Genomic DNA, 57671 nt, shown 5'->3' on the forward strand with positions numbered 1-57671 from the left:
AGATATTGCAGAGAAGATACAAAAACAGGGAGGTGATTATTTATTCGCTGTAAAAGGAAACCAGGGGCGGCTAAATAAAGCCTTCGAGGAAAAATTTCCGCTGAAAGAATTAAATAATCCCAAGCATGACAGTTACGCAATTAGTGAAAAGAGTCACGGCAGAGAAGAAACCCGTCTTCATATTGTTTGCGATGTCCCTGATGAGCTTATTGATTTCACGTTTGAATAGAAAGGGCAGCTATGGTTAGAAACTACCTGACGTCAGTCCTTGCGGGGAGCAGGCTTTCGTAAATTTGTCCTGCTACAACAGGATTAACTTCACAAATATCATTTCTCAACGTCTACACTTACTCCTGTAAACCGTTCAGGAGCAGTAATGAATCAGCAACGATTTGATGACAGCACCCTAATCCGTATCTTCGCCCTTCATGAGTTACATCGACTGAAAGAACATGGCTTAACGCGCGGGGCGCTTCTCGATTATCACAGCCGCTATAAACTCGTCTTTCTGGCGCATTCTCAGCCGGAGTACCGCAAACTTGGCCCGTTCGTGGCTGATATTCACCAGTGGCAAAATCTGGATGATTTTTACAACCAGTACTACCAACGCGTAATTGTTTTGCTTTCTCATCCCGCCAACCCGCGCGATCACACCAACGTTTTGATGCACGTTCAGGGTTATTTTCGCCCGCATATTGATTCCACAGAACGCCAGCAGTTGGCGGCGCTTATCGACAGTTATCGCCGTGGCGAGCAACCACTTCTTGCGCCGCTGATGCGTATCAAACACTATATGGCGCTTTATCCTGACGCCTGGCTTTCAGGGCAGCGTTATTTCGAACTTTGGCCGCGTGTGATTAACTTGCGCCATTCAGGAGTTTTATGACTACCCATCTGGTCTGGTTTCGCCAGGATTTACGTCTGCACGATAATCTCGCACTGGCTGCCGCCTGCCGCAATTCGTCTGCACGCGTGCTGGCGTTGTATATCGCTACACCACGCCAGTGGGCGACGCATAACATGTCGCCGCGTCAGGCTGAACTTATCAATGCTCAACTGAATGGGCTACAAATAGCGCTTGCGGAAAAAGGTATTCCTTTATTGTTCCGTGAAGTGGATGACTTTGTCGCCAGTGTCGAAATAGTTAAACAGGTGTGCGCGGAAAACAGCGTTACCCACCTGTTTTATAACTATCAGTATGAAGTGAATGAGCGGGCGCGGGATGTGGAAGTTGAAAGAGCGCTGCGTAACGTGGTGTGTGAAGGATTTGATGACAGCGTGATCCTGCCGCCTGGCGCGGTGATGACCGGTAATCACGAGATGTACAAAGTCTTTACGCCTTTTAAGAATGCCTGGCTGAAACGGCTGCGGGAAGGGATGCCGGAGTGCGTCGCTGCGCCAAAAGTTCGTAGTAGCGGATCGATAGAGCCCGCGCCATCCATTACGCTGAATTATCCTCGTCAGTCTTTCGATACTGCGCATTTCCCGGTGGAAGAAAAAGCGGCGATTGCGCAATTACGCCAGTTTTGCCAGAACGGTGCCGGAGAATATGAGCAACAACGAGATTTTCCGGCAGTGGAAGGCACCAGTCGTTTGTCCGCCAGCCTGGCAACGGGCGGGTTATCGCCTCGCCAGTGTTTGCATCGCTTGTTGGCGGAACAGCCGCAGGCGCTGGACGGTGGGGCCGGTAGTGTCTGGCTTAGTGAGCTGATCTGGCGCGAGTTCTACCGTCATCTGATGACGTATTACCCCTCGTTGTGTAAACATTGTCCGTTTATTGCCTGGACGGATCGTGTGCAGTGGCAGAGCAATCCCGCACATTTACAGGCCTGGCAGGAAGGCAAAACGGGATACCCGATTGTCGATGCCGCCATGCGTCAGCTTAACAGCACTGGCTGGATGCATAACCGGCTACGGATGATTTCAGCCAGTTTTCTGGTGAAAGATTTGTTGATCGACTGGCGCGAAGGCGAGCGATATTTCATGTCGCAGCTGATTGATGGTGATTTGGCAGCCAATAACGGTGGCTGGCAGTGGGCGGCGTCTACGGGTACTGATGCAGCGCCGTATTTTCGTATTTTCAACCCGACAACCCAGGGCGAGAAATTTGATCGCGAAGGTGAGTTTATCCGCCGATGGTTACCGGAGCTGCGCGATGTACCAGGGAAAGCGGTGCATGAGCCGTGGAAGTGGGCGCAGAAAGCAGGTGTGATGCTGGATTATCCGCAACCGATAGTTGATCACAAAGAGGCAAGGCTGCGAACGCTGGCAGCGTACGAAGAAGCGAGGAAAGGAGCCTGATAAAACGCAGCGAGCGTTTTATCAGGTATGGTGCTGGCCTATTAAGATTCCAGCGCCAGCGCGCGGTTTCTGAATTTCAGCGCCTGATACAGCCAAATCATCTGTACCAGTCCTACACACGCCAGTGCGCCCCAGGTAATTTGATCAAATACTTCAATATATGCATTGATGGAGTAGTTGATCGCCCCGGAAGCATCAAACGAAGCCTGCGATGTCTGATCGGCAATCACGCCCGCCAGATAGTTCGCGATCGCGCCAGAAAGCAGCATGTAGATGCCGGTTAATACGCCGGTCACACCGGGGATTTCAATGCGCGTAATTTGCGACATGGCAACCGGGTCGATAAACAGTTCCGCAAAGCCCATCACCGCCAGGCCTAATACCATCAGTGGCAGAGAAGAGTGACCATACATTGCGGACCAGCGGGCGCTTAAGGTCAGAATGCAGAATCCGGCGCTCATCAGGCCAAGGCCAAGAGCAAATTTCCCCCAGATGCGCACGGTACGATTACCCGCGACACTCTCTTTTACCACCCACGCCAGGAACACACCGCACAGCATAACTGCGAAGGCATTAATCGACTGGAACATCGCGGTCGGAACGGTATAACCAAACATATCGCGGTTAACGAAGCGGTCGATATAAAGGCTAATCGAGCTACCGCCCTGTTGTGCGAAGGCCCAGAACAACATACTGAAGAAGGTGAGCGTCACAATCAGCCCCAGCTCCTTACGCTGTTTCTGGTTTTCTGCTTTGCGATAAATTTTTGCCAGTACACCCAGGCCAATAATAGTCGCGACAATTAAGGCGTATACCGACCACTCTTTCCAGAACAGTACGGTAATCAGCGCAGGCGTTGCCACCAGCAGAACCAGCAGCCATCCCCAGTTAGGCAGGAGAAAGTTTGTTGCACGCAGTACTTTTTTATTAACGCCGCGGGTATGTGTGAAATGACGATTGCCACATAAGAAAATGACCAGACCCGCGATCATACCCACCGCCGCCAGGCCAAAGCCCATCGCCCAGCTGTACTCTTCCTGGGCGTAACCACAGGCGATAGGTGCGATAATAGACCCCACGTTACCCGCTGCATACATCAGCGAGAAACCGCCATCACGACGCGGATCGGTTGGCTCATACAGCTCGCCGAGCAGGCAACTGACATTGGATTTAAACAGACCATAGCCACAAACGATAATCGCCAGGGACAGATAGAGGAATGACGGATGGATCTCACTGGCACCCAGCACCACATGACCGATCGCCATCAACAACGCCCCCAGCATCACCGCCATGCGATTGCCGAGAACTTTATCCGCCAAAAAGCCACCGAGGATTGGCGTGACATACACCAGCGAACAGTAGGCGCTAAATAACTCGTAGGCGTGAGTATCGTTGTATTTTAGTTGATTGGTGAGATAGAGAATCAGCAGGGCACGCATGCCGTAAAAGCTAAAATATTCCCAGATTTGCAGCGCAACGACATAGTAAATAGCGCGCGGTTGTGATGCGTGTTTATTCATAATAATTCCACAATTGACGGCAACGTCACGTAATAGTTGCGCGGCGTGCTTGTGTTTCCTTAAAGTTAAAACTTTGATACAGATCTGATTATTTATGCAATATGCTGTCTGATTGCATAAATATACATTAGCTGAAGCGTGATGATATAAACAATTTGCGTCTTTTGGCGTCGGGTTTGTTTCTTAATATGTCAAAAGATTGGCTATCGACGAACAGGCGAGGTAACGCTATGTTAACGGTGTAGCTATCAGAATACGGAAGGCGCGAAGATGAAAAACACCGAACTGGAACAACTGATTAACGAAAAACTGAACAGCGCGGCGATTAGTGATTACGCGCCGAATGGTTTGCAGGTGGAAGGCAAAGAGACGGTGCAAAAAATTGTTACCGGTGTCACCGCCAGCCAGGCTTTGCTCGATGAGGCAGTGCGTCTGGGCGCGGATGCGGTCATTGTGCATCATGGCTACTTCTGGAAAGGAGAGTCTCCGGTCATTCGCGGAATGAAGCGTAACCGTTTAAAAACGTTGCTGGCGAATGATATCAACCTGTATGGCTGGCATTTGCCGCTTGACGCACATCCTGAGCTGGGCAATAACGCACAGCTGGCGGCGTTACTGGGGATCACGGTCATGGGCGAAATTGAGCCGTTGGTGCCGTGGGGAGAGCTGACCATGCCTGTGCCGGGACTGGAACTAGCCTCCTGGATTGAAGCGCGTCTGGGACGTAAGCCGTTATGGTGTGGCGATACCGGACCTGAGGTGGTCCAGCGCGTCGCCTGGTGCACGGGCGGCGGGCAAAGTTTTATCGATAGCGCCGCGCGTTTTGGCGTGGATGCTTTTATTACTGGCGAAGTTTCTGAACAGACCATTCATTCAGCCCGCGAGCAGGGATTGCATTTTTATGCTGCAGGTCACCATGCCACTGAACGTGGTGGTATTCGCGCATTGAGCGAGTGGCTGAATGAAAATACCGATCTTGATGTGACCTTTATTGATATTCCTAATCCTGCATAACGAATAATCAGAGGGATCGAAAGTGCAACGAGCGCGTTGTTATCTGATAGGTGAAACGGCGGTAGTGCTGGAACTGGAACCGCCGGTGACGCTGGCTAGCCAGAAACGGATCTGGCGACTGGCGCAGCGTCTGGTGGATATGCCGAATGTGGTTGAAGCCATTCCCGGCATGAACAATATTACGGTGATTTTGCGTAATCCTGAGTCGCTGGCGCTGGATGCCATAGAGCGTTTGCAACGCTGGTGGGAGGAGAGCGAGGCCCTGGAACCTGAGTCTCGCTTTATTGAAATTCCGGTGGTTTACGGTGGTGCAGGCGGACCGGATTTGGCGGTGGTCGCGGCGCATTGCGGGTTGAGCGAAAAACAGGTTGTTGAATTGCACTCCTCCGTGGAATACGTGGTCTGGTTTTTAGGTTTTCAACCGGGCTTCCCGTATCTCGGGAGTTTGCCGGAACAACTACACACGCCACGGCGCGCTGAACCGCGCTTACTCGTTCCGGCAGGTTCTGTCGGGATCGGCGGGCCGCAGACTGGTGTTTATCCGCTGGCAACGCCGGGTGGCTGGCAGTTGATTGGTCATACCTCACTCAGCCTGTTTGATCCGGCGCGTGACGAACCCATCTTATTACGTCCGGGAGACAGCGTGCGCTTTGTACCGCAGAAGGAGGGAGTATGCTGAAGATTATTCGTGCGGGCATGTATACCACTGTGCAGGATGGCGGTCGTCACGGTTTTCGCCAGTCGGGTATCAGCCACTGCGGCGCACTGGATATGCCCGCGTTACGCATTGCTAACCTACTGGTGGGTAATGACGCCAATGCCCCCGCGCTGGAGATCACGCTCGGTCAGTTAACTGTTGAGTTCGAAACTGATGGGGGGTTTGCTCTGACGGGTGCCGGTTGCGAAGCGCGGCTGGATGATAATGCCGTCTGGACCGGCTGGCGATTGCCGATGAAAGCAGGCCAGCGTTTAACGCTTAAACGCCCGCAGCACGGGATGCGCAGTTATCTGGCGGTCGCGGGTGGTATTGATGTTCCGCCGGTAATGGGGTCATGCAGCACCGATCTCAAAGTGGGGATTGGCGGGCTGGAAGGCCGTTTACTGAAGGATGGTGACCGACTCCCGATTGGCAAAGCGAAGCGTGATTTTATGGAAGCGCAGGGCGTTAAACAGCTGCTGTGGGGCAACCGCATTCGCGCCTTGCCGGGGCCGGAATATCATGAGTTCGATCGCGCCTCGCAGGATGCATTCTGGCGTTCGCCCTGGCAGCTTAGCTCGCAAAGTAACCGCATGGGCTATCGCTTACAGGGGCAAATTTTAAAACGCACCACCGATCGCGAACTGTTATCTCACGGTTTGTTACCGGGCGTGGTGCAGGTGCCACATAACGGGCAGCCGATTGTGTTGATGAACGACGCACAGACCACCGGTGGTTACCCGCGTATTGCCTGCATCATTGAGGCTGATATGTACCATCTTGCGCAAATTCCGCTCGGTCAGCCGATTCATTTTGTCCAGTGTTCACTGGAAGAGGCACTGAAAGCGCGGCAAGATCAGCAACGTTATTTTGAACAATTAGCGTGGCGGCTGCACAATGAAAATTGACCTGAACGCCGATCTGGGCGAAGGCTGCGCCAGCGACGCAGAGCTATTAACGCTGGTTTCCTCTGCCAATATTGCCTGTGGATTTCATGCAGGCGATGCGCAAACCATGCAGGCTTGCGTGCGTGAAGCAATAAAAAATGGTGTTGCAATTGGCGCTCACCCGAGTTTTCCCGACAGGGAAAATTTTGGTCGCAGCGCCATGCAGTTGCCGCCAGAAACCGTTTACGCCCAGACGCTGTATCAAATTGGCGCGCTGGCAACGATTGCCCGTGCGCAAGGCGGCGTAATGCGTCATGTCAAACCGCACGGCATGTTGTACAACCAGGCGGCGAAAGAAGCACAACTGGCAGACGCCATCGCCAGAGCGGTATACGCTTGCGATCCGGCATTGATTCTCGTTGGGCTGGCAGGAAGCGAGCTGATTCGTGCAGGCAAGCAATATGGCCTGACAACGCGCGAGGAAGTGTTTGCCGATCGCGGTTATCAGGCTGACGGCTCGCTGGTGCCGCGAAGTCAGCCAGGCGCGTTGATTGAAAACGAACAACAGGCGCTGGCGCAAACGCTGGAGATGGTGCAACACGGCAGAGTCAAAAGTATCACCGGCGAATGGGCAACGGTCGCGGCGCAAACGGTCTGCCTGCATGGCGACGGCGAGCACGCTCTGGCGTTCGCCCGCCGATTACGAGCTACATTTGCCAAAAAGGGGATTGTTGTCGCAGCATAACCCCGCTTAATAAAGAATGAAAAAAGGATATCACCATGCCTGAAGGCCCGGAGATCCGCCGTGCAGCGGATAACCTGGAGGCGGCGATCAAAGGCAAACCACTAACTGATGTCTGGTTTGCCTTCCCGCAGTTAAAAACTTATCAATCACAACTTATCGGTCAACACGTTACCCATGTGGAAACGCGTGGTAAGGCGTTGTTAACTCATTTTTCCAACGAATTAACGCTCTACAGCCATAATCAGCTTTACGGCGTCTGGCGCGTGGTTGATACCGGCGAAGAGCCGCAGACCACGCGAGTATTGCGGGTAAAACTGCAAACGGCTGACAAAACCATTCTGCTTTATAGCGCCTCGGATATTGAGATGTTGACCCCGGAACAACTGACCACGCATCCGTTTTTACAACGCGTTGGTCCCGATGTGCTGGATCCGAATCTGACGCCGGAGGTGGTGAAAGAACGGGTATTGTCGCCGCGCTTTCGTAACCGTCAGTTTGCAGGATTACTGCTCGAGCAGGCGTTTCTGGCAGGACTTGGCAATTATTTGCGGGTGGAGATCCTCTGGCAGGTTGGGTTGACTGGAAATCATAAAGCGAAAGATCTCAATGCGGCGCAACTGGATGCACTCGCACACGCGTTACTGGAGATTCCTCGATTTTCTTACGCTACGCGGGGGCAGGTGGATGAGAATAAGCATCATGGGGCGCTGTTTCGCTTTAAGGTTTTTCATCGAGATGGCGAACCGTGCGAACGTTGTGGCAGCATCATTGAGAAAACCACGCTGTCATCTCGCCCGTTTTACTGGTGCCCTGGCTGCCAGCACTAAGCCGACCGCTTCGGCGCATAGGTTGAAATAAACCGTGCAATGGCAGGTCCCGTCAGCAAAATACTGAACAGGCGCAGGGTTTGCATCGCCATAATAAGCGCCATATCGGCATTGCTCCCTGCGGCGATGACCGCCACGGTATCAAGCCCGCCGGGGCTGGTGGCGAGGTAGGCAGTCATAAAATCAATATGCATAAACCGGGTCAGCCCCCACGCCATACCCGCACAAATAGCCAACAGAGCAAAAATCGACAGCAAGATTTGCGGTAGCGGGCGTAGTGCCCGCAGTAAGATTTGTTTATCGAAACCAAGACCAATCCGCCAGCCAATTGCCATATACGCCATCGCAAGCAGCCATTCCGGGAGTTCGATGGTGATGAGCTGACCAGACTGGAGCACTGCGCCCGCCAGCATCGGGATGAGCATCGTGCCGGAAGGAAGACGCAGCATGCATCCCGCCGTACCGGCAACGACTGCGAGCAAAATCGTAAGCAGGAGATTAATGCTCACTGGCGGGAACCAGACGATTTGCTGGTTAACCGCTTCAGCGTTATCACCCAGCATCATGCGGGTGACCAGAACAGCGGCCCCCGCGACGAACAGCACTCGCAGATATTGCATAAACGCCACCAGGCGAATATCTGCGCCGTAATCTTGCGCCATAGCGACCATTGCCGCTGCGCCGCCTGGAGAAGAACCCCAGGCACCGGTATTTCCAGGCAGTGAGCTATAGCGCACCAATAACCAACCCACGATGGCGCTGGAAAGCAGCGTCACCAGTAAAATAGCAAGCACGATCGGCCAGTTGGCGGCCAGCGTGGTGAGAATCGAACCAGTGAGGTTTTGCGCAATCATGCAGCCAAGAATGGCCTGCGCGGCGAGAAAAGCGGAGCGGGGAAGTTGCAGAGTAATTCCGCGCATACTGAAGATGATCCCGGCGATCATCGGCCCAAGTAATAGCGCCGCCGGGAGATGTACCGCGAGGAAACCAATAGAAAGGAGAAGTGATAGCACACATAACATTCCCCACTGCAAAACTGGCATCCTTCGCTCCCTCATTATTTTCTCTTTGGTGTATCGATACAGCATAAAGAAAGCCGGGCCAGGAAAAAATAACAGCAATCAAGGAAAAGGGGAAAATCAGCAATTTTCTGAAAGAGATGCCCTTTCCGGCTGCAAAGGGCATCATGGCAAATCAGTTATAGTTAATTTTAAAAAGCACCACTGTATCGAAGGGCCCAGCCTCGATGGGGGTACCTGCAATGGACGAAAGTTCAGCCGTATAGGTTTTTTCGTAGACCAACATGTCGCTGGTGAAATCGGCGTATTCAGCATATTTATTGAAGGTATAAGGCGAGGCGTTTTCATCCAGCAAACGTAGCTTCAGACCATTACCAATCAACAATGCTTTATCTTCTTCAACCAACGTTTCTTCGGTATAAAAGGAGGAACTGACTTTAAATCCGTCGGTGCATTGGTCATTTTGTGATTTTGTCGTCTTAATACTGAATGTTTTCGACATTGTGTGGCGACGAATATCCAGCAAATTAAATTTACCAAAATCAATCACCTGTGTTTCCGGTGAAATGGAAAAATTGACGCTGCAATCCAGCACGCGAATGTTTTCCAGACCGGTAATATGATATTTCAGGTTTTGGGCAGTAGGATCTTCGTTAACGCTACCGGCACCGTCAAATTGCACGACGATATAGTCGCTAAGCGTACTTTGATAATCATGCGGCGGCATTTCTCGTATTTTGACGTATAACCGCATGCGAGCGAGAAAGGTACGCGACATGTGAATATTAGCGGGATCACCCGAGCAAATTTTGTTCTGCCATCCCATCGCGATAATCTGCTCAGGGGTATAAATGTCAATGTTCTTACTGTCAATACACTGGTTAGTGTCGATGCGGCTTTTTCCCTGGTTGGCGTCATAATCAACGCCATTGTAAGTTACGCCGAGTTGATAATAGCGATCCTGCACCCCCGGGTAGGGGTTTACCCAGGCATAAACATGCTCACTTTCAAAATTGCCGTTGGTATTGTTGTCACAATAGACGGGAATTTTAATATCGTCAGATTCCCAAATCTTATCGCCGAGTTTGGCATTGCCTGGTACAGCAAAAGGTTGAATCGCTTCTGATTTTTCTACCGAGCCACCGGATGAACCAAAGTAGCAGTTCAGGGCAAGCGCAGACTTCAACGGCAGAAATAACAGACAGATGACGAGCAACACTCCCTTGCCAGCACTCATTTCTTCGCCTCCACGGCTTGTAAATGGCATTGTCCGCTGCAGTTGAGCGTCGTCATGCGTAACGCGCCGTAATCATCCATATAACCGAGATAAAACTGGCTGCCGCTATAATTTCCGGTGTTTGTGTTGACCGTACTAAAAGGCGCAACCATCACGGTTTTGAAGCCGGGGAGAACGCCTTTTTCATTTCGTCCCAGGTAGGCAATGGTCAGATAATACGCGGTAGGATTTTTCAGTGTCAGTTGGTTGCCCTGCTGGCTGACCTGTAACTGCAGTTCGACCTTTTCTCCTGCTTTCTTGCGTAATGCAGCCGGTCGCCAGAACACCTTGATACGACTCTGAATGGCGACTTGCAGAACGGCATGGTCGCTGTTTTTTTCCGGGGCGGGAGGAATTTCACGCATATTGTAGAAAAATAGCGTTTCGCGATCGCCCGGTAATTTTGTGGTCGAGGCTTGCTTTACTATCCGTACCTGCGTTGTTGCTTTCGGTTCCAGACGTTGTATCGGCGGCAGGGCGACCAGAAGATCATCGCTTTTCTCCCCTTTTTCATTTTCGAGCCAGGAATAAGCGAGGTAGGGGAGTTTATCGCTACGATTATCCACCCGCAGACTGGTAGCTTTATCATTAGCGTTAAACACAATACGAGTGCGATCGGGTTGTAGTGCAGCGTGGCTGCACAGACTGGCAACCAACAACAAAAGGGGTAGTCCTTTCATAAATGTCATTTTCATTTCCTTAATTAATGACAAGGTAAAATCAGGCGATTTGCGGTGTCTTCCATATGTTCAGGAAGATGGAGCGAGCAATGCTGGCTATCACCCCAGACCACGGTAAAATTTTGATTTTCAGCGACTCCGCTTAACCAGGCATGTCCTTCCTCGCCAACCATCCCCACGCTAATGCCGCTGTCATCCTGGCGGATATCCGCTCCGAGGGGAGGAAACTGACCGCTGGCGTTGCGAATGATGACGTTAACGTCTTTACCGGAACGGGAAGCCAGTGATTTGTAACCTATCGCGCCTTCAATCCACGTTTCTTTGATAACGTTTTCTGCAACTGTTACGCCGTCGGGTAAGTCATTCATGTTCACCGCCACGGTGGAAGGCTGGTAACTGGAAATCAACGGCACCACCGCAATGCCAAAATGGTTGGTGTAGTCGAGATTGCCCTGAACCGGAATATCTGCCACGCCATCGGTGCTGACCATCAGGCGTGGTTCATTGGTGGAGCTGCGGCGATGAAACGCTGCACCATATTGGGTTGCGGTGAAAGAACCGCTCCAGCTGCTGCTGACGGAACTGTAATCATTGGCGGCATAGGTACCAGAAATATCCCACTCACCCGCTGAACTCAGATGCTGATAGTTACCGCTCACCTGGGCTCCATTGTCCGGACGGTCGGATTGCAGTCCGGCAGACATGCCCCAGCTATTACGTTCATCCAGCGTATCGTTCCACGACATGCGGTGTGTGGTGCTGTGGCTACTGTTTTGCATGTCATAGCCAACCCGACCACCGTTACCGAAGGGGAGCGAAATCGACAGGTAAATCTGGTTGTCGCGATCTTTATCTTCGTAATGGGTTGTATTGAATGACGTCGAAATAGAGATATCTCTCCAGTCACCAATATCAACATTAAAACCTGCCGTGATGTTGGCGGTCGTGGAGGCGTCTGCATTCCACCAGGTTTGATGTAGCAGGTTGGCGTAAAGATTGAGGTTTAGTGGGGTAATCGGTTGGCCCACAGATAAGCTGATCGTCTGTTTTTCGTCCTGCGCATCGCTGTCGTTGTATTTGTGATCAAGATAGTTGGCGTAGCTGTGAAAATGACGATCGGAGAAACGATAAGCGGCGAGGGAAATCGTGCTGTTGGTGGCATCCACTTGTTTGCTGTAATTAAAACGGTAGCTTAAGCCCCGCTCGTCCTGCTGAGTATCAAAGTGACTACTGGCCCACGTGACATCAAACGACAGCGCGCCAAGCCACAGCATATTTTGCCCGATACCTATTGCGGCAGAATGGTAGTCATCACCAGAAAGCAGCAGGCCGCCGTACAGCGAGGTGTTTGACAGCATCCCCCAGGAAACTTCATTGCTAAAAAAGGTTTCATTTTCAGTTTGATGTGACATGGAGGGCCGTGGCTGACCCGCGGCCAGTTTATAGCGAACCTGTCCCTGACGAGTCAGGAAGGGCGTCGATGCTGCCGAAACCTGGAAATTGTTCACCCGACCATCTTCTTCCGTCACTTTGACATCCAGTGTGCCCTGAACAGACTGATTAAGGTCGTCAATGATAAATGGGCCTGGTGGGACTTTTTTCTGGTAAATGACGCGGCCTGATTGACTGATCGTCACCGTGGCATTGGTCTGTGCAATACCGCTAATTTGTGGGGCGTAGCCGCGTAGTTCCCATGGCAACATTCGATCGTCACTTGCCAGTGCCGCGCCGGTATAAGAAAAACCGTCGAAAATATTGGAACTAAAATCCGTTTCGCCGAGGGTTAATTTTGAACCTAATTGCGGTAACGGGCGAAAAAGATAGGTACGTGATATTTCGCCTGACTGTTCATGGTTATCATCGCTATCAGTCTGATTCAACTGATAATCACTGCGTAAGCGCCATGCCCCCGTGTTGATTCCGGCTGTTCCATAGGCGTTAAGATTAGTGCTGCTGCTGCCATCCTGTGGGCGGTAGCTGCTGGCAAACAAGTTGTAATCCATCAGGACACCGGCGACACCTTCTTTCCATGTGGAGGGTGGGGTCCAGTTTTCTGAGTGCCACGCCAGCCAGGCTTGCGGAATGGTGATATTTAGTTGCTGATTGGCTTGATCGAAATTGAAGAGCATTTCAGGTCGGGAGCTAAAATCGACGCACTGATTTATCAATGGTAACGACTGACGGACTTCAGGTTTTAAGCCAAATTTATCGACCAGTAAATCATTGATGCACGGAATGGTTTTATCGTCATTTTTGTGCCAGTTAATCTTTTGCCCGTTACTGATTTGGTTATTATTTACCGCAACGCTAACAAAATACTCACCGGGAGCAATGACTCCTTTTTCCTTTAATAATGAAATATCAATGCGGTCGCGCATTGATTTATCGAGAACATTAAGGTTGAATTCGACCGCCAATGCGCAAGGCATCGCCACGACCAGGCAGGATACAAGAGAGAGTCGATAAATATTCACGGTGTCCATACCTGATAAATATTTTATGAAAGGCGGCGATAGCGCCGCCAAAGTAATACTTATTTATAATCCAGCACGTAGGTTGCATTCGCCGTAACTGCGCCTGGCGTTACAGGTGTAGCCTGATCAATTTGTTCCATCCAGGCAAAGAAATTCAGCGTTTGTTCGCTGGAGGTCGGAGCCAGGTCGATATCTGGAGTAGCGGTGCCTAAAACGATATTGCTTTGATCTTTATTCATTAAACGTACGCCGACGCCGGTGGCTTCACCCGTGCTGGTGTTGTTGAGAATCGGATCTGCGCCGGTGGTTTTCGCTGAGCTATCAAAGGTGACTGCAACTTTAGAAATCTTGCCACCGGAACCGTTGCTGGAGTTTTCCAGATCACAGTTGACTAAGCGCAGGTCGACAGCAACGGCATCGCTGTGATGTGACTGATTAATGTGGCTGGTGGTCACCTGACCGAGTTCAACCTCTTTATCAATATCATCCTGATGTATTTCACACGGTGCTTCAATAACTTCACCTTTAAAGTGAATTTCACCGGATCCTTCATCAGCCGCATAAACAGGTGCTGTGAACAGCAGAGATACGGCCAGTGCGGCCAATGTTTTTTGTCCTTTAAACATAACGGAGTCCTTTAACAGAAAAGAAAAAAGTATATCGGTGCAAGAATATCTTATTTGATTGTCGAATGTTTTTAGTTTTTCTTAAAAATATTATTAATTTTATTAAATGTAAAAGTAATTAATTGATGGTATGAATTAAATGTTTGATGAATAAAGTATTGGAAATTATAGGGGTGCACTATATTTGGTGGTTTATTCATGTAACTGAGAGGAAGATAGATGATTAAAAATCATCGATTTGTTTATAATTTATACCGATATATTTTTTTTTAGAATATATGAATGTCCGATAGTGGATTTTATTTTTACAATTTTTTGTGTTTAGGCATATAAAAATTAACCCGCCATTTGAACGGCGGGTTAAAATATTTACAACTTAGCAATCAACCATTAACGCTTGATATCGCTTTTAAAGTCGCGTTTTTCATATCCTGTATACAGCTGACGCGGACGGGCAATCTTCATACCGTCACTGTGCATTTCGCTCCAGTGGGCGATCCAGCCAACGGTACGTGCCATTGCGAAAATGACGGTGAACATGGAAGACGGAATACCCATCGCTTTCAGGATGATACCAGAGTAGAAATCGACGTTCGGGTACAGTTTCTTCTCGATAAAGTACGGGTCGTTCAGCGCGATGTTTTCCAGCTCCATAGCCACTTCCAGCAGGTCATCTTTGGTGCCCAGCTCTTTCAGAACTTCATGGCAGGTTTCACGCATTACGGTGGCGCGCGGGTCGTAATTTTTGTACACGCGGTGACCGAAGCCCATCAGGCGGAAAGAATCATTTTTATCTTTCGCACGACGAACAAATTCCGGAATGTGTTTAACGGAGCTAATTTCTTCCAGCATTTTCAGCGCCGCTTCGTTAGCACCACCGTGCGCAGGTCCCCACAGTGAAGCAATACCTGCTGCGATACAGGCAAACGGGTTCGCACCCGAAGAGCCAGCGGTACGCACGGTGGAGGTAGAGGCGTTCTGTTCATGGTCAGCGTGCAGGATCAGAATACGGTCCATAGCACGTTCCAGAATCGGATTAACTTCATACGGTTCGCACGGCGTGGAGAACATCATATTCAGGAAGTTACCGGCATAGGAGAGATCGTTGCGCGGATAAACAAATGGCTGACCAATGGAATACTTGTAACACATCGCGGCCATGGTCGGCATTTTCGACAGCAGGCGGAACGCGGCAATTTCACGATGACGAGGATTGTTAACATCCAGCGAGTCGTGATAGAACGCCGCCAGCGCGCCGGTAATACCACACATGACTGCCATTGGATGTGAGTCGCGACGGAAAGCGTGGAACAGACGGGTAATCTGCTCGTGGATCATGGTATGACGGGTCACCGTAGTTTTAAATTCGTCATACTGTTCCTGAGTCGGTTTTTCACCATTCAGCAGGATGTAACAAACTTCCAGGTAGTTAGAATCGGTCGCCAGCTGATCGATCGGGAAACCGCGGTGCAGCAAAATACCTTCATCACCATCAATAAAAGTAATTTTAGATTCGCAGGATGCGGTTGAAGTGAAGCCTGGGTCAAAGGTGAACACACCTTTTGAACCGAGAGTACGGATATCAATAACATCTTGACCCAGCGTGCCTTTCAGCACATCCAGTTCAACAGCTGTGTCCCCGTTGAGGGTGAGTTTTGCTTTTGTATCAGCCATTTAAGGTCTCCTTAGCGCCTTATTACGTAAGACTGCCGGAACTTAAATTTGCCTTCGCACATCAACCTGGCTTTACCCGTTTGTTATTTGGCTCGCCGCTCTGTGAAAGAGGGGAAAACCTGGGTACAGAGCTCTGGGCGCTTGCAGGTAAAGGATCCATTGATGACGAATAAATGGCGAATCAAGTACTTAGCAATCCGAATTATTAAACTTGTCTACCACTAATAACTGTCCCGAATGAATTGGTCAATACTTCCACACTGTTACATAAGTTAATCTTAGGTGAAATACCGACTTCATAACTTTTACGCATTATATGCTTTTCCTGGTAATGTTTGTAACAACTTTGTTGAATGATTGTCAAATTAGATGATTAAAAATTAAATAAATGTTGTTATCGTGACCTGGATCACTGTTCAGGATAAAACCCGACAAACTATATGTAGGTTAATTGTAATGATTTTGTGAACAGCCTATACTGCCGCCAGGTCTCCGGAACACCCTGCAATCCCGAGCCACCCAGCGTTGTAACGTGTCGTTTTCGCATCTGGAAGCAGTGTTTTGCATGACGCGCAGTTATAGAAAGGACGCTGTCTGACCCGCAAGCAGACCGGAGGAAGGAAATCCCGACGTCTCCAGGTAACAGAAAGTTAACCTCTGTGCCCGTAGTCCCCAGGGAATAATAAGAACAGCATGTGGGCGTTATTCATGATAAGAAATGTGAAAAAACAAAGACCTGTTAATCTGGACCTACAGACCATCCGGTTCCCCATCACGGCGATAGCGTCCATTCTCCATCGCGTTTCCGGTGTGATCACCTTTGTTGCAGTGGGCATCCTGCTGTGGCTTCTGGGTACCAGCCTCTCTTCCCCTGAAGGTTTCGAGCAAGCTTCCGCGATTATGGGCAGCTTCTTCGTCAAATTTATCATGTGGGGCATCCTTACCGCTCTGGCGTATCACGTCGTCGTAGGTATTCGCCACATGATGATGGATTTTGGCTATCTGGAAGAAACATTCGAAGCGGGTAAACGCTCCGCCAAAATCTCCTTTGTTATTACTGTCGTGCTTTCACTTCTCGCAGGAGTCCTCGTATGGTAAGCAACGCCTCCGCATTAGGACGCAATGGCGTACATGATTTCATCCTCGTTCGCGCTACCGCTATCGTCCTGACGCTCTACATCATTTATATGGTCGGTTTTTTCGCCACCAGTGGCGAACTGACATATGAAGTCTGGATCGGTTTCTTCGCCTCTGCGTTCACCAAAGTGTTCACCCTGCTGGCGCTGTTTTCTATCTTGATTCATGCCTGGATCGGCATGTGGCAGGTGTTGACCGACTACGTTAAACCGCTGGCATTGCGCCTGATGCTGCAACTGGTGATTGTCGTTGCACTGGTGGTTTACGTGATTTATGGATTCGTTGTGGTGTGGGGTGTGTGATGAAATTGCCAGTCAGAGAATTTGATGCAGTTGTGATTGGTGCCGGTGGCGCAGGTATGCGCGCGGCGCTGCAAATTTCCCAGAGCGGCCAGACCTGTGCGCTGCTCTCTAAAGTCTTCCCGACCCGTTCCCATACCGTTTCTGCGCAAGGCGGCATTACCGTTGCGCTGGGTAATACCCATGAAGATAACTGGGAATGGCATATGTACGACACCGTAAAAGGGTCGGACTATATCGGTGACCAGGACGCGATTGAATATATGTGTAAAACCGGGCCGGAAGCGATTCTGGAACTCGAACACATGGGCCTGCCGTTCTCGCGTCTTGATGATGGTCGTATCTATCAACGTCCGTTTGGCGGTCAGTCGAAAAACTTCGGCGGCGAGCAGGCGGCACGCACTGCGGCGGCGGCTGACCGTACCGGTCACGCACTGTTGCACACGCTTTATCAGCAGAACCTGAAAAACCACACCACCATTTTCTCCGAGTGGTATGCGCTGGATCTGGTGAAAAACCAGGATGGCGCGGTGGTGGGTTGTACCGCACTGTGCATCGAAACCGGTGAAGTGGTTTATTTCAAAGCCCGCGCTACCGTGCTGGCGACTGGCGGGGCAGGGCGTATTTATCAGTCCACCACTAACGCCCACATTAACACTGGCGACGGCGTCGGCATGGCTATCCGCGCAGGCGTACCGGTGCAGGATATGGAAATGTGGCAGTTCCACCCGACCGGTATTGCCGGTGCGGGCGTACTGGTCACCGAAGGTTGCCGTGGTGAAGGCGGTTATCTGCTGAACAAACATGGCGAACGCTTTATGGAGCGTTATGCGCCGAACGCCAAAGACCTGGCGGGCCGTGACGTGGTGGCGCGTTCCATCATGATTGAAATCCGTGAAGGTCGCGGCTGTGATGGTCCGTGGGGGCCACATGCGAAACTGAAACTCGACCACCTGGGTAAAGAAGTTCTCGAATCCCGTCTGCCGGGTATTCTGGAACTCTCCCGTACCTTCGCTCACGTTGATCCGGTGAAAGAGCCGATTCCGGTTATCCCAACCTGTCACTACATGATGGGTGGTATTCCGACCAAAGTGACCGGTCAGGCGCTGACGGTGAACGAGAAAGGCGAAGATGTGGTTGTTCCGGGGCTGTTTGCCGTTGGTGAAATCGCTTGTGTATCGGTACACGGCGCTAACCGTCTGGGCGGCAACTCGCTGCTGGACCTGGTGGTCTTTGGTCGCGCAGCGGGTCTGCATCTGCAAGAGTCTATCGCCGAGCAGGGCGCATTGCGCGATGCCAGCGAGTCTGATGTTGAAGCATCTCTGGATCGTCTGAACCGCTGGAACAATAATCGTAACGGTGAAGATCCGGTGGCGATTCGTAAAGCGCTGCAAGAATGTATGCAGCATAACTTCTCGGTCTTCCGTGAAGGTGATGCGATGGCGAAAGGGCTTGAGCAGTTGAAAGTTATCCGCGAGCGTCTGAAAAATGCCCGTCTGGATGACACTTCCAGCGAGTTCAACACCCAGCGCGTTGAGTGCCTGGAACTGGATAACCTGATGGAAACGGCGTATGCAACGGCTGTTTCTGCCAACTTCCGTACCGAAAGCCGTGGCGCGCATAGCCGCTTCGACTTCCCGGATCGTGATGATGAAAACTGGCTGTGCCACTCCCTGTATCTGCCAGAGTCGGAATCCATGACGCGCCGAAGCGTCAACATGGAACCGAAACTGCGCCCGGCATTCCCGCCGAAGATTCGTACTTACTAATGCGGAGACAGGAAAATGAGACTCGAGTTTTCAATTTATCGCTATAACCCGGATGTTGATGATGCTCCGCGTATGCAGGATTACACCCTGGAAGCGGAAGAAGGTCGCGACATGATGTTGCTGGATGCGCTTATCCAGCTGAAAGAGAAAGATCCCAGCCTGTCGTTCCGCCGCTCCTGCCGTGAAGGTGTGTGCGGTTCCGACGGTCTGAACATGAACGGCAAGAATGGTCTGGCCTGTATTACCCCGATTTCGGCACTCAACCAGCCGGGCAAGAAGATTGTGATTCGCCCGCTGCCAGGTTTACCGGTGATCCGCGATTTGGTGGTAGACATGGGACAATTCTATGCGCAATATGAGAAAATTAAGCCTTACCTGTTGAATAATGGACAAAATCCGCCAGCTCGCGAGCATTTACAGATGCCAGAGCAGCGCGAAAAACTCGACGGGCTGTATGAATGTATTCTCTGCGCATGTTGTTCAACCTCTTGTCCGTCTTTCTGGTGGAATCCCGATAAGTTTATCGGCCCGGCAGGCTTGTTAGCGGCATATCGTTTCCTGATCGATAGCCGTGATACCGAGACTGACAGCCGCCTCGACGGTTTGAGCGATGCATTCAGTGTATTCCGCTGTCACAGCATCATGAACTGCGTCAGTGTATGTCCGAAGGGGCTGAACCCGACGCGCGCCATCGGCCATATCAAGTCGATGTTGTTGCAACGTAATGCGTAATTAAATGTTGATGCCGGGGAAATCCCCCGGCTATTCAGGAAATCTTTAAAAACTGCCCCTGACACTAAGACAGTTTTTAAAGGTTCCTTCGCGAGCCACTACGTAGACAAGAGCTCGCAAGTGAACCCCGGCACGCACATCACTGTGCGTGGTAGTATCCACGGCGAAGTAAGCATAAAAAAGATGCTTAAGGGATCACGATGCAGAACAGCGCTTTGAAAGCCTGGTTGGACTCTTCTTACCTCTCTGGCGCAAACCAGAGCTGGATAGAACAGCTCTATGAAGACTTCTTAACCGATCCTGACTCGGTTGACGCTAACTGGCGTTCGACGTTCCAGCAGTTACCTGGTACGGGAGTCAAACCGGATCAATTCCACTCTCAAACGCGTGAATATTTCCGCCGCCTGGCGAAAGACGCTTCACGTTACTCTTCAACGATCTCCGACCCTGACACCAATGTGAAGCAGGTTAAAGTCCTGCAGCTCATTAACGCATACCGCTTCCGTGGTCACCAGCATGCGAATCTCGATCCGCTGGGACTGTGGCAGCAAGATAAAGTGGCCGATCTGGATCCGTCTTTCCACGATCTGACCGAAGCAGACTTCCAGGAAACCTTCAACGTCGGTTCATTTGCCAGCGGCAAAGAAACCATGAAACTCGGCGAGCTGCTGGAAGCCCTCAAGCAAACCTACTGTGGCCCGATTGGTGCCGAGTATATGCACATTACCAGCACCGAAGAAAAACGCTGGATCCAACAGCGTATCGAGTCTGGTCGCGCGACTTTCAATAGCGAAGAGAAAAAACGCTTCTTAAGCGAACTGACCGCCGCTGAAGGCCTTGAACGTTACCTCGGCGCAAAATTCCCTGGCGCAAAACGCTTCTCGCTGGAAGGCGGTGACGCGTTAATCCCGATGCTTAAAGAGATGATCCGCCACGCTGGCAACAGCGGCACCCGCGAAGTGGTTCTTGGGATGGCGCACCGTGGTCGTCTGAACGTGCTGGTGAACGTGCTGGGTAAAAAACCGCAAGACTTGTTCGACGAGTTTGCCGGTAAACATAAAGAACACCTCGGCACGGGTGACGTGAAATACCACATGGGCTTCTCGTCTGACTTCCAGACCGATGGCGGCCTGGTGCACCTGGCGCTGGCGTTTAACCCGTCTCACCTTGAGATTGTAAGCCCGGTAGTTATCGGTTCTGTTCGTGCCCGTCTGGACAGACTTGATGAGCCGAGCAGCAACAAAGTGCTGCCAATCACCATCCACGGTGACGCCGCAGTGACCGGGCAGGGCGTGGTTCAGGAAACTCTGAACATGTCGAAAGCGCGTGGTTATGAAGTTGGCGGTACGGTACGTATCGTTATCAACAACCAGGTTGGTTTCACCACCTCTAATCCGCTGGATGCTCGTTCTACACCGTACTGTACTGATATCGGTAAGATGGTTCAGGCACCGATTTTCCACGTTAACGCGGATGATCCGGAAGCCGTTGCCTTTGTGACCCGTCTGGCGCTCGATTTCCGTAACACCTTTAAACGTGATGTCTTCATCGACCTGGTGTGCTACCGCCGTCACGGCCACAACGAAGCCGACGAGCCGAGCGCAACCCAGCCGCTGATGTATCAGAAAATCAAAAAACATCCGACACCGCGCAAAATCTACGCTGACAAGCTGGAGCAGGAAAAAGTCGCGACGCTGGAAGATGCCACCGAGATGGTTAACCTGTACCGCGATGCGCTGGATGCTGGCGATTGCGTAGTGGCAGAGTGGCGTCCGATGAACATGCACTCTTTCACCTGGTCGCCGTACCTCAACCACGAATGGGACGAAGAGTACCCGAACAAAGTTGAGATGAAGCGCCTGCAGGAGCTGGCGAAACGCATCAGCACGGTGCCGGAAGCAGTTGAAATGCAGTCTCGCGTTGCCAAGATTTATGGCGATCGCCAGGCGATGGCTGCCGGTGAGAAACTGTTCGACTGGGGCGGCGCGGAAAACCTCGCTTACGCCACGCTGGTTGACGAAGGCATTCCGGTTCGCCTGTCGGGTGAAGACTCCGGTCGCGGTACCTTCTTCCACCGCCACGCGGTGATCCACAACCAGTCTAACGGTTCCACTTACACGCCGCTGCAACACATCCATAACGGCCAGGGCGCGTTCCGTGTTTGGGACTCCGTACTGTCTGAAGAAGCAGTGCTGGCGTTTGAATACGGTTATGCCACCGCAGAACCACGCACCCTGACCATCTGGGAAGCGCAGTTCGGTGACTTCGCCAACGGTGCGCAGGTGGTTATCGACCAGTTCATCTCCTCTGGCGAGCAGAAATGGGGCCGGATGTGTGGTCTGGTGATGTTGCTGCCGCACGGTTACGAAGGGCAGGGGCCGGAGCACTCCTCCGCGCGTCTGGAACGTTATCTGCAACTTTGTGCTGAGCAAAACATGCAGGTTTGCGTACCGTCTACCCCGGCACAGGTTTACCACATGCTGCGTCGTCAGGCGCTGCGCGGGATGCGTCGTCCGCTGGTCGTGATGTCGCCGAAATCCCTGCTGCGTCATCCGCTGGCGGTTTCCAGCCTCGAAGAACTGGCGAACGGCACCTTCCTGCCAGCCATCGGTGAAATCGACGAGCTTGATCCGAAGGGCGTGAAGCGCGTAGTAATGTGTTCTGGTAAGGTTTATTACGACCTGCTGGAACAGCGTCGTAAGAACAATCAACACGATGTCGCCATTGTGCGTATCGAGCAACTCTACCCGTTCCCGCATAAAGCGATGCAGGAAGTGTTGCAGCAGTTTGCTCACGTCAAGGATTTTGTCTGGTGCCAGGAAGAGCCGCTCAACCAGGGCGCATGGTACTGCAGCCAGCATCATTTCCGTGAAGTGATTCCGTTTGGGGCTTCTCTGCGTTATGCAGGCCGCCCGGCCTCCGCCTCCCCGGCGGTAGGGTATATGTCCGTTCACCAGAAACAGCAGCAAGATCTGGTTAATGACGCGCTGAACGTCGAATAAATAAAGGATACACAATGAGTAGCGTAGATATTCTGGTCCCTGACCTGCCTGAATCCGTAGCCGATGCCACCGTCGCAACCTGGCATAAAAAACCCGGCGACGCAGTCGTACGTGATGAAGTGCTGGTAGAAATCGAAACTGACAAAGTGGTACTGGAAGTACCGGCATCAGCAGACGGCATTCTGGATGCGGTTCTGGAAGATGAAGGTACAACGGTAACGTCTCGTCAGATCCTTGGTCGCCTGCGTGAAGGCAACAGCGCCGGTAAAGAAACCAGCGCCAAATCTGAAGAGAAAGCGTCCACTCCGGCGCAACGCCAGCAGGCGTCTCTGGAAGAGCAAAACAACGATGCGTTAAGCCCGGCGATCCGTCGCCTGCTGGCTGAACACAATCTCGACGCCAGCGCCATTAAAGGCACCGGTGTGGGTGGTCGTCTGACTCGTGAAGATGTGGAAAAACATCTGGCGAAAGCCCCGGCGAAAGAGTCTGCTCCGGCAGCGGCTGCTCCGGCGGCGCAACCGGCTCTGGCTGCACGTAGTGAAAAACGTGTCCCGATGACTCGCCTGCGTAAGCGTGTGGCAGAGCGTCTGCTGGAAGCGAAAAACTCCACCGCCATGCTGACCACGTTCAACGAAGTCAACATGAAGCCGATTATGGATCTGCGTAAGCAGTACGGTGAAGCGTTTGAAAAACGCCACGGCATCCGTCTGGGCTTTATGTCCTTCTACGTGACAGCGGTGGTTGAAGCCCTGAAACGTTACCCGGAAGTGAACGCGTCTATCGACGGCGATGACGTGGTTTACCACAACTATTTCGACGTCAGCATGGCGGTTTCTACGCCGCGCGGCCTGGTGACACCGGTACTGCGTGATGTCGATACCCTCGGCATGGCAGACATCGAGAAGAAAATCAAAGAGCTGGCAGTCAAAGGCCGTGACGGCAAGCTGACCGTTGAAGATCTGACCGGTGGTAACTTCACCATCACCAACGGTGGTGTGTTCGGTTCCCTGATGTCTACGCCGATCATCAACCCGCCGCAGAGCGCAATTCTGGGTATGCACGCTATCAAAGATCGTCCGATGGCGGTGAATGGTCAGGTTGAGATCCTGCCGATGATGTACCTGGCGCTGTCCTACGATCACCGTCTGATCGATGGTCGCGAATCCGTGGGCTTCCTGGTAACGATCAAAGAGTTGCTGGAAGATCCGACGCGTCTGCTGCTGGACGTGTAGTAGTTTAAGCTTCACCTGCACTGTAGACCGACGTGGATAGGGTGTCGGTCTACGGTTTAAAAGATAACGATTACTGAAGGATGGACAGAACACATGAACTTACATGAATATCAGGCAAAACAACTTTTTGCCCGCTATGGCTTACCAGCACCGGTGGGTTATGCCTGTACTACTCCGCGCGAAGCAGAAGAAGCCGCTTCAAAAATCGGTGCCGGCCCGTGGGTAGTGAAATGTCAGGTTCACGCTGGTGGCCGCGGTAAAGCGGGCGGTGTGAAAGTTGTAAACAGCAAAGAAGACATCCGTGCTTTTGCAGAAAACTGGCTCGGCAAGCGTCTGGTAACGTATCAAACAGATGCCAATGGCCAACCGGTTAACCAGATTCTGGTTGAAGCAGCGACCGATATCGCTAAAGAGCTGTATCTCGGTGCCGTTGTAGACCGTAGTTCCCGTCGCGTGGTCTTTATGGCCTCCACCGAAGGCGGCGTGGAAATCGAAAAAGTGGCGGAAGAAACTCCGCACCTGATCCATAAAGTTGCGCTTGATCCGCTGACAGGCCCGATGCCGTATCAGGGACGCGAGCTGGCGTTCAAACTGGGTCTGGAAGGTAAACTGGTTCAGCAGTTCACCAAAATCTTCATGGGCCTGGCGACCATTTTCCTGGAGCGCGACCTGGCGTTGATCGAAATCAACCCGCTGGTCATCACCAAACAGGGCGATCTGATTTGCCTCGACGGCAAACTGGGCGCTGACGGCAACGCACTGTTCCGCCAGCCTGATCTGCGCGAAATGCGTGACCAGTCGCAGGAAGATCCGCGTGAAGCACAGGCTGCACAGTGGGAACTGAACTACGTTGCGCTGGACGGTAACATCGGTTGTATGGTTAACGGCGCAGGTCTGGCGATGGGTACGATGGACATCGTTAAACTGCACGGCGGCGAACCGGCTAACTTCCTTGACGTTGGCGGCGGCGCAACCAAAGAACGTGTAACCGAAGCGTTCAAAATCATCCTCTCTGACGACAAAGTGAAAGCCGTTCTGGTTAACATCTTCGGCGGTATCGTTCGTTGCGACCTGATCGCTGACGGTATCATCGGCGCGGTAGCAGAAGTGGGTGTTAACGTACCGGTCGTGGTACGTCTGGAAGGTAACAACGCCGAACTCGGCGCGAAGAAACTGGCTGACAGCGGCCTGAATATTATTGCAGCAAAAGGTCTGACGGATGCAGCTCAGCAGGTTGTTGCCGCAGTGGAGGGGAAATAATGTCCATTTTAATTGATAAAAACACCAAGGTTATCTGCCAGGGCTTTACTGGTAGCCAGGGGACTTTCCACTCAGAACAGGCCATTGCATACGGCACTAAAATGGTTGGCGGCGTAACCCCAGGTAAAGGCGGTACTACCCACCTCGGCCTGCCGGTGTTCAACACCGTGCGTGAAGCTGTTGCTGCTACTGGCGCTACCGCTTCTGTTATCTACGTACCAGCACCGTTCTGCAAAGACTCCATTCTGGAAGCTATTGATGCAGGCATCAAACTGATTATCACCATCACTGAAGGCATCCCGACGCTGGATATGCTGACTGTGAAAGTGAAACTGGACGAAGCCGGCGTTCGTATGATCGGCCCGAACTGCCCGGGCGTTATCACTCCGGGTGAATGCAAAATCGGTATCCAGCCGGGTCACATTCACAAACCGGGTAAAGTGGGTATCGTTTCCCGTTCCGGTACACTGACCTATGAAGCGGTTAAACAGACCACGGATTACGGTTTCGGTCAGTCGACCTGTGTTGGTATCGGCGGTGACCCGATCCCTGGCTCTAACTTTATCGACATTCTCGAAATGTTCGAAAAAGATCCGCAGACCGAAGCGATCGTAATGATCGGTGAGATCGGCGGTAGCGCTGAAGAAGAAGCGGCAGCGTACATCAAAGAGCATGTTACCAAGCCAGTTGTGGGTTACATCGCTGGTGTGACTGCGCCGAAAGGCAAACGTATGGGCCACGCGGGTGCCATCATTGCCGGTGGGAAAGGGACTGCGGATGAGAAATTCGCTGCTCTGGAAGCCGCAGGCGTGAAAACCGTTCGCAGCCTGGCGGATATCGGTGAAGCACTGAAAACTGTTCTGAAATAAATATCTGTAATAAGAAATAGCCCTCGCCGCTTCCCTCTACAGGAATGGCGAAGGGCTGTCGGTTTCGACATGGTTGGCCATCGTATGATGGCCTTTTTTGTGCTTATCGCGATGATTTTCGTTGCGCTATCAGGGTAAATTTATAGTCATCGGTATTAAAAGCGTTGCGGCTATATTCAAACACCCGACCATCAACTAAATATCCACGCGATACTTTTTCAAGAATCGGCTTTGTCTGGCTGATATTAAGCAGACGGCTCATCTCTTCGGTTGGCATCAGAGGAATGATTTCCTGTTCGCTACGATCGATAACCATTTTCTTCACTTCTTCAATAAAGTGATATTTTGAATTTTCCATGACCTGCCAGGTGAGATCCGGGAACAACGCAAGCGGCATCCAGGTTTCTTCCAGCGCCATTGGCTTTTGCTTGCGATAGCGCACGCGCTTCACATGCCACACACGATCCTGCGCGGTGATTTGTAGCTGTTGCTGAAGAAAATCGTCAGCCGGAATCACTTCAAATATCAGGACTTCACTGTGTGTATCGACGTGACGGTCCGACAGTTTTTCATCAAAACTGGTTAACTGAAAAATATCGTAATTGACCCGCTCTTCTTTGACGTAAGTCCCGCTGCCCTGAATGCTTTCGAGGATCTGTTGCTCGACTAACTGGCGCAAAGCCTGACGCACCGTAACCCGGCTGACGCCAAACTCTGTTTGTAATGCCGATTCGGTAGGTAACGCATCGCCAGGTTTAAGCTCGCCACGCGCAATTTGTTCACGAATGCGATCGGCAATCTGCCGGTATAAGGGCTTGTGTCCCATTTTTAGTATCTCATTAATACGAATTTAGCCATTATGCCCGATAAATTCATCCTGTAAATAATACAAATACAATACAAATAATTTCAATCAAGTGAAATTGATCACATAATGGTATTGTTTTATCGGGCACACTGGCGCGACTATAAAAATGATCAAGTGAGGATCATGATGAATCTGACGACTCTGACCCACCGCGATGCGTTGTGTCTGAATGCGCGCTTTACCAGCCGTGAAGAGGCCATCCACGCGTTGACTCAACGTCTTGCTGCTCTGGGGAAAATTTCCAGTACTGAGCAATTTCTGGAAGAAGTGTATCGCCGTGAAAGCCTTGGCCCGACCGCCTTAGGTGAAGGGTTGGCTGTGCCGCATGGCAAAACTGCTGCGGTAAAAGAAGCGGCGTTTGCGGTCGCCACACTCAGCGAGCCGCTTCAGTGGGAAGGCGTTGATGGCCCGGAAGCGGTTGATTTAGTGGTGCTGCTGGCGATTCCCCCCAATGAAGCGGGTACTACGCATATGCAACTGCTGACAGCGCTGACCACGCGCCTGGCGGATGATGAGATTCGGGCGCGTATACAGTCGGCGACGACGCCTGATGAGTTGCTCTCGGCGCTGGATGACAAGGGAGGCACGCAACCTTCTGCCTCTTTTTCCAACGCGCCAACTATCGTCTGCGTAACGGCCTGTCCGGCGGGTATTGCTCACACCTATATGGCTGCGGAATATCTGGAAAAAGCCGGACGCAAACTCGGCGTAAATGTTTACGTTGAAAAACAAGGCGCTAACGGCATTGAAGGGCGTTTAACGGCGGATCAACTCAATAGTGCAACCGCCTGTATTTTTGCGGCTGAAGTCGCCATCAAGGAGAGTGAGCGTTTTAATGGCATTCCCGCGCTTTCAGTGCCTGTTGCCGAGCCGATTCGCCATGCAGAAGCGTTGATCCAACAAGCGCTTACCCTCAAGCGTAGCGATGAGACGCGTACCGTACAGCAAGATACGCAACCGGTGAAAAGTGTCAAAACGGAGCTGAAACAGGCACTGTTGAGCGGAATCTCTTTTGCCGTACCGTTGATTGTCGCGGGGGGCACGGTGCTGGCGGTCGCGGTATTACTGTCGCAAATCTTCGGGCTACAAGATCTGTTTAATGAAGAAAACTCCTGGCTGTGGATGTACCGCAAGCTGGGCGGCGGGCTGCTCGGAATTTTGATGGTACCGGTGCTCGCGGCCTATACCGCCTATTCTCTGGCAGATAAACCGGCGTTAGCGCCAGGCTTTGCGGCTGGACTTGCCGCCAACATGATCGGCTCCGGGTTTCTCGGCGCGGTCGTTGGCGGATTGATAGCCGGTTACTTGATGCGCTGGGTGAAAAATCACTTGCGTCTTAGCAGTAAATTCAATGGATTCCTGACTTTTTATCTCTACCCGGTGCTCGGTACGTTGGGAGCGGGCAGTCTGATGCTGTTTGTGGTGGGAGAACCTGTCGCCTGGATCAATAACTCGCTTACCGCCTGGCTGAACGGTCTGTCAGGAAGTAACGCGCTGTTGCTGGGTGCCATTCTCGGTTTTATGTGTTCCTTTGACCTTGGAGGGCCAGTGAACAAAGCCGCTTATGCATTCTGCCTGGGCGCAATGGCGAACGGCGTTTACGGCCCGTATGCCATTTTCGCCTCCGTCAAAATGGTTTCGGCATTTACCGTAACCGCTTCCACGATGCTCGCACCGCGCCTGTTTAAAGAGTTTGAAATTGAGACCGGGAAATCCACCTGGCTGTTAGGGCTGGCAGGTATTACCGAAGGGGCGATCCCGATGGCGATTGAAGATCCGCTGCGGGTTATTGGTTCGTTTGTGCTGGGCTCTATGGTAACGGGCGCTATTGTCGGTGCGATGAATATCGGCCTTTCGACACCCGGTGCCGGCATTTTCTCGCTCTTTTTACTTCATGATAATGGCGCGGGCGGTGTTATGGCGGCAATTGGCTGGTTTGGTGCGGCATTGGTGGGGGCTGCAATCTCGACTGCAATTCTCCTGATCTGGCGGCGTCACGCGGTTAAGCATGGCAACTATCTGACTGATGGCGTAATGCCATAAACAAAAAGGAAACGACGATGAAAGCGGTATCTCGCGTTCACATCACCCCGCATATGCATTGGGATCGGGAGTGGTATTTCACCACCGAAGAGTCACGCATTCTGCTGGTCAATAATATGGAAGAGATCCTGTGCCGACTGGAACAGGACAACGAATACAAATATTACGTACTCGACGGGCAAACGGCGATCCTCGAAGATTATTTCGCGGTGAAACCGGAAAACAAAGACCGCGTGAAGAAACAGGTAGAAGCCGGCAAGTTGATTATCGGCCCCTGGTATACCCAGACCGATACCACGATTGTTTCTGCGGAATCCATCGTCCGTAATCTGATGTACGGAATGCGTGACTGCCTCGCGTTTGGCGAGCCGATGAAAATAGGTTATTTACCAGATTCCTTTGGCATGTCCGGGCAACTGCCGCATATCTACAATGGATTTGGCATTACCCGCACCATGTTCTGGCGCGGATGTTCGGAGCGCCACGGTACTGATAAAACCGAGTTTTTGTGGCAAAGCAGTGACGGTAGCGAAGTGACGGCGCAGGTGCTGCCGCTGGGCTACGCCATCGGTAAGTACTTACCTGCCGACGAAAACGGATTACGTAAACGCCTCGACAGTTATTTTGACGTGCTGGAAAAAGCGTCTGTAACCAAAGAGATTTTGCTGCCGAATGGGCATGACCAGATGCCATTGCAGCAAAATATCTTCGAAGTGATGGATAAGCTACGTGAGATCTACCCTCAACGTAAGTTTGTGATGAGCCGCTTTGAAGAGGTATTTGAGAAGATCGAAGCGCAGCGTGAAAGTCTGGCCACCCTGAAAGGTGAATTTATCGATGGCAAATATATGCGCGTACATCGCACCATCGGTTCCACGCGCATGGATATCAAAATTGCCCACGCACGTATTGAAAATAAGATTGTTAATCTGCTGGAACCGCTGGCAACGCTGGCCTGGACGTTGGGTTTTGAATACCACCACGGCTTTCTGGAGAAAATGTGGAAAGAGATCTTAAAAAATCATGCCCACGACAGTATCGGTTGTTGTTGCAGTGACAAAGTTCATCGCGAAATTGTCGCCCGCTTCGAACTGGCTGAAGACATGGCGGATAATCTGCTGCGTTTCTACATGCGCAAAATTGCCGATAACATGCCACAGAGTGATGCCGACAAACTCGTGCTGTTTAACCTGATGCCCTGGCCGCGGGAAGAAGTTATTAACACCACTGTGCGGCTGCGCGCCAGCCAGTTTAATCTACGAGACGATCGCGGTCAGCCTGTACCGTATTTTATTCGCCATGCCCGTGAGATCGATCCAGGCCTAATCGATCGGCAAATAGTTCATTACGGTAATTACGATCCCTTTATGGAGTTTGATATACAGATCAACCAGATTGTCCCTTCTATGGGCTATCGCACGCTTTATATCGAAGCGAATCAGCCTGGCAACGTGATTGCGGCAAAAAGTGACGCTGAAGGGATACTGGAAAATGCTTTCTGGCAAATTGCGCTCAATGAGGATGGAACGCTACAACTGGTAGATAAAGATAGCGGTGTGCGCTATGACCGGGTGTTGCAAATTGAAGAAAGCTCTGATGATGGTGATGAATATGACTATTCACCCGCAAAAGAAGAGTGGGTAATGACTTCTGCAACAGCGAAACCGCAATGCGAGATTACTCATGAGGCCTGGCAGAGCAGGGCTGTTATCCGCTATGACATGGCGGTGCCGCTCAATTTGTTGGAACGAAGCGTCCGGCAATCCACGGGCAGAGTAGGGGTGGAGATGGTTGTCACTCTGAGTCATAACAGCAGACGTATTGATGTGGATATCAACCTTGATAACCAGGCTGACGATCATCGCCTTCGCGTCCTGATCCCTACATCTTTTAACACCGATAGTGTTCTGGCAGATACCCAGTTTGGTTCGCTAACGCGCCCCGTGAACGACAGTGCAATGAACAACTGGCAGCAAGAAGGCTGGAAAGAAGCGCCGGTTCCGGTATGGAATATGCTCAACTATGCAGCCTTACAGGAAGGGCGTAACGGCATGGCTGTCTTTAGCGAAGGGCTACGTGAATTTGAAGTCATCGGTGAAGAGAAGAAAACCTTTGCCATTACGTTGCTGCGTGGCGTGGGCTTACTGGGCAAAGAAGATCTGTTTTTAAGGCCTGGGCGGCCTTCGGGAATTAAAATGCCAGTCCCGGACTCACAACTACGTGGTCTGCTTTCTTGTCGCCTAAGTTTATTGAGTTATACCGGTACGCCAACCGCCGCTGGTGTAGCTCAGCAGGCGCGAGCATGGCTGACTCCAGTACAGTGTTACAACAAAATCCCATGGGATGCGATGAAGCTCAACAAAGCCGGATTCAACGTGCCGGAAAGTTATAGTTTGTTGAAAATGCCCCCAGTGGGATGCCTGATAAGCGCACTTAAGAAAGCTGAAGACCGACAAGAAGTGATTTTACGGCTGTTTAATCCGGCTGAATCAGCAACCTGTGATGCGACTGTTGCTTTCAGTCGCGAGGTGATTTCTTGCTCAGAAACGATGATGGATGAACACATTACCACCGAGGAAAATCAAGGTTCAAATCTATCGGGGCCTTTTTTACCCGGCCAGTCACGGACGTTCAGTTACCGGCTTGCCTGAATAGCAATCAAACCGAAGCCACATATGCGCGGCCAGATTGTTGACAAAGGGCGCTTTGTTCATGCCGGATACGGCATGAACGCTTTATTCGGTCTACAAAAGCAGGCAAATTCAATATATTGCAGAGATGATGTAGACACTGGCAAGCGTAGCGCATCAGGTAATTTTGCGTTTATCTTCACTCTCAAGCCACGTATATGTGGCTTTATTTTTAACAAAATAATAACCCTGGGTGAGTTAATTATAATATAATTATAAGTTAATTAAATGTTAATATCAGCGGGGTGGATTTATGCCTTTATTAGTAATCCTGAAACTCTGCGTCGTATTAGCCAGTGACCAAAAAAAGAATTAAGGTCAACCGTGCTGTTTTTGCTTCGTCTCTTTTTATCTTTAATTGCCAACCGAAACTAATTTCAGCCTTATAACTCACACATTTTAAACATAAATGTCACTAAAGTTACCTTATTGAAACATGATTAACATAATTTGTAGGAATTGATATTTATCAATGTATAAGTCTTGGAAATGGGCATCAAAAAGAGATAAATTGTTCTCGATCAAATTGGCTGAAAGACGGTAATTTAGCTATAAATTGATCACCGTCGAAAAATGCAAATTTGCTTCAACAAAAACCTGTTTATTGTAAGGATTTTGCGGCGTAATATATACGTGGGATCAATTTGAGTTTTTATTAACATGTTTGCAACCTTTCTTTACGCCGTTTTTGTGTGCATTCACATGGTATGATGAAAGTGTTCAAACAAATTTCTATTGGGGCATGCGTGTGACCCTTTCTAACGGGGTTCACTCTCGGAGTCTTCATGCGATGAGCAAGGAGTCATGATGTTAGATATAGTCGAACTGTCGCGCTTACAGTTTGCCTTGACCGCGATGTACCACTTCCTTTTTGTGCCACTGACGCTCGGTATGGCGTTCCTGCTGGCCATTATGGAAACGGTCTACGTCCTCTCCGGCAAACAGATTTATAAAGATATGACCAAGTTCTGGGGCAAGTTGTTTGGTATCAACTTCGCTCTGGGTGTGGCTACCGGTCTGACCATGGAGTTCCAGTTCGGGACTAACTGGTCTTACTATTCCCACTATGTAGGGGATATCTTCGGTGCGCCGCTGGCAATCGAAGGTCTGATGGCCTTCTTCCTCGAATCCACCTTTGTAGGTCTGTTCTTCTTCGGTTGGGATCGTCTGGGTAAAGTTCAGCATATGTGTGTCACCTGGCTGGTGGCGCTCGGTTCAAACCTGTCCGCACTGTGGATTCTGGTTGCGAACGGCTGGATGCAAAACCCAATCGCGTCCGATTTCAACTTTGAAACTATGCGTATGGAGATGGTGAGCTTCTCCGAGCTGGTGCTTAACCCGGTTGCTCAGGTGAAATTCGTTCACACTGTAGCGTCTGGTTATGTGACTGGCGCGATGTTCATCCTCGGTATCAGCGCATGGTATATGCTGAAAGGTCGTGACTTCGCCTTCGCTAAACGCTCCTTTGCTATCGCTGCCAGCTTCGGTATGGCTGCTGTTCTGTCTGTTATTGTTCTGGGTGATGAATCCGGCTACGAAATGGGCGACGTGCAGAAAACCAAACTGGCTGCTATTGAAGCCGAGTGGGAAACGCAACCTGCGCCTGCTGCCTTTACTCTGTTCGGCATTCCTGATCAGGAAGAGGAGACGAACAAATTTGCGATTCAGATCCCTTACGCACTGGGCATCATTGCAACGCGTTCCGTGGATACCCCGGTTATCGGCCTGAAAGAGCTGATGGTGCAGCATGAAGAACGCATTCGTAACGGGATGAAGGCGTACTCTCTGCTCGAACAACTGCGTTCTGGTTCTACCGACCAGGCGGTTCGTGACCAGTTCAATAGCATGAAGAAAGACCTCGGTTACGGTCTGCTGCTGAAACGCTATACGCCAAACGTGGCTGATGCGACTGAAGCGCAGATTCAACAGGCAACCAAAGACTCCATCCCGCGTGTAGCGCCGCTGTACTTTGCGTTCCGTATCATGGTGGCGTGTGGCTTCCTGCTGCTGGCAATCATCGCGCTCTCTTTCTGGAGTGTCATCCGCAACCGCATTGGCGAGAAAAAATGGCTTCTGCGCGCCGCGCTGTACGGTATTCCGCTGCCGTGGATTGCTGTAGAAGCGGGCTGGTTCGTGGCTGAATATGGCCGCCAACCGTGGGCTATCGGTGAAGTGCTGCCGACAGCTGTGGCGAACTCGTCACTGACCGCAGGCGATCTCATCTTCTCAATGGTGCTGATTTGCGGCCTGTATACCCTGTTCCTGGTGGCAGAATTGTTCTTAATGTTCAAATTTGCACGCCTCGGCCCAAGCAGCCTGAAAACCGGTCGCTATCACTTTGAGCAGTCTTCCACGACTACTCAGCCGGCACGCTAAGACAGGAGTCGTCAAATGATCGATTATGAAGTATTGCGTTTTATCTGGTGGCTGCTGGTTGGCGTTCTGCTGATTGGTTTTGCAGTCACTGACGGTTTCGACATGGGGGTGGGCATGCTCACCCGTTTCCTCGGTCGTAACGACACCGAGCGTCGAATTATGATTAACTCCATTGCACCACACTGGGACGGTAACCAGGTTTGGCTGATCACCGCGGGCGGCGCACTCTTTGCTGCCTGGCCGATGGTCTATGCCGCTGCGTTCTCCGGCTTCTATGTGGCGATGATCCTCGTGCTGGCGTCTTTGTTCTTCCGTCCGGTCGGTTTTGACTACCGCTCCAAGATTGAAGAAACCCGCTGGCGTAACATGTGGGACTGGGGCATCTTCATTGGTAGCTTCGTTCCGCCGCTGGTAATTGGTGTAGCGTTCGGTAACCTGTTGCAGGGCGTACCGTTCAACGTTGATGAATATCTGCGTCTGTACTACACCGGTAACTTCTTCCAGTTGCTTAACCCGTTCGGCCTGCTGGCAGGCGTGGTGAGCGTAGGGATGATCATTACTCAGGGCGCAACCTATCTGCAAATGCGTACCGTGGGCGAACTGCACCTGCGTACCCGTGCAACGGCTCAGGTGGCTGCGCTGGTGACACTGGTCTGTTTCGCACTGGCTGGCGTATGGGTGATGTACGGTATCGATGGTTATGTCGTGAAATCGACAATGGACCATTACGCAGCCTCTAACCCACTGAATAAAGAAGTGGTTCGTGAAGCTGGCGCATGGCTGGTTAACTTCAACAACACGCCAATTCTGTGGGCTATTCCGGCGCTGGGTGTGGTTCTGCCGCTGCTGACCATCCTGACTGCACGTATGGATAAAGCCGCGTGGGCGTTTGTGTTCTCCTCCCTGACGCTGGCCTGCATCATCCTGACAGCCGGTATCGCAATGTTCCCGTTTGTGATGCCATCCAGCACCATGATGAACGCAAGTCTGACAATGTGGGATGCAACTTCCAGCCAGCTGACGCTTAACGTCATGACCTGGGTTGCGGTGGTTCTGGTACCGATCATTCTGCTCTACACCGCCTGGTGTTACTGGAAAATGTTCGGTCGTATCACCAAAGAAGATATTGAACGTAACACCCACTCTCTGTACTAAGTAAGGAGCTAAAAATGTGGTATTTCGCATGGATTCTGGGAACGCTTCTTGCCTGTTCGTTTGGGGTAATCACCGCGCTGGCGCTTGAACACGTCGAATCAGGCAAAGCCGGTCAAGAAGACATCTGATGAGTAAGATTATCGCGACTTTGTATGCGGTAATGGACAAGCGCCCCCTGCGGGCGCTTTCCTTCGTGATGGCGCTTCTGTTAGCAGGATGTATGTTTTGGGACCCATCTCGTTTTGCCGCGAAGACCAGTGAACTGGAAATCTGGCATGGTTTATTGCTGATGTGGGCCGTCTGTGCTGGTGTGATTCACGGCGTGGGCTTTCGTCCGCAGAAGGTTCTTTGGCAAGGGATTTTTTGCCCATTGCTTGCCGATATTGTTCTCATTGTCGGGCTGATTTTCTTCTTCTTTTAAATCAGAATTCTCTTTAAAAAATTATGGGCCGCTCCAGGCCCATAAATTTTTACGCTCCCTTAACTTGCCCTCATTCCCAAACCTCAATCGCGCGCGTATAGTAGCAGCGTTTAAAAGCTCTAACTTTTGTTGCATTACCGGGATGTAAAGTGAATACAACGCTGTTTCGATGGCCGGTTCGCGTCTACTATGAAGATACCGATGCCGGTGGTGTGGTGTACCACGCCAGTTACGTCGCTTTTTATGAAAGAGCACGCACAGAGATGCTGCGTCATCATCACTTCAGTCAGCAGGCGCTGATGGCTGAACGCGTTGCCTTTGTGGTACGTAAAATGACGGTGGAATATTACGCACCTGCGCGGCTCGACGATATGCTCGAAATACAGACTGAAATAACATCAATGCGTGGCACCTCTTTGGTTTTCACGCAACGTATTGTCAACGCCGAGAATACTTTGCTGAATGAAGCAGAGGTTCTGGTTGTTTGCGTTGACCCACTCAAAATGAAGCCTCGTGCGCTTCCCAAGTCTATTGTCGCGGAGTTTAAGCAGTGACTGACATGAATATCCTTGATTTGTTCCTGAAGGCTAGCCTTCTGGTTAAACTTATCATGTTGATTTTGATTGGTTTTTCAATCGCATCTTGGGCCATTATTATCCAGCGGACCCGTATTCTTAACGCAGCGGCGCGCGAAGCCGAAGCGTTTGAAGATAAATTCTGGTCTGGAATCGAACTCTCTCGCCTCTATCAAGAGAGCCAGGGGAAACGGGATAATCTGACTGGTTCGGAACAAATCTTTTACAGCGGGTTCAAAGAGTTTGTGCGCCTGCATCGTGCCAATAGCCATGCGCCGGAAGCCGTAGTGGAAGGGGCGTCGCGTGCTATGCGTATCTCCATGAACCGTGAACTTGAAAATCTGGAAACGCACATTCCGTTCCTCGGTACGGTTGGCTCCATCAGCCCGTATATTGGTCTGTTTGGTACGGTCTGGGGGATCATGCACGCCTTTATCGCCCTCGGGGCGGTAAAACAAGCAACACTGCAAATGGTTGCGCCCGGTATCGCAGAAGCGTTGATTGCGACTGCAATTGGTCTGTTCGCCGCAATTCCGGCGGTAATGGCTTATAACCGCCTCAACCAGCGCGTAAACAAACTGGAACTGAATTACGACAACTTTATGGAAGAGTTTACCGCGATTCTGCACCGCCAGGCGTTTACCGTTAGCGAGAGCAACAAGGGGTAAGCCATGGCCAGAGCGCGTGGACGAGGTCGTCGCGATCTCAAGTCCGAAATCAACATTGTACCGTTGCTGGACGTACTGCTGGTGCTGTTGCTGATCTTTATGGCGACAGCGCCCATCATCACCCAGAGCGTGGAGGTCGATCTGCCAGACGCTACTGAATCACAGGCGGTGAGCAGTAACGATAATCCGCCAGTGATTGTTGAAGTGTCTGGTATTGGTCAGTACACCGTGGTGGTTGAGAAAGATCGCCTGGAGCGTTTACCACCAGAGCAGGTGGTGGCGGAAGTGTCCAGCCGTTTCAAGGCCAACCCGAAAACGGTCTTTCTGATCGGTGGCGCAAAAGATGTGCCTTACGATGAAATAATTAAAGCACTGAACTTGTTACATAGTGCGGGTGTGAAATCGGTTGGTTTAATGACGCAGCCTATCTAAACATCTGCGTTTCCCTTGCTTGAAAGAGAGCGGGTAACAGGCGAACAGTTTTTGGAAACCGAGAGTGTCAAAGGCAACCGAACAAAACGACAAGCTCAAGCGGGCGATAATTATTTCAGCAGTGCTGCATGTCATCTTATTTGCGGCGCTGATCTGGAGTTCGTTCGATGAGAATATAGAAGCTTCAGCCGGAGGCGGCGGTGGTTCGTCCATCGACGCTGTCATGGTTGATTCAGGTGCGGTAGTTGAGCAGTACAAACGCATGCAAAGCCAGGAATCAAGCGCGAAGCGTTCTGATGAACAGCGCAAGATGAAGGAACAGCAGGCTGCTGAAGAACTGCGTGAGAAACAAGCGGCTGAACAGGAACGCCTGAAGCAACTTGAGAAAGAGCGGTTAGCGGCTCAGGAGCAGAAAAAGCAGGCTGAAGAAGCCGCAAAACAGGCCGAGTTAAAGCAGAAGCAAGCTGAAGAGGCGGCAGCGAAAGCGGCGGCAGATGCTAAAGCGAAGGCCGAAGCAGATGCTAAAGCTGCGGAAGAAGCAGCGAAGAAAGCGGCTGCAGACGCAAAGAAAAAAGCAGAAGCAGAAGCCGCCAAAGCCGCAGCCGAAGCGCAGAAAAAAGCCGAGGCAGCCGCTGCGGCACTGAAGAAGAAAGCGGAAGCGGCAGAAGCAGCTGCAGCTGAAGCAAGAAAGAAAGCGGCAACTGAAGCTGCTGAAAAAGCCAAAGCAGAAGCTGAGAAGAAAGCGGCTGCTGAAAAGGCTGCAGCTGATAAGAAAGCGGCAGCAGAGAAAGCTGCAGCCGACAAAAAAGCAGCAGAAAAAGCGGCTGCTGAAAAGGCAGCAGCTGATAAGAAAGCAGCGGCAGAAAAAGCCGCCGCAGACAAAAAAGCGGCAGCGGCAAAAGCTGCAGCTGAAAAAGCCGCTGCAGCAAAAGCGGCCGCAGAGGCAGATGATATTTTCGGTGAGCTAAGCTCTGGTAAGAATGCACCGAAAACGGGGGGAGGGGCGAAAGGGAACAATGCTTCGCCTGCCGGGAGTGGTAATACTAAAAACAATGGCGCATCAGGGGCCGATATCAATAACTATGCCGGGCAGATTAAATCTGCTATCGAAAGTAAGTTCTATGACGCATCGTCCTATGCAGGCAAAACCTGTACGCTGCGCATAAAACTGGCACCCGATGGTATGTTACTGGATATCAAACCTGAAGGTGGCGATCCCGCACTTTGTCAGGCTGCGTTGGCAGCAGCTAAACTTGCGAAGATCCCGAAACCACCAAGCCAGGCAGTATATGAAGTGTTCAAAAACGCGCCATTGGACTTCAAACCGTAATCGCGATGTTGACTGTTCGGACGGTCAACATCAGGCACCGGTTGCCACGGGGTTCTGGTAGTTTTGTGTATTTTAGTTTGTTAACATTCTGCTAAATTATCGTGGGCCATCGGTCCAGATAAGGGAGATATGATGAAGCAGGCATTACGAGTAGCATTTGGTTTTCTCATACTGTGGGCATCAGTTCTGCATGCTGAAGTCCGCATTGTGATCGACAGCGGTGTAGATTCCGGTCGTCCTATTGGTGTTGTTCCTTTCCAGTGGGCGGGGCCTGGTGCGGCACCTGAAGATATTGGCGGCATCGTTGCTGCTGACTTGCGTAACAGCGGTAAATTTAATCCGTTAGATCGCGCTCGTCTGCCACAGCAGCCGGGTAGTGCGCAGGAAGTACAACCAGCTGCATGGTCCGCACTGGGCATTGACGCTGTAGTTGTCGGTCAGGTCACTCCGAATCCGGATGGTTCTTACAATGTTGCTTATCAACTTGTTGACACTGGCGGCGCACCGGGTACTGTACTTGCTCAGAACTCGTACAAAGTGAACAAGCAGTGGCTGCGTTATGCTGGTCATACCGCCAGTGATGAAGTGTTTGAAAAACTGACCGGCATTAAAGGTGCGTTCCGTACTCGTATTGCCTACGTTGTTCAGACCAACGGCGGTCAGTTCCCGTATGAACTGCGCGTATCTGACTATGACGGTTACAACCAGTTTGTCGTTCACCGTTCACCGCAGCCGCTGATGTCTCCGGCGTGGTCACCAGACGGTTCTAAACTGGCTTATGTGACCTTCGAAAGCGGTCGTTCCGCGCTGGTTATTCAGACGCTGGCAAATGGCGCTGTACGTCAGGTGGCTTCATTCCCGCGTCACAACGGTGCACCTGCATTCTCGCCAGACGGCAGCAAACTGGCATTCGCCTTGTCGAAAACCGGTAGTCTGAACCTGTACGTAATGGATTTGGCTTCTGGTCAGATCCGCCAGGTGACTGATGGTCGCAGTAACAATACCGAACCGACCTGGTTCCCGGATAGCCAGAACCTGGCATTTACTTCTGACCAGGCCGGTCGTCCGCAGGTTTATAAAGTGAATATCAACGGCGGTGCGCCACAACGTATTACCTGGGAAGGTTCGCAGAACCAGGATGCGGATGTCAGCAGCGACGGTAAATTTATGGTAATGGTCAGCTCCAATGGTGGGCAGCAGCACATTGCCAAACAAGATCTGGCAACGGGAGGCGTACAAGTTCTGTCGTCCACGTTCCTGGATGAAACGCCAAGTCTGGCACCTAACGGCACTATGGTAATCTACAGCTCTTCTCAGGGGATGGGATCCGTGCTGAATTTGGTTTCTACAGATGGGCGTTTCAAAGCGCGTCTTCCGGCAACTGATGGACAGGTCAAATTCCCTGCCTGGTCGCCGTATCTGTGATAATAATTAATTGAATAGTAAAGGAATCATTGAAATGCAACTGAACAAAGTGCTGAAAGGGCTGATGATTGCTCTGCCTGTTATGGCAATTGCGGCATGTTCTTCCAACAAGAACGCCAGCAATGACGGCAGCGAAGGCATGCTGGGTGCCGGCACTGGTATGGATGCGAACGGCGGCAACGGCAACATGTCTTCCGAAGAGCAGGCTCGTCTGCAAATGCAACAGCTGCAGCAGAACAACATCGTTTACTTCGATCTGGACAAGTACGATATCCGTTCTGACTTCGCTCAAATGCTGGATGCACATGCAAACTTCCTGCGTAGCAACCCGTCTTACAAAGTCACCGTAGAAGGTCACGCGGACGAACGTGGTACTCCGGAATACAACATCTCCCTGGGTGAACGTCGTGCGAACGCCGTTAAGATGTACCTGCAGGGTAAAGGCGTTTCTGCAGACCAGATCTCCATCGTTTCTTACGGTAAAGAAAAACCTGCAGTACTGGGTCATGACGAAGCGGCATACTCCAAAAACCGTCGTGCGGTACTGGTTTACTAAGAGAATTGCATGAGCAGTAACTTCAGACATCAACTATTGAGTCTGTCGTTACTGGTTGGTATAGCGGCCCCCTGGGCCGCTTTTGCTCAGGCACCAATCAGTAGTGTCGGCTCAGGCTCGGTCGAAGACCGCGTCACTCAACTTGAGCGTATTTCTAATGCTCACAGCCAGCTTTTAACCCAACTCCAGCAACAACTTTCTGATAATCAATCCGATATTGATTCCCTGCGTGGTCAGATTCAGGAAAATCAGTATCAACTGAATCAGGTCGTGGAGCGGCAAAAGCAGATCCTGTTGCAGATCGACAGCCTCAGCAGCGGTGGTGCAGCGGCGCAATCAACCAGCAGCGATCAAAGCGGTGCGGCGGCATCAACGACGCCGACAGCTGATGCTGGTACTGCGAATGCTGGCGCGCCGGTGAAAAGCGGCGATGCAAACACGGATTACAATGCAGCTATTGCGCTGGTGCAGGATAAATCCCGCCAGGATGACGCAATGGTGGCATTTCAGAATTTCATCAAAAATTACCCTGATTCAACTTACCTGCCAAACGCCAATTATTGGCTGGGTCAGTTAAACTACAACAAGGGTAAAAAAGATGATGCGGCGTACTATTTTGCTTCGGTAGTGAAAAACTATCCGAAGTCACCAAAGGCTGCTGATGCGATGTTTAAAGTCGGCGTCATCATGCAGGACAAAGGTGACACCGCAAAAGCGAAAGCCGTATACCAGCAGGTTATCAGTAAATACCCTGGTACTGATGGCGCTAAACAGGCACAAAAACGTCTGAACGCGATGTAATGCATAACACACGACCAGAAGTCGCATTATTTCTGGTCGTGTCGTGCGAATCATAAGCAGTTGAGTGATCTGCATCGAAATTTTTGTTGCGCTCAAGTCTGAAATCAGTAATATATGCCGCCGTTGCCACGGGATATCAAACAAACCGAAAGCAACGAAAAAGTGGGTCGTTAGCTCAGTTGGTAGAGCAGTTGACTTTTAATCAATTGGTCGCAGGTTCGAATCCTGCACGACCCACCAATCGCTAAGGTGGAAGCGGTAGTAAAACGTGAAGGATAACGTTGCATCAGCAACGGCCCGAAGGGCGAGACGAAGTCGAGTCATCCTGCACGACCCACCACTAACATAGTTAGTTGTAGTATCCAGCGTAGTATTGGGTGATTAGCTCAGCTGGGAGAGCACCTCCCTTACAAGGAGGGGGTCGGCGGTTCGATCCCGTCATCACCCACCACCGGGTCGTTAGCTCAGTTGGTAGAGCAGTTGACTTTTAATCAATTGGTCGCAGGTTCGAATCCTGCACGACCCACCAGTTTTAGCATCGAAGACAGATGTTAAGCGTGTAGGATAACGTTGCGTCAGCAACGGCCCGTAGGGCGAGCGAAGCGAGTCATCCTGCACGACCCACCACTAATTACGGTGGGTTCGGTGGAAGTAGTTTGTAGTATCCAGCGCAGTATCGGGTGATTAGCTCAGCTGGGAGAGCACCTCCCTTACAAGGAGGGGGTCGGCGGTTCGATCCCGTCATCACCCACCACCGGGTCGTTAGCTCAGTTGGTAGAGCAGTTGACTTTTAATCAATTGGTCGCAGGTTCGAATCCTGCACGACCCACCAATTTTAACATCAAACTCAGATGTTAAGCGTGAAGGATAACGTTGCGCCAGCAACGGCCCGTAGGGCAAGCGAAGCGAGTCATCCTGCACGACACACCAATCTTAAAGATTGGCCCCGAGTAGAAATCTTTCAGGTAACACCCGTATGGGTCGTTAGCTCAGTTGGTAGAGCAGTTGACTTTTAATCAATTGGTCGCAGGTTCGAATCCTGCACGACCCACCATCCTGAATGATTAAAGCAGCATAATCCCGCAAGGGGTCGTTAGCTCAGTTGGTAGAGCAGTTGACTTTTAATCAATTGGTCGCAGGTTCGAATCCTGCACGACCCACCAATGTAAAAAAGCGCCCTAAAGGCGCTTTTTTGCTATCTGCGATACTCAAAGATTCGAACCTGCAGCAGGTTTGAGTTGAGCGCAGCGAAACAACGGAGCCGCTCGCGGCGACGGCCCGAAGGGCGAGCGAAGCGAGTCATCCTGCACGACCCACCAATGTAAAAAAGCGCCCTAAAGGCGCTTTTTTGCTATTCAGGCATCCTCAATTTCACTTTGTAAACCTGATGACATCGTCAGAGCTTACTGTGCAAGCAACTCTACGTCGGTGGAATTAGGCGTAATTCGAGTGACTTTTCCCCACCATTCGACTATCTTGTTTAGCATATAAAACAAATTACACCGATAACAGCGAATATTACGCTAATGTCGGTTTTAACGTTAAGCCTGTAAAACGAGATGGTAAGATGAGCGTAATGTTTGATCCAGACACGGCGATTTATCCTTTCCCCCCGAAGCCGACGCCGTTAAGCATTGATGAAAAAGCGTATTACCGCGAGAAGATAAAACGTCTGCTAAAAGAACGTAATGCGGTGATGGTTGCCCACTACTATACCGATCCCGAAATTCAACAACTGGCAGAAGAAACCGGTGGCTGTATTTCTGATTCTCTGGAAATGGCGCGCTTCGGTGCAAAGCATCCCGCTTCTACTTTGTTAGTCGCTGGGGTGAGATTTATGGGAGAAACCGCCAAAATTCTCAGTCCGGAAAAAACAATTCTGATGCCGACACTTCAGGCTGAATGTTCACTGGATCTCGGCTGCCCTGTTGAAGAATTTAACGCATTTTGCGATGCCCATCCCGATCGTACTGTCGTCGTCTACGCCAACACTTCTGCTGCGGTAAAAGCGCGCGCAGATTGGGTGGTAACTTCAAGCATTGCCGTCGAACTTATTGATCATCTTGATAGTTTGGGTGAAAAAATCATCTGGGCACCCGACAAACATCTGGGGCGTTACGTGCAAAAACAGACGGGTGGAGACATTCTATGCTGGCAGGGTGCCTGTATTGTGCATGATGAATTTAAGACTCAGGCGTTAACCCGCTTGCAAGAAGAATACCCGGATGCTGCCATACTGGTGCATCCAGAATCACCACAAGCTATTGTCGATATGGCGGATGCGGTCGGTTCCACCAGTCAACTGATCGCTGCTGCGAAAACATTGCCACATCAGCGGCTTATCGTGGCAACCGATCGGGGCATTTTCTACAAAATGCAGCAGGCAGTGCCAGATAAAGAGTTACTGGAAGCACCAACCGCAGGTGAGGGTGCAACCTGCCGCAGCTGCGCGCATTGTCCGTGGATGGCCATGAATGGCCTTCAGTCCATCGCAGAGGCATTAGAACAGGAAGGAAGCAATCACGAGGTTCATGTTGATGAAAGGCTGCGAGAGAGGGCGCTGGTGCCGCTCAATCGTATGCTGGATTTTGCGGCTACACTACGTGGATAACGAATAATAAGGCGTAACGTTACGCTTTGGGGGAAAGATGGATTTTTTTAGTGTGCAGAATATCCTGGTACATATACCAATAGGGGCAGGCGGTTATGATCTCTCATGGATCGAAGCGGTAGGCACGATCGCCGGGTTGCTGTGTATTGGCCTTGCCAGTCTGGAGAAGATCAGCAACTACTTCTTTGGCCTGATCAACGTCACCTTGTTTGGCATTATTTTCTTTCAGATTCAGCTGTATGCCAGCCTGCTATTACAGGTGTTTTTCTTTGCCGCGAATATTTACGGTTGGTATGCGTGGTCGCGACAAACCAGTCAGAACGAGGCGGAGTTGAAAATTCGCTGGTTGCCATTGCCGAAGGCACTCAGCTGGTTGGCGGTTTGCGTTGTTTCGATTGGTCTGATGACGGTATTTATCAATCCGGTGTTTGCATTTTTGACCCGCGTGGCAGTCATGATCATGCAAGCATTAGGATTACAGGTTGTGATGCCTGAACTGCAACCGGACGCTTTCCCGTTCTGGGATTCATGCATGATGGTGTTATCTATCGTGGCAATGATTCTGATGACGCGTAAGTATGTGGAAAACTGGCTGTTGTGGGTGATTATTAACGTGATTAGCGTCGTTATTTTTGCACTTCAGGGCGTTTACGCCATGTCTCTGGAGTACATCATCCTGACCTTTATTGCGCTCAACGGCAGCCGGATGTGGATCAACAGCGCACGTGAAAGAGGCTCACGCGCGCTGTCCCATTAATGGTGATGATGTGAATGGCCAGACACCCCTTCATTCAGGTGGCAGTCTGGCCCATGACAAGGTTGATATTCCATCTGAATGGTGGCGTGCTCAATCTGATAGTGATCCATCAGGTAGTGTTGGATCTGATCCAACAAGGCATCGTGATCGTGTGGCGGGATCACCTGCACATGCAACGTCATCACCGGCTTCTCGCCTACCATCCATACATGTACATGGTGCACATTGCGGACTTCCGGGATTTCCCGGCACATACGACGCTTCAGTTCAGCGATATCCAGCGATACCGGTGCACCTTCAAGTAATTCATTCACGCTATCTTTCAACAGTCGCCACGCGCTACGCAGAACCAGAAGCGACACCAGTATCGAGAGAATGGGGTCAGCAGGTGTCCAGCCAGTCCAGATAATAATCAACGCGGCAATAATAGCCCCAACCGAACCCAGCAGGTCCCCGAGCACATGCAGTGCCGCTGCTCGTACGTTGAGGTTTTTCTCTTCGCTGCCGTGATGAAGTAACCAGAAAGAAAGTATATTTGCCAGCAACCCAGCCACGGCAATTGCCATCATCATGCCGCCCTCGACCGGACGCGGCGTGCGGAAGCGTTCTATCGCCTCCCAGACAATCAAAATGGTAATTACCACGAGGGCTATGGCATTCACAAACGCCGCGAGCGTGGTCAGTCTTAGCCAACCGAAAGTGTGGCGAATGGTGGGAGGACGACGTGAAAATTGCACGGCGAGTAGGGCGAAAAGCAGGGCGGCAGTATCGGTCAACATATGACCCGCATCGGCCAGCAATGCCAGAGAACCAGAAAGAAAACCACCAACGACTTCTACCAGCATAAACCCGGCAGTCACGCCGAAAGCATACAACAAGCGACGAGCATTATTATCTTCTGGCAGGTGTGAGGACGTGTGTGAGTGTGAGTGCGCCATGACGAGTCATCCCTTAATTATTCTCACTTAACTTTATGACATCATACTGCTTTTAGAAGTGAAAAATTAAAAGGGAGAGACTCCGCTCTCCCATTATTGGCTATTTTGCAGGGTTACTGCGTGGTACCGTCGGTTTTGGTATCGACATCATTATTGATGCCATCACCGGTTTGTACCTTTTTATTGATATCCGGACAGCGACCATCTTTGCACATGGTGTTCTTGTGCTCTTCATCTTTGGTCATTCCGTCATTGTTCATTGAAGAACCATCCGAATGCAGCATTGTGCCACCAGAACCGGTATTTACCCCGTTATTGTCGACGTTATTTGGCGCGACATTTTCACGGGCGTCAGGGGCTACCTGGCCCGCATCAGCTGCGGCGTTTGCCTGGCCGTTATTAGTTTGCGCTCCGCTATCAGCAGCCAGTGCGGCACCGCTGGCAAGGCTTAGAGTGGCAGTCAGAAATAATGTGGCCAGTTTTGTCATTTTCATAGGATGCTCCTGTTATGGTCGTTATGTCGGATAACCTCTTCCAACAGTGCATTTGCAGGTGAATATAAGGCATTGGTTTAAGATTTCAGCCAGGTTATGAAACGCAGCAGAGAATCTTGAAATAATTAACAAACAAAGGAGTTACAGTTAGAAATTGTAGGAGAGATCTCGTTTTTCGCGACAATCTGGCGTTTTTCTTGCTAATTCCAGGATTAATCCGTTCATAGTGTAAAACCCCGTTTACACATTCTGACGGAAGATATAGATTGGAAGTATTGCATTCACTAAGATAAGTATGGCAACACTGGAACAGACATGAATTATCAGAACGACGATTTACGCATCAAAGAAATCAAAGAGTTACTTCCTCCTGTCGCATTGCTGGAAAAATTCCCCGCTACTGAAAATGCCGCGAATACGGTTGCCCATGCCCGAAAAGCGATCCATAAGATCCTGAAAGGTAATGATGATCGCCTGTTGGTTGTGATTGGCCCATGCTCAATTCATGATCCTGTCGCGGCAAAAGAGTATGCCACTCGCTTGCTGGCGCTGCGTGAAGAGCTGAAAGATGAGCTGGAAATCGTAATGCGCGTCTATTTTGAAAAGCCGCGTACCACGGTGGGCTGGAAAGGGCTGATTAACGATCCGCATATGGATAATAGCTTCCAGATCAACGACGGTCTGCGTATAGCCCGTAAATTGCTGCTTGATATTAACGACAGCGGTCTGCCAGCGGCAGGTGAGTTTCTCGATATGATCACCCCACAATATCTCGCTGACCTGATGAGCTGGGGCGCAATTGGCGCACGTACCACCGAATCGCAGGTGCACCGCGAACTGGCATCAGGGCTTTCTTGTCCGGTCGGCTTCAAAAATGGCACCGACGGTACGATTAAAGTGGCTATCGATGCCATTAATGCCGCCGGTGCGCCGCACTGCTTCCTGTCCGTAACGAAATGGGGGCATTCGGCGATTGTGAATACCAGCGGTAACGGCGATTGCCATATCATTCTGCGCGGCGGTAAAGAGCCTAACTACAGCGCGAAGCACGTTGCTGAAGTGAAAGAAGGGCTGAACAAAGCAGGCCTGCCAGCACAGGTGATGATCGATTTCAGCCATGCTAACTCGTCCAAACAATTCAAAAAGCAGATGGATGTTTGTGCTGACGTTTGCCAGCAGATTGCCGGTGGCGAAAAGGCCATTATTGGCGTGATGGTGGAAAGCCATCTGGTGGAAGGCAATCAGAGCCTCGAGAGCGGGGAGCCGCTGGCCTACGGTAAGAGCATCACCGATGCCTGCATCGGCTGGGAAGATACCGATGCTCTGTTACGTCAACTGGCGAATGCAGTAAAAGCGCGTCGCGGGTAAGGTTTAATTGTCGGATGCGCCGTCAGAGTGGCGTATCCGATGAATCACCACAGGCCTGATAAGTCGCGCAGCGTCGCATCAGGCAATGTGCTCCATTGTTAGCAACAAAAAAGCCGACTCACTTGCAGTCGGCTTTCTCATTTTAAACGAATGACGTTTACTTCGCTTTACCCTGGTTTGCAACCGCCGCTGCTTTCGCTGCGATCTCGTCAGCATTACCCAGATAATAGCGTTTCAGCGGTTTGAAATTCTCGTCGAACTCATACACCAGCGGCACGCCAGTCGGGATATTAAGCTCAAGAATCTCTTCTTCGCTCATGTTATCAAGATATTTCACCAGCGCACGTAAAGAGTTACCGTGTGCAGCGATGATCACGCGCTCACCGCTCTTCATACGCGGCAGAATAGTTTCATTCCAGTAAGGGATCACGCGGTCAATGGTCAGCGCCAGGCTTTCCGTCAGCGGCAGTTCTTTTTCGCTCAGTTTCGCGTAACGCGGATCGTGACCCGGATAACGCTCATCATCTTTAGTCAGTTCCGGCGGAGTCACTGCAAAACCACGACGCCACTGTTTCACCTGCTCGTCGCCATACTTTTCAGCAGTTTCCGCTTTGTTCAGACCCTGCAACGCACCGTAGTGACGTTCGTTCAGTTTCCAGGATTTCTCAACGGGCAGCCATGCCTGATCCAGTTCGTCCAGCACATTCCACAGGGTATGGATAGCGCGTTTCAGCACAGAGGTGTAAGCAAAGTCAAAGCTGTAACCTTCCTCTTTCAGCAGCTTACCTGCTGCTTTTGCTTCGCTTACGCCTTTCTCAGACAGATCCACGTCGTACCAACCGGTGAAACGGTTTTCTTTGTTCCACTGACTTTCGCCATGACGAACCAGAACCAGCTTAGTTACAGCCATATACTTACTCCTCAAATCATTTTTTAATGATAATAATTCTCATTATATTGCCGTGACGAAGCAACAGCAATGCTTACGCATAACCATAGCGAAAATAGTGTCGCAGTGTAAGGTTGTTGTGAATATTGAGTTGCAAATATGTCGGTGTTTGCTGGTGATTTGAGCAATATAAGGATAAAGCCCTCATTACGAGGGCTTCAGGTGCTACTCAGCAATAAACTGATATTCCGTCAGGCTGGAATACTCTTCGCCAGGACGCAGGAAGCAGTCCGGTTGCGGCCATTCAGGGTGGTTTGGGCTGTCCGGCAGAAACTCGCTTTCCAGTGCCAGGCCTTGCCAGTCGGCGTAAGGTTCAGTTCCTCTTGATGGCGTGCCGCCGAGGAAGTTGCCGGAGTAGAATTGCAGAGCCGGAGCGGTGGTGTAGACCTTCAGCTGCAATTTTTCATCTGCTGACCAGACATGCGCCGCCACTTTCTTGCCATCGCCTTTGGCCTGTAACAAGAATGCGTGATCGTAACCTTTCACTTTGCGCTGATCGTCGTCGGCAAGAAACTCACTGGCGATGATTTTGGCGCTACGGAAATCAAAAGACGTTCCGGCGACAGATTTCAGACCGTCGTGCGGAATGCCGCCTTCATCAACCGGCAGATATTCGTCCGCCAGAATCTGCAACTTGTGATTGCGCACGTCAGACTGCTCGCCGTCAAGATTGAAATAGACGTGATTAGTCATATTCACCGGGCAAGGTTTATCAACTGTGGCGCGATAAGTAATAGAGATACGGTTATCGTCGGTCAGACGATATTGCACCGTCGCGCCGAGATTACCCGGGAAGCCCTGATCGCCATCATCTGAACTCAGGGCAAACAGCACCTGACGATCGTTCTGGTTCACAATCTGCCAGCGACGTTTGTCGAACCCTTCCGGGCCGCCGTGCAGCTGGTTAACGCCCTGACTTGGCGAAAGCGTCACGGTTTCACCGTCAAAGGTATAACGGCTATTGGCGATGCGGTTGGCATAACGACCAATAGAGGCCCCCAGAAACGCAGCCTGATCCTGATAGCATTCCGGGCTGGCACAGCCGAGCAGCGCCTCGCGGACGCTGCCATCGGAAAGCGGAATACGAGCTGAAAGTAAAGTCGCACCCCAGTCCATCAGCGTGACTACCATCCCTGCGTTGTTACGCAAAGTTAACAGTCGGTACGGCTGACCATCGGGTGCCAGTGCGGGAGTTTCGTTCAGCACTGTCCTGCTCCTTGTGATGGTTTACAAACGTAAAAAGTCTCTTTAATACCTGTTTTTGCTTCATATTGTTCAGCGACAGCTTGCTGTACGGCAGGCACCAGCTCTTCCGGGATCAGCGCGACGATACAGCCGCCAAATCCGCCGCCGGTCATGCGTACGCCACCTTTGTCGCCAATCACAGCTTTGACGATTTCTACCAGAGTGTCAATTTGCGGCACGGTGATTTCGAAATCATCGCGCATAGAGGCATGAGACTCCGCCATCAACTCGCCCATACGTTTCAGGTCGCCTTGCTCCAGCGCACTGGCAGCTTCAACGGTGCGGGCGTTTTCAGTCAGGATATGACGCACGCGTTTCGCCACGATTGGGTCCAGCTCATGTGCAACAGCGTTGAACTCTTCAATGGTGACATCGCGCAGAGCTGGCTGCTGGAAGAAACGCGCACCGGTTTCGCACTGTTCACGACGGGTGTTGTATTCGCTGCCAACCAGGGTACGTTTGAAGTTACTGTTGATGATGACGACAGCCACACCTTTCGGCATGGAAACTGCTTTGGTCCCCAGTGAGCGACAGTCAATCAGCAAGGCATGATCTTTCTTGCCGAGTGCGGAAATTAGCTGATCCATGATCCCGCAGTTACAGCCAACAAACTGGTTTTCTGCTTCCTGACCGTTAAGCGCGATTTGTGCGCCGTCCAGCGGCAGATGATAAAGCTGCTGCAATACGGTTCCGACCGCGACTTCCAGTGAAGCGGAAGAACTTAACCCGGCACCCTGCGGCACATTGCCGCTGATCACCATGTCCACGCCGCCGAAGCTGTTGTTACGCAGTTGCAGATGTTTCACCACGCCACGAACGTAGTTCGCCCATTGATAGTTTTCATGCGCGACAATGGGCGCATTGAGGGAAAACTCGTCGAGCTGATTTTCATAATCGGCTGCCATTACGCGAACTTTACGGTCATCGCGTGGCGCACAGCTGATCACGGTTTGATAATCAATCGCGCAGGGCAGAACGAAACCGTCGTTGTAGTCGGTGTGTTCACCAATCAAATTCACGCGGCCAGGCGCCTGAATGGTGTGAGTGGCAGGGTAGCCAAATGCGTTGGCAAACAGAGATTGTGTTTTTTCTTTCAGACTCATTTCTTACACTCCGGATTCGCGAAAATGGATATCGCTGACTGCGCGCAAACGCTCTGCTGCCTGTTCTGCGGTCAGGTCTCGCTGGGTCTCTGCCAGCATTTCATAACCAACCATAAATTTACGTACGGTGGCGGAGCGCAGCAGAGGCGGATAAAAGTGCGCGTGCAGCTGCCAGTGTTGATTCTCTTCGCCATTAAATGGTGCGCCGTGCCAGCCCATAGAGTAGGGGAAGGAGCACTGGAAGAGGTTGTCATAACGACTGGTCAGCTTTTTCAACGCCAGCGCCAAATCGCTGCGCTGGGCGTCGGTCAAATCGGTGATCCGCAAAACGTGGGCTTTGGGCAGCAGTAGCGTTTCGAACGGCCAGGCAGCCCAGTAAGGCACAACGGCTAACCAGTGTTCGGTTTCGACAACGGTACGGCTACCGTCTGCCAGCTCGCGCTGAACATAATCCACCAGCATTGGTGATTTCTGTTCGGCAAAATATTCTTTTTGCAGGCGGTCTTCGCGCTCAGCTTCGTTAGGCAGGAAGCTATTTGCCCAAATCTGTCCGTGCGGATGCGGGTTAGAGCAGCCCATCGCCGCACCTTTGTTTTCAAAGACCTGCACCCACGGGTACGTTTTTCCCAGCTCTGCGGTTTGCTCCTGCCAGGTTTTGACGATTTCCGTCAATGCCGCAACGCTCAGTTCTGGCAACGTTTTACTGTGATCCGGTGAAAAGCAGATCACCCGGCTGGTACCGCGCGCGCTCTGGCAACGCATCAAAGGATCGTTGCTTTCTGGCGCATCTGGCGTGTCAGACATCAAGGCCGCAAAGTCATTAGTGAAAACGTAAGTCCTGGTGTAATCGGGGTTTTTATCGCCTGTCACCCGCACATTACCTGCGCAGAGGAAGCAATCTGGATCGTGCGCAGGTAACACCTGTTTGGCTGGCGTTTCCTGCGCCCCCTGCCAGGGGCGCTTAGCGCGGTGCGGTGAAACCAGAATCCATTGCCCGGTGAGCGGGTTGTAGCGGCGATGTGGATGATCAACGGGATTAAATTGCGTCATGGTCGTTCCTTAATCGGGATATCCCTGTGGATGGCGTGACTGCCAGTGCCAGGTGTCCTGCGCCATTTCATCGAGTGTGCGCGTTACGCGCCAGTTCAGTTCACGGTCGGCTTTGCTGGCGTCCGCCCAGTAGGCCGGAAGGTCGCCCTCGCGACGCGGTGCAAAATGATAATTAACCGGTTTGCCGCAGGCTTTGCTGAAGGCATTAACCACGTCCAGCACGCTGTTGCCTACGCCAGCGCCGAGGTTGTAGATGTGTACGCCTGGCTTGTTCGCCAGTTTTTCCATCGCCACGACGTGACCGTCCGCCAGATCCATTACGTGGATGTAATCGCGTACGCCAGTACCATCTTCGGTCGGATAATCGTTACCAAAAATCGCCAGCGAGTCGCGACGGCCTACAGCAACCTGGGCGATGTATGGCATCAGGTTATTCGGAATGCCTTGCGGATCTTCGCCCATATCGCCCGACGGATGCGCGCCAACCGGGTTGAAGTAGCGCAGCAGGGCAATGCTCCAGTCCGGCTGGGCTTTTTGCAGATCGGTGAGGATCTGTTCCACCATCAGCTTGCTTTTGCCGTAAGGGCTTTGTGGTGTGCCGGTCGGGAAGCTTTCAACGTATGGAATTTTGGGCTGATCGCCATAAACGGTGGCGGAGGAGCTAAAAATAAAGTTTTTGACGTTAGCGGCGCGCATGGCGCTAATCAGGCGCAGAGTGCCGTTGACATTGTTGTCGTAATATTCCAGCGGTTTTTGTACCGATTCGCCGACGGCTTTCAGCCCGGCGAAGTGGATCACGGTGTCGATAGCGTGATCGTGCAGTATCTCGGTCATCAACGCTTCGTTACGAATATCGCCTTCAACAAACGTTGGATGTTTGCCGCCTAAACGCTCGATAACAGGCAGTACGCTGCGCTTACTGTTACAGAGGTTATCAAGAATGATGACATCATGACCGTTTTGCAGTAATTGCACACAGGTATGACTTCCAATGTAACCGCTACCACCGGTAACCAGAACTCTCATAATTCGCTCCATTAGGCTTATGGTATGAAATAACCATAGCATAACAAAGATGCGAAAAGTGTGACATGGAATAAATTAGTGGAATCGTTTACACAAGAATTTAGCCGTTTTTTATGCGCGATTAAGTGATTATAAAACAGAGGGTTTATGAATGATTGCGCTTTTTATCTGAAAAAAGAAGCGGTTTCATGCCTGCATGCGTCGAACCGTTGGCCGGAGAGGGCGCTTAGGCCGCCTCCGGCAAGGTCAGCACTACCGACTCAATATATTTTTGTCAGCACATAGCGATAGAGTCCACCGTCCGGCACGAACTCAAGGCGATGGGTAATACAGGCAGGCGCATCTTCAGCGTGGTGCGAAACAAACAACAATTGCGTTTCACCTTCGCTAATCAGCACATCAACAAAACGGCGGATAAGCTGGCGATTGAGCGGATCAAGCCCCTGTAGTGGTTCATCGAGAATAAGCAACGTCGGATGTTTCACCAGTGCGCGGACGATCAGCGCCAGACGCTGCTGTCCCCAGGAAAGACTATGGAACGGAGCGTCAGCCGTACGTTTATCAATGCCGAGAATATCCAGCCACTGCTGCACCAGTTTTTGCTGGCGATCCGAAACGGCCTGATAAATGCCAATCGAATCAAAATAGCCAGAAAGAATCACATTACGCACGGTAGTGCTGACCCGGTAATCCAGATGCAAACTACTGCTGACGTAACCGATATGCTTTTTGATATCCCAGATGGTTTCGCCGCTGCCGCGACGTCGGCCGAAAAGCGTCAAATCGTTGCTGTAACCTTGCGGATGATCGCCAGTAATCAGGCTTAATAACGTCGATTTTCCCGCACCATTTGGCCCGACAATTTGCCAGTGCTCGCCAGGATTCACCTGCCAGCTAAGGTTATTAAGAATGGGGCGATCGTTATAAGAAACCACGCCATTATTCAGCACAATGCGCGGTTCGTTGGTGGGTAAGGCGTGACGTGCTGAAGGTTCATCCGGCTCCGGCAGTTGCACACCTTCAAGCTGTTCGCTATGCGCCAGTTGCGCGACGAGTGCTTGCTGGAGCAGTTCCTCTTTAGCGCCCGTTTCCGCTAACGTACAATCCGCCAGCACGCCAGCAAACTGGACAAATTCCGGGATCTCATCGAAGCGATTGAGCACCAGTACCAGAGTAATACCGGACTGATGTAACGAGGCGAGTAGCTCAGCCAGCTGCTGACGTGAGGCAACATCCAGGCCATCGAACGGCTCATCAAGAATCAACAAGTCAGGCTCCGACATCAGCGCCTGACACAGCAGGGTTTTTCGCGTCTCGCCAGTGGAAAGGTATTTAAAGCGTCGGTCGAGGAGGGCGGTAATACCGAACTGCTGCGCCAGTTGCATGCAACGCGGTGCATCCTTTACTTCATCCTGAATAATCTCAGCCGTAGTGCGTCCGGTGTCATCTTCGCCAGGGCCGAGCATATCGGTGTTATTCCGCTGCCATTCGTCGCTGACGAGCTTTTGCAATTGCTCGAAGGAGAGACGAGTGATATGGGAAAACTGGCTTTGCCGTTCACCTTTCAAAAGCGGAAGTTCCCCCACCAGCGCGCGGGCCAGCGCCGATTTCCCGCTTCCATTCGAACCGACAAACGCCCAACTATCACCCGCGTTTAACGTTAGCTGAGGCAATTGCAGCGTTTTTGTGTCGCTAAGACGAAACGTGCCTTGCAAAATTTGCAACGATGACATTTTATATCCCATTTTGTGCAGCGATTACTGACAGGGATACGTGTTTCATAACAAATTGTCAACACGCTTAGCACAGCGTGGCGATAATCACGCTGTCGGCATTAAAGTAGGCCGTGACATTCTGCCCTTGCTGAAGAGAAGTCGCTTCATTTACCGGCACTGTGGCGCACAGTGTTTGCCCGTCGGGTAGCGCCATTAATACTTCGCACTGCTCTGCGCCGCGCTCAATATGACTAATAATACCCGGTAATTGGTTGTCAGCGTTTTGCGCGACCGCCTCGTCCTGAGTAATACCTACCCACGGCGCTTTTAGCAATATCAACACTTCTTTGCCTTCATCCAGCCCCAGACGCGCGCCGCTTTGTGCGGTAATTGCGACTTTCAGGCGTGTTTTTCCGTCAGCCAGTAAGACATCAACATGCTGTTGAACGTCATCATGATCGCGGGCGGTGATGGTGCCGAACCACTGGTTACGGGCGCTGGTTTGCAGTGAAAAACGTGAGATCGCGGCCAGCAGGCTGTTCAGCGGCAGGGCGTCATCGTCACTTAACACATCAAAGGCTTTTTGCTGGATTTGCGCCAGTAAGTCATAGAGCTGAATCAGTCGCTGACCATAGCGGGTCAGTACTGCGCCGCCGCCACCTTTACCGCCTGTTGCGCGCTCGACCAGAATATGCTCACTTAACTGATTCATCTCGTTAATGGCATCCCAGGCGCTTTTATAGCTGATACCGGCATCTTTCGCTCCCTGGCTAATGGAACCGGAAAGCGCAATGTGTTTTAGTAGCGAAATCCGGCGCGGGTCGGCGAATAATTTTTGTTGGAGCTTAAGAGTGAGAAGGATTTCGGCCTGCATAACAATGTCCTGGCAAAAGTCTTATTGTGACGGAAAACGAACGCCACGCAAAGCTGACCGCACAAAAGGGGAGTGCTTTTCTGTGCTTAGCGGTTAGAATAGTCTCATGACTATATCTGGAGTTGACCATGTTAGAGTTATTAAAAAGTCTGGTATTCGCCGTAATCATGGTACCTGTCGTGATGGCCATCATCCTGGGTCTGATTTACGGTCTTGGTGAAGTATTCAACATCTTTTCTGGTGTTGGTAAAAAAGACCAGCCCGGACAAAATCATTGATTCCCTGAATGCCCGCTTAGTCGGGCATTTTCTTTTTCTCAACTTCCTGCTTTTCCTGCCGATATTTTTTCTTATCTACCTCACAAAGGTTAGCAATAACTGCTGGGAAAATTCTGAGCTAGCCGTTATATTGTCGCCTACATAACGTTACATTAAGGGGTTACCAATGGCTCGTAAATGGTTGAACTTGTTTGCCGGGGCGGCACTCTCTTTCGCTGTTGCTGGCAATACACTGGCAGATGAAGGGAAAATCACGGTGTTCGCCGCCGCATCACTGACTAACGCAATGCAGGACATTGCTACGCAGTATAAAAAAGAAAAAGGCGTGGATGTGGTTTCTTCTTTCGCTTCGTCATCTACTCTGGCCCGTCAGATTGAAGCGGGAGCGCCTGCGGATCTGTTTATCTCTGCCGATCAGAAATGGATGGATTATGCGGTTGATAAAAAAGCGATCGATACGGCTTCGCGCCAGACACTGCTCGGCAATAGCCTGGTCGTTGTAGCACCGAAAGCCAGCGAGCAGAAAGATTTCATCATCGACAGCAAAACCAACTGGACTTCGCTGCTGAATGGCGGTCGCCTGGCGGTTGGCGATCCGGAACATGTCCCTGCTGGCATTTATGCAAAAGAAGCACTGCAAAAACTGGGCGCATGGGATACGCTCTCCCCGAAACTGGCTCCGGCGGAAGATGTTCGTGGCGCGCTGGCGTTGGTCGAACGCAATGAAGCGCCGTTGGGCATTGTTTACGGTTCTGACGCAGTTGTCAGCAAAGGGGTAAAAGTGGTTGCCACCTTCCCGGAAGATTCACATAAAAAAGTGGAATATCCGGTTGCTGTTGTGGAAGGGCATAACAATGCGACAGTGAAAGCATTTTATGATTATCTGAAGGGACCGCAGGCAGCGGAAATCTTTAAACGTTACGGATTTACAACCAAGTAATGATACTGACCGATCCAGAATGGCAGGCAGTTTTATTAAGCCTGAAAGTTTCTTCCCTGGCTGTGCTGTTTAGCCTGCCGTTTGGGATCTTTTTTGCCTGGTTACTGGTGCGTTGCACGTTTCCGGGCAAAGCTCTGCTCGACAGCGTACTGCATCTACCGCTGGTGTTACCGCCCGTGGTCGTCGGTTACTTATTATTAGTTTCGATGGGACGGCGCGGATTTATCGGTGAACGTCTGTATGACTGGTTTGGTATTACCTTCGCCTTTAGCTGGCGCGGCGCGGTTCTCGCTGCCGCCGTCATGTCGTTTCCGCTGATGGTGCGGGCAATTCGTCTGGCGCTGGAAGGGGTTGATGTCAAACTCGAACAGGCCGCAAGAACACTGGGGGCCGGGCGCTGGCGCGTTTTCTTTACTATCACGTTACCGCTGACCTTACCGGGAATTATTGTTGGTACGGTACTGGCTTTTGCTCGTTCTCTCGGTGAGTTTGGTGCAACCATCACCTTTGTGTCGAACATTCCTGGTGAAACGCGAACCATTCCTTCTGCCATGTATACCCTGATCCAGACCCCCGGCGGGGAAAGTGGCGCGGCGAGACTGTGCATTATTTCTATTGCGCTGGCGATGATCTCCCTGTTGATTTCAGAATGGCTGGCCAGAATCAGCCGTGAACGGGCGGGGCGCTAATCATGCTGGAACTGAATTTTTCCCAGACCTTGGGCAACCATTGCCTGACCATTAATGAAACGCTGCCCGCCAATGGCATCACTGCTATCTTTGGCGTCTCCGGTGCCGGAAAAACTTCGCTGATTAATGCCATCAGTGGACTGACGCGCCCGCAAAAAGGGAGGATTGTCCTCAATGGTCGGGTACTAAATGATGCCGAAAAAGGTATCTGCCTGACGCCAGAAAAGCGTCGCGTTGGCTATGTTTTTCAG

At 51.2% G+C, this 57671-nt stretch carries 53 protein-coding genes, 7 tRNA genes, 1 other RNA gene and 1 pseudogene (1 of these 62 running past the window's edge); 44 read left to right on the forward strand and 18 right to left on the reverse strand.

What is annotated here, in order from left to right; all coding sequences use genetic code 11:
• The 3 genes and pseudogenes from FTE26_RS06215 to phrB form a co-directional block, all read left to right on the forward strand.
• Positions 1–226: pseudogene (locus FTE26_RS06215) on the forward strand (ISAs1 family transposase); the annotation flags it as partial.
• Positions 227–376: 150 nt separating this feature from the next.
• Entirely contained in the window at positions 377–886 is a 510-nt protein-coding gene (locus FTE26_RS06220) for a YbgA family protein (protein WP_001076004.1), read from the forward strand.
• A complete protein-coding gene (phrB, locus tag FTE26_RS06225; RefSeq protein ID WP_000207140.1) occupies positions 883–2301 on the forward strand; it encodes a deoxyribodipyrimidine photo-lyase in 1419 nt (472 codons plus the stop codon). The genes FTE26_RS06220 and phrB overlap by 4 nt, the downstream gene beginning before the upstream one ends.
• A 41-nt stretch (positions 2302–2342) precedes the next feature.
• Here the strand turns inward: phrB and dtpD are convergent, their stop codons facing one another.
• Positions 2343–3824, reverse strand: a complete 1482-nt coding sequence (gene dtpD / locus FTE26_RS06230; RefSeq protein WP_001032695.1) for a dipeptide permease DtpD — start codon at positions 3822–3824, stop codon at positions 2343–2345.
• Positions 3825–4094: 270 nt separating this feature from the next.
• On the opposite strand from dtpD, the gene ybgI reads away from it, so the two are divergent.
• From ybgI to nei, 5 genes are read left to right on the forward strand one after another with little or no spacing between them, the layout of a single operon-like run.
• Positions 4095–4838 (forward strand): radiation resistance protein YbgI, encoded by a 744-nt coding sequence (gene ybgI, locus FTE26_RS06235; protein ID WP_000798871.1) that lies wholly within the window; start codon positions 4095–4097, stop codon positions 4836–4838.
• A 22-nt stretch (positions 4839–4860) separates the two neighbouring features.
• Positions 4861–5517: a 5-oxoprolinase subunit PxpB gene (gene pxpB, locus FTE26_RS06240; RefSeq protein WP_001188343.1), complete on the forward strand. Its 657-nt coding sequence runs from the start codon at positions 4861–4863 to the stop codon at positions 5515–5517.
• Entirely contained in the window at positions 5511–6443 is a 933-nt protein-coding gene (pxpC, locus tag FTE26_RS06245) for a 5-oxoprolinase subunit PxpC (protein WP_000912710.1), read from the forward strand. The genes pxpB and pxpC overlap by 7 nt, the downstream gene beginning before the upstream one ends.
• Positions 6433–7167, forward strand: coding sequence for a 5-oxoprolinase subunit PxpA (gene pxpA / locus FTE26_RS06250; RefSeq protein WP_000687131.1), 735 nt, complete (start codon positions 6433–6435; stop codon positions 7165–7167). The genes pxpC and pxpA overlap by 11 nt, the downstream gene beginning before the upstream one ends.
• Before the next feature lie 35 nt (positions 7168–7202).
• On the forward strand, positions 7203–7994 hold the full coding sequence (gene nei / locus FTE26_RS06255; RefSeq protein ID WP_001114037.1) for an endonuclease VIII: 792 nt from the start codon (positions 7203–7205) through the stop codon (positions 7992–7994).
• On the opposite strand, the gene FTE26_RS06260 is transcribed toward nei, so the two are convergent.
• The 7 genes from FTE26_RS06260 to FTE26_RS06290 all read right to left on the reverse strand — a co-directional run bounded on the left by FTE26_RS06260 (position 7991) and on the right by FTE26_RS06290 (position 16056).
• On the reverse strand, positions 7991–9037 hold the full coding sequence (locus FTE26_RS06260) for an AbrB family transcriptional regulator (protein ID WP_001297246.1): 1047 nt from the start codon (positions 9035–9037) through the stop codon (positions 7991–7993). The genes nei and FTE26_RS06260 overlap by 4 nt on opposite strands.
• A 151-nt stretch (positions 9038–9188) precedes the next feature.
• On the reverse strand, positions 9189–10250 hold the full coding sequence (locus tag FTE26_RS06265) for a fimbrial protein (protein WP_001272421.1): 1062 nt from the start codon (positions 10248–10250) through the stop codon (positions 9189–9191).
• The gene (locus FTE26_RS06270) at positions 10247–10978 is read right to left on the reverse strand and encodes a fimbrial biogenesis chaperone (RefSeq protein ID WP_000143529.1); all 732 of its coding nucleotides are present in this window, start codon (positions 10976–10978) and stop codon (positions 10247–10249) included. The genes FTE26_RS06265 and FTE26_RS06270 overlap by 4 nt, the downstream gene beginning before the upstream one ends.
• A 14-nt stretch (positions 10979–10992) precedes the next feature.
• Positions 10993–13452 carry a fimbria/pilus outer membrane usher protein gene (locus tag FTE26_RS06275; RefSeq protein WP_001348660.1) on the reverse strand — a complete coding sequence of 820 codons (2460 nt, stop codon included), beginning with the start codon at positions 13450–13452 and terminating at the stop codon, positions 10993–10995.
• Positions 13453–13502: 50 nt separating this feature from the next.
• The gene (locus FTE26_RS06280) at positions 13503–14069 is read right to left on the reverse strand and encodes a fimbrial protein (protein WP_000472422.1); all 567 of its coding nucleotides are present in this window, start codon (positions 14067–14069) and stop codon (positions 13503–13505) included.
• Positions 14070–14459: 390 nt separating this feature from the next.
• Complete coding sequence (gltA, locus tag FTE26_RS06285; protein WP_000785834.1) at positions 14460–15743, reverse strand: citrate synthase; 1284 nt, start codon at positions 15741–15743, stop codon at positions 14460–14462.
• Positions 15744–15948: 205 nt separating this feature from the next.
• Positions 15949–16056: a hypothetical protein gene (locus FTE26_RS06290; RefSeq protein ID WP_001305582.1), complete on the reverse strand. Its 108-nt coding sequence runs from the start codon at positions 16054–16056 to the stop codon at positions 15949–15951.
• 380 nt (positions 16057–16436) lie between these two features.
• Between FTE26_RS06290 and sdhC the strand changes: the two genes are divergently transcribed.
• The 8 genes from sdhC (at position 16437) to sucD (ending at position 26043) form a co-directional block, all read left to right on the forward strand.
• A complete protein-coding gene (sdhC, locus tag FTE26_RS06295; protein WP_000263347.1) occupies positions 16437–16841 on the forward strand; it encodes a succinate dehydrogenase cytochrome b556 subunit in 405 nt (134 codons plus the stop codon).
• A complete protein-coding gene (gene sdhD / locus FTE26_RS06300) occupies positions 16835–17182 on the forward strand; it encodes a succinate dehydrogenase membrane anchor subunit (protein WP_000254365.1) in 348 nt (115 codons plus the stop codon). Before sdhC ends, sdhD begins: the two co-directional genes overlap by 7 nt.
• The gene (gene sdhA / locus FTE26_RS06305; protein ID WP_000775540.1) at positions 17182–18948 is read left to right on the forward strand and encodes a succinate dehydrogenase flavoprotein subunit; all 1767 of its coding nucleotides are present in this window, start codon (positions 17182–17184) and stop codon (positions 18946–18948) included. Before sdhD ends, sdhA begins: the two co-directional genes overlap by 1 nt.
• Positions 18949–18963: 15 nt before the next feature.
• A complete protein-coding gene (sdhB, locus tag FTE26_RS06310) occupies positions 18964–19680 on the forward strand; it encodes a succinate dehydrogenase iron-sulfur subunit SdhB (RefSeq protein ID WP_001235263.1) in 717 nt (238 codons plus the stop codon).
• Between the two features lie 200 nt (positions 19681–19880).
• The gene (sucA, locus tag FTE26_RS06315) at positions 19881–22682 is read left to right on the forward strand and encodes a 2-oxoglutarate dehydrogenase E1 component (protein ID WP_001181473.1); all 2802 of its coding nucleotides are present in this window, start codon (positions 19881–19883) and stop codon (positions 22680–22682) included.
• 14 nt (positions 22683–22696) lie between these two features.
• Positions 22697–23914, forward strand: a complete 1218-nt coding sequence (odhB, locus tag FTE26_RS06320; protein ID WP_085674814.1) for a 2-oxoglutarate dehydrogenase complex dihydrolipoyllysine-residue succinyltransferase — start codon at positions 22697–22699, stop codon at positions 23912–23914.
• A 93-nt stretch (positions 23915–24007) separates the two neighbouring features.
• Positions 24008–25174 carry an ADP-forming succinate--CoA ligase subunit beta gene (gene sucC / locus FTE26_RS06325; protein WP_001048602.1) on the forward strand — a complete coding sequence of 389 codons (1167 nt, stop codon included), beginning with the start codon at positions 24008–24010 and terminating at the stop codon, positions 25172–25174.
• On the forward strand, positions 25174–26043 hold the full coding sequence (gene sucD / locus FTE26_RS06330; protein WP_000025458.1) for a succinate--CoA ligase subunit alpha: 870 nt from the start codon (positions 25174–25176) through the stop codon (positions 26041–26043). Before sucC ends, sucD begins: the two co-directional genes overlap by 1 nt.
• A gap of 103 nt (positions 26044–26146) precedes the next feature.
• Here the strand turns inward: sucD and mngR are convergent, their stop codons facing one another.
• The gene (gene mngR / locus FTE26_RS06335; protein ID WP_000509899.1) at positions 26147–26869 is read right to left on the reverse strand and encodes a mannosyl-D-glycerate transport/metabolism system transcriptional repressor MngR; all 723 of its coding nucleotides are present in this window, start codon (positions 26867–26869) and stop codon (positions 26147–26149) included.
• 168 nt (positions 26870–27037) lie between these two features.
• Here mngR and mngA point away from each other — a divergent pair, with 168 nt between their 5' ends.
• From mngA to pnuC, 23 genes are all read left to right on the forward strand, one after another.
• Positions 27038–28954, forward strand: a complete 1917-nt coding sequence (mngA, locus tag FTE26_RS06340) for a PTS 2-O-a-mannosyl-D-glycerate transporter subunit IIABC (protein WP_001054863.1) — start codon at positions 27038–27040, stop codon at positions 28952–28954.
• Between the two features lie 17 nt (positions 28955–28971).
• Positions 28972–31605 (forward strand): mannosylglycerate hydrolase, encoded by a 2634-nt coding sequence (mngB, locus tag FTE26_RS06345; RefSeq protein ID WP_063611689.1) that lies wholly within the window; start codon positions 28972–28974, stop codon positions 31603–31605.
• 846 nt (positions 31606–32451) lie between these two features.
• Positions 32452–34020 carry a cytochrome ubiquinol oxidase subunit I gene (cydA, locus tag FTE26_RS06350; protein WP_000884361.1) on the forward strand — a complete coding sequence of 523 codons (1569 nt, stop codon included), beginning with the start codon at positions 32452–32454 and terminating at the stop codon, positions 34018–34020.
• Positions 34021–34035: 15 nt separating this feature from the next.
• The gene (gene cydB / locus FTE26_RS06355; RefSeq protein WP_000568275.1) at positions 34036–35175 is read left to right on the forward strand and encodes a cytochrome d ubiquinol oxidase subunit II; all 1140 of its coding nucleotides are present in this window, start codon (positions 34036–34038) and stop codon (positions 35173–35175) included.
• A 14-nt stretch (positions 35176–35189) separates the two neighbouring features.
• Positions 35190–35303: a cytochrome bd-I oxidase subunit CydX gene (gene cydX, locus FTE26_RS06360; RefSeq protein WP_000270282.1), complete on the forward strand. Its 114-nt coding sequence runs from the start codon at positions 35190–35192 to the stop codon at positions 35301–35303.
• A complete protein-coding gene (gene ybgE, locus FTE26_RS06365) occupies positions 35303–35596 on the forward strand; it encodes a cyd operon protein YbgE (RefSeq protein ID WP_000034602.1) in 294 nt (97 codons plus the stop codon). Before cydX ends, ybgE begins: the two co-directional genes overlap by 1 nt.
• A gap of 149 nt (positions 35597–35745) precedes the next feature.
• The gene (gene ybgC, locus FTE26_RS06370; RefSeq protein ID WP_001098384.1) at positions 35746–36150 is read left to right on the forward strand and encodes a tol-pal system-associated acyl-CoA thioesterase; all 405 of its coding nucleotides are present in this window, start codon (positions 35746–35748) and stop codon (positions 36148–36150) included.
• Positions 36147–36839, forward strand: coding sequence for a Tol-Pal system protein TolQ (gene tolQ / locus FTE26_RS06375; protein WP_000131314.1), 693 nt, complete (start codon positions 36147–36149; stop codon positions 36837–36839). Before ybgC ends, tolQ begins: the two co-directional genes overlap by 4 nt.
• A gap of 3 nt (positions 36840–36842) precedes the next feature.
• Positions 36843–37271 (forward strand): colicin uptake protein TolR, encoded by a 429-nt coding sequence (gene tolR / locus FTE26_RS06380; RefSeq protein WP_000090097.1) that lies wholly within the window; start codon positions 36843–36845, stop codon positions 37269–37271.
• Between the two features lie 64 nt (positions 37272–37335).
• Positions 37336–38601 (forward strand): cell envelope integrity protein TolA, encoded by a 1266-nt coding sequence (gene tolA, locus FTE26_RS06385; protein ID WP_000030637.1) that lies wholly within the window; start codon positions 37336–37338, stop codon positions 38599–38601.
• Between the two features lie 132 nt (positions 38602–38733).
• Positions 38734–40026: a Tol-Pal system beta propeller repeat protein TolB gene (tolB, locus tag FTE26_RS06390; protein ID WP_001295307.1), complete on the forward strand. Its 1293-nt coding sequence runs from the start codon at positions 38734–38736 to the stop codon at positions 40024–40026.
• Between the two features lie 34 nt (positions 40027–40060).
• Entirely contained in the window at positions 40061–40582 is a 522-nt protein-coding gene (gene pal / locus FTE26_RS06395) for a peptidoglycan-associated lipoprotein Pal (RefSeq protein ID WP_001295306.1), read from the forward strand.
• A 9-nt stretch (positions 40583–40591) separates the two neighbouring features.
• Positions 40592–41383 carry a cell division protein CpoB gene (gene cpoB, locus FTE26_RS06400; RefSeq protein ID WP_000097580.1) on the forward strand — a complete coding sequence of 264 codons (792 nt, stop codon included), beginning with the start codon at positions 40592–40594 and terminating at the stop codon, positions 41381–41383.
• 164 nt (positions 41384–41547) lie between these two features.
• Positions 41548–41623: transfer RNA gene (locus tag FTE26_RS06405), tRNA-Lys, on the forward strand.
• Positions 41624–41758: 135 nt separating this feature from the next.
• Positions 41759–41834, forward strand: a tRNA-Val gene (locus tag FTE26_RS06410).
• 2 nt (positions 41835–41836) lie between these two features.
• Positions 41837–41912: transfer RNA gene (locus tag FTE26_RS06415), tRNA-Lys, on the forward strand.
• A gap of 149 nt (positions 41913–42061) precedes the next feature.
• A tRNA-Val gene (locus FTE26_RS06420) sits at positions 42062–42137 on the forward strand.
• Between the two features lie 2 nt (positions 42138–42139).
• Positions 42140–42215: transfer RNA gene (locus FTE26_RS06425), tRNA-Lys, on the forward strand.
• Between the two features lie 146 nt (positions 42216–42361).
• Positions 42362–42437: transfer RNA gene (locus tag FTE26_RS06430), tRNA-Lys, on the forward strand.
• Between the two features lie 33 nt (positions 42438–42470).
• Positions 42471–42546: transfer RNA gene (locus tag FTE26_RS06435), tRNA-Lys, on the forward strand.
• 30 nt (positions 42547–42576) lie between these two features.
• Positions 42577–42702, forward strand: a non-coding RNA gene (locus tag FTE26_RS06440) — RtT sRNA.
• A 248-nt stretch (positions 42703–42950) separates the two neighbouring features.
• Positions 42951–43994: a quinolinate synthase NadA gene (nadA, locus tag FTE26_RS06445; protein WP_000115295.1), complete on the forward strand. Its 1044-nt coding sequence runs from the start codon at positions 42951–42953 to the stop codon at positions 43992–43994.
• Between the two features lie 37 nt (positions 43995–44031).
• On the forward strand, positions 44032–44751 hold the full coding sequence (gene pnuC / locus FTE26_RS06450; protein ID WP_000345410.1) for a nicotinamide riboside transporter PnuC: 720 nt from the start codon (positions 44032–44034) through the stop codon (positions 44749–44751).
• Here pnuC and zitB read toward each other — a convergent pair.
• Complete coding sequence (gene zitB, locus FTE26_RS06455; RefSeq protein WP_000951292.1) at positions 44748–45689, reverse strand: CDF family zinc transporter ZitB; 942 nt, start codon at positions 45687–45689, stop codon at positions 44748–44750. The genes pnuC and zitB overlap by 4 nt on opposite strands.
• Before the next feature lie 113 nt (positions 45690–45802).
• Positions 45803–46183: a YbgS-like family protein gene (locus tag FTE26_RS06460; RefSeq protein ID WP_000784351.1), complete on the reverse strand. Its 381-nt coding sequence runs from the start codon at positions 46181–46183 to the stop codon at positions 45803–45805.
• A 315-nt stretch (positions 46184–46498) separates the two neighbouring features.
• On the opposite strand from FTE26_RS06460, the gene aroG reads away from it, so the two are divergent.
• On the forward strand, positions 46499–47551 hold the full coding sequence (aroG, locus tag FTE26_RS06465; RefSeq protein WP_001109196.1) for a 3-deoxy-7-phosphoheptulonate synthase AroG: 1053 nt from the start codon (positions 46499–46501) through the stop codon (positions 47549–47551).
• A 157-nt stretch (positions 47552–47708) separates the two neighbouring features.
• Here the strand turns inward: aroG and gpmA are convergent, their stop codons facing one another.
• From gpmA to modE, 7 genes are all read right to left on the reverse strand, one after another.
• Entirely contained in the window at positions 47709–48461 is a 753-nt protein-coding gene (gpmA, locus tag FTE26_RS06470) for a 2,3-diphosphoglycerate-dependent phosphoglycerate mutase (RefSeq protein ID WP_001295305.1), read from the reverse strand.
• A gap of 204 nt (positions 48462–48665) precedes the next feature.
• Complete coding sequence (gene galM, locus FTE26_RS06475) at positions 48666–49706, reverse strand: galactose-1-epimerase (protein ID WP_000931389.1); 1041 nt, start codon at positions 49704–49706, stop codon at positions 48666–48668.
• A complete protein-coding gene (galK, locus tag FTE26_RS06480) occupies positions 49700–50848 on the reverse strand; it encodes a galactokinase (RefSeq protein WP_000053437.1) in 1149 nt (382 codons plus the stop codon). The genes galM and galK overlap by 7 nt, the downstream gene beginning before the upstream one ends.
• Positions 50849–50851: 3 nt before the next feature.
• Positions 50852–51898, reverse strand: a complete 1047-nt coding sequence (gene galT, locus FTE26_RS06485; RefSeq protein ID WP_000191531.1) for a galactose-1-phosphate uridylyltransferase — start codon at positions 51896–51898, stop codon at positions 50852–50854.
• Between the two features lie 9 nt (positions 51899–51907).
• Entirely contained in the window at positions 51908–52924 is a 1017-nt protein-coding gene (gene galE, locus FTE26_RS06490) for a UDP-glucose 4-epimerase GalE (RefSeq protein WP_001265438.1), read from the reverse strand.
• 260 nt (positions 52925–53184) lie between these two features.
• Complete coding sequence (modF, locus tag FTE26_RS06495; protein WP_000096902.1) at positions 53185–54657, reverse strand: molybdate ABC transporter ATP-binding protein ModF; 1473 nt, start codon at positions 54655–54657, stop codon at positions 53185–53187.
• 67 nt (positions 54658–54724) lie between these two features.
• Positions 54725–55513, reverse strand: a complete 789-nt coding sequence (modE, locus tag FTE26_RS06500; protein WP_001147439.1) for a molybdenum-dependent transcriptional regulator — start codon at positions 55511–55513, stop codon at positions 54725–54727.
• Between the two features lie 128 nt (positions 55514–55641).
• Between modE and acrZ the strand changes: the two genes are divergently transcribed.
• From acrZ to modC, 4 genes are all read left to right on the forward strand, one after another.
• Positions 55642–55791 carry a multidrug efflux pump accessory protein AcrZ gene (gene acrZ, locus FTE26_RS06505; protein ID WP_000891515.1) on the forward strand — a complete coding sequence of 50 codons (150 nt, stop codon included), beginning with the start codon at positions 55642–55644 and terminating at the stop codon, positions 55789–55791.
• 166 nt (positions 55792–55957) lie between these two features.
• Entirely contained in the window at positions 55958–56731 is a 774-nt protein-coding gene (gene modA, locus FTE26_RS06510; protein WP_000101997.1) for a molybdate ABC transporter substrate-binding protein, read from the forward strand.
• A complete protein-coding gene (gene modB / locus FTE26_RS06515) occupies positions 56731–57420 on the forward strand; it encodes a molybdate ABC transporter permease subunit (protein ID WP_000604034.1) in 690 nt (229 codons plus the stop codon). Before modA ends, modB begins: the two co-directional genes overlap by 1 nt.
• Before the next feature lie 2 nt (positions 57421–57422).
• Positions 57423–57671: the beginning of a molybdenum ABC transporter ATP-binding protein ModC gene (gene modC, locus FTE26_RS06520; RefSeq protein WP_000891685.1), read on the forward strand. 810 nt of this gene lie beyond the right edge of the window; the window shows 249 of its 1059 coding nt (coding positions 1–249); it begins with the start codon at positions 57423–57425; the stop codon falls past the right edge of the window.

This window comes from Escherichia sp. S10b, assembly GCF_028421345.1.
Classification (GTDB): Bacteria; Pseudomonadota; Gammaproteobacteria; order Enterobacterales; family Enterobacteriaceae; genus ECMA0423.

Excerpts from the sequence above, each read along its gene's own strand:
- FTE26_RS06220 (WP_001076004.1), top strand. The coding sequence starts at position 377 with ATGAATCAGCAACGATTTGATGACAGCACCCTAATCCGTATCTTCGCC.
- phrB (WP_000207140.1), top strand. The coding sequence starts at position 883 with ATGACTACCCATCTGGTCTGGTTTCGCCAGGATTTACGTCTGCACGAT.
- dtpD (WP_001032695.1), bottom strand. The coding sequence starts at position 3,824 with ATGAATAAACACGCATCACAACCGCGCGCTATTTACTATGTCGTTGCG.
- ybgI (WP_000798871.1), top strand. The coding sequence starts at position 4,095 with ATGAAAAACACCGAACTGGAACAACTGATTAACGAAAAACTGAACAGC.
- pxpC (WP_000912710.1), top strand. The coding sequence starts at position 5,511 with ATGCTGAAGATTATTCGTGCGGGCATGTATACCACTGTGCAGGATGGC.
- pxpA (WP_000687131.1), top strand. The coding sequence starts at position 6,433 with ATGAAAATTGACCTGAACGCCGATCTGGGCGAAGGCTGCGCCAGCGAC.
- nei (WP_001114037.1), top strand. The coding sequence starts at position 7,203 with ATGCCTGAAGGCCCGGAGATCCGCCGTGCAGCGGATAACCTGGAGGCG.
- FTE26_RS06260 (WP_001297246.1), bottom strand. The coding sequence starts at position 9,037 with ATGCCAGTTTTGCAGTGGGGAATGTTATGTGTGCTATCACTTCTCCTT.
- FTE26_RS06265 (WP_001272421.1), bottom strand. The coding sequence starts at position 10,250 with ATGAGTGCTGGCAAGGGAGTGTTGCTCGTCATCTGTCTGTTATTTCTG.
- FTE26_RS06270 (WP_000143529.1), bottom strand. The coding sequence starts at position 10,978 with ATGACATTTATGAAAGGACTACCCCTTTTGTTGTTGGTTGCCAGTCTG.
- FTE26_RS06275 (WP_001348660.1), bottom strand. The coding sequence starts at position 13,452 with ATGGACACCGTGAATATTTATCGACTCTCTCTTGTATCCTGCCTGGTC.
- FTE26_RS06280 (WP_000472422.1), bottom strand. The coding sequence starts at position 14,069 with ATGTTTAAAGGACAAAAAACATTGGCCGCACTGGCCGTATCTCTGCTG.
- gltA (WP_000785834.1), bottom strand. The coding sequence starts at position 15,743 with ATGGCTGATACAAAAGCAAAACTCACCCTCAACGGGGACACAGCTGTT.
- FTE26_RS06290 (WP_001305582.1), bottom strand. The coding sequence starts at position 16,056 with ATGCGTAAAAGTTATGAAGTCGGTATTTCACCTAAGATTAACTTATGT.
- sdhC (WP_000263347.1), top strand. The coding sequence starts at position 16,437 with ATGTGGGCGTTATTCATGATAAGAAATGTGAAAAAACAAAGACCTGTT.
- sdhD (WP_000254365.1), top strand. The coding sequence starts at position 16,835 with ATGGTAAGCAACGCCTCCGCATTAGGACGCAATGGCGTACATGATTTC.
- sdhA (WP_000775540.1), top strand. The coding sequence starts at position 17,182 with ATGAAATTGCCAGTCAGAGAATTTGATGCAGTTGTGATTGGTGCCGGT.
- sdhB (WP_001235263.1), top strand. The coding sequence starts at position 18,964 with ATGAGACTCGAGTTTTCAATTTATCGCTATAACCCGGATGTTGATGAT.
- sucA (WP_001181473.1), top strand. The coding sequence starts at position 19,881 with ATGCAGAACAGCGCTTTGAAAGCCTGGTTGGACTCTTCTTACCTCTCT.
- odhB (WP_085674814.1), top strand. The coding sequence starts at position 22,697 with ATGAGTAGCGTAGATATTCTGGTCCCTGACCTGCCTGAATCCGTAGCC.
- sucC (WP_001048602.1), top strand. The coding sequence starts at position 24,008 with ATGAACTTACATGAATATCAGGCAAAACAACTTTTTGCCCGCTATGGC.
- sucD (WP_000025458.1), top strand. The coding sequence starts at position 25,174 with ATGTCCATTTTAATTGATAAAAACACCAAGGTTATCTGCCAGGGCTTT.
- mngR (WP_000509899.1), bottom strand. The coding sequence starts at position 26,869 with ATGGGACACAAGCCCTTATACCGGCAGATTGCCGATCGCATTCGTGAA.
- mngA (WP_001054863.1), top strand. The coding sequence starts at position 27,038 with ATGAATCTGACGACTCTGACCCACCGCGATGCGTTGTGTCTGAATGCG.
- mngB (WP_063611689.1), top strand. The coding sequence starts at position 28,972 with ATGAAAGCGGTATCTCGCGTTCACATCACCCCGCATATGCATTGGGAT.
- cydA (WP_000884361.1), top strand. The coding sequence starts at position 32,452 with ATGTTAGATATAGTCGAACTGTCGCGCTTACAGTTTGCCTTGACCGCG.
- cydB (WP_000568275.1), top strand. The coding sequence starts at position 34,036 with ATGATCGATTATGAAGTATTGCGTTTTATCTGGTGGCTGCTGGTTGGC.
- cydX (WP_000270282.1), top strand. The coding sequence starts at position 35,190 with ATGTGGTATTTCGCATGGATTCTGGGAACGCTTCTTGCCTGTTCGTTT.
- ybgE (WP_000034602.1), top strand. The coding sequence starts at position 35,303 with ATGAGTAAGATTATCGCGACTTTGTATGCGGTAATGGACAAGCGCCCC.
- tolR (WP_000090097.1), top strand. The coding sequence starts at position 36,843 with ATGGCCAGAGCGCGTGGACGAGGTCGTCGCGATCTCAAGTCCGAAATC.
- tolB (WP_001295307.1), top strand. The coding sequence starts at position 38,734 with ATGAAGCAGGCATTACGAGTAGCATTTGGTTTTCTCATACTGTGGGCA.
- pal (WP_001295306.1), top strand. The coding sequence starts at position 40,061 with ATGCAACTGAACAAAGTGCTGAAAGGGCTGATGATTGCTCTGCCTGTT.
- cpoB (WP_000097580.1), top strand. The coding sequence starts at position 40,592 with ATGAGCAGTAACTTCAGACATCAACTATTGAGTCTGTCGTTACTGGTT.
- nadA (WP_000115295.1), top strand. The coding sequence starts at position 42,951 with ATGAGCGTAATGTTTGATCCAGACACGGCGATTTATCCTTTCCCCCCG.
- pnuC (WP_000345410.1), top strand. The coding sequence starts at position 44,032 with ATGGATTTTTTTAGTGTGCAGAATATCCTGGTACATATACCAATAGGG.
- zitB (WP_000951292.1), bottom strand. The coding sequence starts at position 45,689 with ATGGCGCACTCACACTCACACACGTCCTCACACCTGCCAGAAGATAAT.
- FTE26_RS06460 (WP_000784351.1), bottom strand. The coding sequence starts at position 46,183 with ATGAAAATGACAAAACTGGCCACATTATTTCTGACTGCCACTCTAAGC.
- aroG (WP_001109196.1), top strand. The coding sequence starts at position 46,499 with ATGAATTATCAGAACGACGATTTACGCATCAAAGAAATCAAAGAGTTA.
- gpmA (WP_001295305.1), bottom strand. The coding sequence starts at position 48,461 with ATGGCTGTAACTAAGCTGGTTCTGGTTCGTCATGGCGAAAGTCAGTGG.
- galK (WP_000053437.1), bottom strand. The coding sequence starts at position 50,848 with ATGAGTCTGAAAGAAAAAACACAATCTCTGTTTGCCAACGCATTTGGC.
- galT (WP_000191531.1), bottom strand. The coding sequence starts at position 51,898 with ATGACGCAATTTAATCCCGTTGATCATCCACATCGCCGCTACAACCCG.
- galE (WP_001265438.1), bottom strand. The coding sequence starts at position 52,924 with ATGAGAGTTCTGGTTACCGGTGGTAGCGGTTACATTGGAAGTCATACC.
- modF (WP_000096902.1), bottom strand. The coding sequence starts at position 54,657 with ATGTCATCGTTGCAAATTTTGCAAGGCACGTTTCGTCTTAGCGACACA.
- modE (WP_001147439.1), bottom strand. The coding sequence starts at position 55,513 with ATGCAGGCCGAAATCCTTCTCACTCTTAAGCTCCAACAAAAATTATTC.
- acrZ (WP_000891515.1), top strand. The coding sequence starts at position 55,642 with ATGTTAGAGTTATTAAAAAGTCTGGTATTCGCCGTAATCATGGTACCT.
- modA (WP_000101997.1), top strand. The coding sequence starts at position 55,958 with ATGGCTCGTAAATGGTTGAACTTGTTTGCCGGGGCGGCACTCTCTTTC.
- modB (WP_000604034.1), top strand. The coding sequence starts at position 56,731 with ATGATACTGACCGATCCAGAATGGCAGGCAGTTTTATTAAGCCTGAAA.